General features: G+C 59.7%; 59 protein-coding genes (2 of these 59 running past the window's edge). 33 read left to right on the top strand and 26 right to left on the bottom strand.

What is annotated here, in order from left to right:
• Positions 1–689 carry the 3' portion of a dual-specificity RNA methyltransferase RlmN gene (gene rlmN / locus ACR0C5_RS13495; RefSeq protein ID WP_170791314.1) on the top strand. The gene continues 499 nt to the left of window position 1, outside the view, so the window shows 689 of its 1,188 coding nt (coding positions 500–1,188); its start codon lies beyond the left edge, outside the window; its stop codon occupies positions 687–689.
• A 299-nt stretch (positions 690–988) separates the two neighbouring features.
• Positions 989–1,552, top strand: a complete 564-nt coding sequence (locus tag ACR0C5_RS13490) for a cytochrome P460 family protein (protein ID WP_331252768.1) — start codon at positions 989–991, stop codon at positions 1,550–1,552.
• Positions 1,553–1,558: 6 nt separating this feature from the next.
• Here ACR0C5_RS13490 and ACR0C5_RS13485 read toward each other — a convergent pair whose 3' ends face one another.
• Together ACR0C5_RS13485 and ACR0C5_RS13480 are read right to left on the bottom strand one after the other, a co-directional pair.
• Positions 1,559–1,900, bottom strand: coding sequence for a hypothetical protein (locus ACR0C5_RS13485; protein ID WP_170774914.1), 342 nt, complete (start codon positions 1,898–1,900; stop codon positions 1,559–1,561).
• Positions 1,897–2,814, bottom strand: a complete 918-nt coding sequence (locus ACR0C5_RS13480) for a DnaJ C-terminal domain-containing protein (protein ID WP_480877308.1) — start codon at positions 2,812–2,814, stop codon at positions 1,897–1,899. The genes ACR0C5_RS13485 and ACR0C5_RS13480 overlap by 4 nt, the downstream gene beginning before the upstream one ends.
• Positions 2,815–2,968: 154 nt before the next feature.
• On the opposite strand from ACR0C5_RS13480, the gene ACR0C5_RS13475 reads away from it, so the two are divergent.
• Entirely contained in the window at positions 2,969–3,352 is a 384-nt protein-coding gene (locus ACR0C5_RS13475) for a hypothetical protein (protein ID WP_170783117.1), read from the top strand.
• On the opposite strand, the gene ACR0C5_RS13470 is transcribed toward ACR0C5_RS13475, so the two are convergent.
• Together ACR0C5_RS13470 and ACR0C5_RS13465 are read right to left on the bottom strand one after the other, a co-directional pair.
• Positions 3,353–4,450 carry a cystathionine gamma-lyase gene (locus tag ACR0C5_RS13470; protein WP_480877305.1) on the bottom strand — a complete coding sequence of 366 codons (1,098 nt, stop codon included), beginning with the start codon at positions 4,448–4,450 and terminating at the stop codon, positions 3,353–3,355.
• 3 nt (positions 4,451–4,453) lie between these two features.
• On the bottom strand, positions 4,454–5,296 hold the full coding sequence (locus tag ACR0C5_RS13465; RefSeq protein WP_480877302.1) for an LOG family protein: 843 nt from the start codon (positions 5,294–5,296) through the stop codon (positions 4,454–4,456).
• Between the two features lie 79 nt (positions 5,297–5,375).
• On the opposite strand from ACR0C5_RS13465, the gene ACR0C5_RS13460 reads away from it, so the two are divergent.
• The 3 genes from ACR0C5_RS13460 (at position 5,376) to dapD (ending at position 7,886) form a co-directional block, all read left to right on the top strand.
• Positions 5,376–6,287: a threonine/serine dehydratase gene (locus ACR0C5_RS13460; protein ID WP_480877299.1), complete on the top strand. Its 912-nt coding sequence runs from the start codon at positions 5,376–5,378 to the stop codon at positions 6,285–6,287.
• A gap of 44 nt (positions 6,288–6,331) precedes the next feature.
• The gene (locus tag ACR0C5_RS13455) at positions 6,332–6,931 is read left to right on the top strand and encodes a GntR family transcriptional regulator (protein ID WP_480877296.1); all 600 of its coding nucleotides are present in this window, start codon (positions 6,332–6,334) and stop codon (positions 6,929–6,931) included.
• Positions 6,932–7,058: 127 nt separating this feature from the next.
• A complete protein-coding gene (gene dapD, locus ACR0C5_RS13450; protein WP_480877294.1) occupies positions 7,059–7,886 on the top strand; it encodes a 2,3,4,5-tetrahydropyridine-2,6-dicarboxylate N-succinyltransferase in 828 nt (275 codons plus the stop codon).
• A gap of 51 nt (positions 7,887–7,937) precedes the next feature.
• Here dapD and ACR0C5_RS13445 read toward each other — a convergent pair whose 3' ends face one another.
• Positions 7,938–8,273: a cupin domain-containing protein gene (locus ACR0C5_RS13445; RefSeq protein ID WP_170791301.1), complete on the bottom strand. Its 336-nt coding sequence runs from the start codon at positions 8,271–8,273 to the stop codon at positions 7,938–7,940.
• Between the two features lie 95 nt (positions 8,274–8,368).
• On the opposite strand from ACR0C5_RS13445, the gene ACR0C5_RS13440 reads away from it, so the two are divergent.
• On the top strand, positions 8,369–8,713 hold the full coding sequence (locus ACR0C5_RS13440) for a hypothetical protein (protein ID WP_170775019.1): 345 nt from the start codon (positions 8,369–8,371) through the stop codon (positions 8,711–8,713).
• Here ACR0C5_RS13440 and ACR0C5_RS13435 read toward each other — a convergent pair.
• On the bottom strand, positions 8,710–9,768 hold the full coding sequence (locus ACR0C5_RS13435; protein ID WP_170783110.1) for a transporter substrate-binding domain-containing protein: 1,059 nt from the start codon (positions 9,766–9,768) through the stop codon (positions 8,710–8,712). The genes ACR0C5_RS13440 and ACR0C5_RS13435 overlap by 4 nt on opposite strands.
• Before the next feature lie 207 nt (positions 9,769–9,975).
• Between ACR0C5_RS13435 and dapE the strand changes: the two genes are divergently transcribed.
• The 4 genes from dapE (at position 9,976) to ACR0C5_RS13415 (ending at position 15,443) form a co-directional block, all read left to right on the top strand.
• Entirely contained in the window at positions 9,976–11,115 is a 1,140-nt protein-coding gene (dapE, locus tag ACR0C5_RS13430; protein WP_480877290.1) for a succinyl-diaminopimelate desuccinylase, read from the top strand.
• A 1-nt stretch (position 11,116) separates the two neighbouring features.
• The gene (locus ACR0C5_RS13425) at positions 11,117–11,692 is read left to right on the top strand and encodes a TIGR04282 family arsenosugar biosynthesis glycosyltransferase (protein WP_170774891.1); all 576 of its coding nucleotides are present in this window, start codon (positions 11,117–11,119) and stop codon (positions 11,690–11,692) included.
• Positions 11,693–11,740: 48 nt separating this feature from the next.
• The gene (rnr, locus tag ACR0C5_RS13420; protein WP_480877288.1) at positions 11,741–13,999 is read left to right on the top strand and encodes a ribonuclease R; all 2,259 of its coding nucleotides are present in this window, start codon (positions 11,741–11,743) and stop codon (positions 13,997–13,999) included.
• A gap of 145 nt (positions 14,000–14,144) precedes the next feature.
• Entirely contained in the window at positions 14,145–15,443 is a 1,299-nt protein-coding gene (locus ACR0C5_RS13415; protein ID WP_480877285.1) for a lytic murein transglycosylase, read from the top strand.
• A gap of 72 nt (positions 15,444–15,515) precedes the next feature.
• Here ACR0C5_RS13415 and ACR0C5_RS13410 read toward each other — a convergent pair whose 3' ends face one another.
• Both ACR0C5_RS13410 and ACR0C5_RS13405 read right to left on the bottom strand, forming a co-directional pair.
• Entirely contained in the window at positions 15,516–16,913 is a 1,398-nt protein-coding gene (locus ACR0C5_RS13410) for an aspartate aminotransferase family protein (RefSeq protein ID WP_480860190.1), read from the bottom strand.
• A gap of 75 nt (positions 16,914–16,988) precedes the next feature.
• Positions 16,989–17,672 carry a GntR family transcriptional regulator gene (locus tag ACR0C5_RS13405; protein ID WP_480877282.1) on the bottom strand — a complete coding sequence of 228 codons (684 nt, stop codon included), beginning with the start codon at positions 17,670–17,672 and terminating at the stop codon, positions 16,989–16,991.
• Between the two features lie 140 nt (positions 17,673–17,812).
• Between ACR0C5_RS13405 and ACR0C5_RS13400 the strand changes: the two genes are divergently transcribed.
• The 5 genes from ACR0C5_RS13400 (at position 17,813) to ACR0C5_RS13380 (ending at position 23,099) form a co-directional block, all read left to right on the top strand.
• On the top strand, positions 17,813–18,898 hold the full coding sequence (locus tag ACR0C5_RS13400; protein ID WP_170774881.1) for a polyamine ABC transporter substrate-binding protein: 1,086 nt from the start codon (positions 17,813–17,815) through the stop codon (positions 18,896–18,898).
• Positions 18,899–18,968: 70 nt separating this feature from the next.
• Positions 18,969–20,096, top strand: coding sequence for an ABC transporter ATP-binding protein (locus ACR0C5_RS13395; RefSeq protein ID WP_170774879.1), 1,128 nt, complete (start codon positions 18,969–18,971; stop codon positions 20,094–20,096).
• Positions 20,096–20,986, top strand: coding sequence for an ABC transporter permease subunit (locus tag ACR0C5_RS13390; RefSeq protein WP_170774877.1), 891 nt, complete (start codon positions 20,096–20,098; stop codon positions 20,984–20,986). The genes ACR0C5_RS13395 and ACR0C5_RS13390 overlap by 1 nt, the downstream gene beginning before the upstream one ends.
• Complete coding sequence (locus ACR0C5_RS13385; RefSeq protein ID WP_170774875.1) at positions 20,983–21,801, top strand: ABC transporter permease; 819 nt, start codon at positions 20,983–20,985, stop codon at positions 21,799–21,801. The genes ACR0C5_RS13390 and ACR0C5_RS13385 overlap by 4 nt, the downstream gene beginning before the upstream one ends.
• Positions 21,798–23,099 carry an NAD(P)/FAD-dependent oxidoreductase gene (locus ACR0C5_RS13380; protein WP_480877277.1) on the top strand — a complete coding sequence of 434 codons (1,302 nt, stop codon included), beginning with the start codon at positions 21,798–21,800 and terminating at the stop codon, positions 23,097–23,099. The genes ACR0C5_RS13385 and ACR0C5_RS13380 overlap by 4 nt, the downstream gene beginning before the upstream one ends.
• A gap of 5 nt (positions 23,100–23,104) precedes the next feature.
• Here ACR0C5_RS13380 and ACR0C5_RS13375 read toward each other — a convergent pair whose 3' ends face one another.
• Genes ACR0C5_RS13375 through ACR0C5_RS13365 form a run of 3 tightly spaced genes read right to left on the bottom strand, consistent with a single transcriptional unit; the run spans position 23,105 to position 25,883 of the window.
• Positions 23,105–23,971: a phosphotransferase family protein gene (locus ACR0C5_RS13375; protein ID WP_480877274.1), complete on the bottom strand. Its 867-nt coding sequence runs from the start codon at positions 23,969–23,971 to the stop codon at positions 23,105–23,107.
• 55 nt (positions 23,972–24,026) lie between these two features.
• A complete protein-coding gene (locus tag ACR0C5_RS13370) occupies positions 24,027–24,689 on the bottom strand; it encodes a flagellar hook capping FlgD N-terminal domain-containing protein (protein ID WP_170791276.1) in 663 nt (220 codons plus the stop codon).
• Positions 24,690–24,692: 3 nt separating this feature from the next.
• A complete protein-coding gene (locus ACR0C5_RS13365) occupies positions 24,693–25,883 on the bottom strand; it encodes a flagellar hook-length control protein FliK (protein ID WP_480877270.1) in 1,191 nt (396 codons plus the stop codon).
• Positions 25,884–25,994: 111 nt separating this feature from the next.
• Here ACR0C5_RS13365 and ACR0C5_RS13360 point away from each other — a divergent pair, with 111 nt between their 5' ends.
• The 6 genes from ACR0C5_RS13360 to ACR0C5_RS13335 all read left to right on the top strand — a co-directional run bounded on the left by ACR0C5_RS13360 (position 25,995) and on the right by ACR0C5_RS13335 (position 29,717).
• On the top strand, positions 25,995–26,276 hold the full coding sequence (locus ACR0C5_RS13360) for a rod-binding protein (RefSeq protein WP_170774867.1): 282 nt from the start codon (positions 25,995–25,997) through the stop codon (positions 26,274–26,276).
• Positions 26,260–26,619, top strand: a complete 360-nt coding sequence (locus tag ACR0C5_RS13355) for a flagellar biosynthesis protein FlgN (protein ID WP_480877267.1) — start codon at positions 26,260–26,262, stop codon at positions 26,617–26,619. Before ACR0C5_RS13360 ends, ACR0C5_RS13355 begins: the two co-directional genes overlap by 17 nt.
• Before the next feature lie 209 nt (positions 26,620–26,828).
• A complete protein-coding gene (locus ACR0C5_RS13350; RefSeq protein ID WP_170774865.1) occupies positions 26,829–28,076 on the top strand; it encodes a flagellin in 1,248 nt (415 codons plus the stop codon).
• A gap of 77 nt (positions 28,077–28,153) precedes the next feature.
• Positions 28,154–28,528, top strand: coding sequence for a flagellar biosynthesis regulator FlaF (gene flaF, locus ACR0C5_RS13345; RefSeq protein WP_170774863.1), 375 nt, complete (start codon positions 28,154–28,156; stop codon positions 28,526–28,528).
• Positions 28,528–28,929: a flagellar biosynthesis repressor FlbT gene (gene flbT, locus ACR0C5_RS13340; RefSeq protein ID WP_170774861.1), complete on the top strand. Its 402-nt coding sequence runs from the start codon at positions 28,528–28,530 to the stop codon at positions 28,927–28,929. Before flaF ends, flbT begins: the two co-directional genes overlap by 1 nt.
• The gene (locus tag ACR0C5_RS13335; RefSeq protein ID WP_480877263.1) at positions 28,926–29,717 is read left to right on the top strand and encodes a DUF1217 domain-containing protein; all 792 of its coding nucleotides are present in this window, start codon (positions 28,926–28,928) and stop codon (positions 29,715–29,717) included. The genes flbT and ACR0C5_RS13335 overlap by 4 nt, the downstream gene beginning before the upstream one ends.
• Here the strand turns inward: ACR0C5_RS13335 and ACR0C5_RS13330 are convergent.
• The 3 genes from ACR0C5_RS13330 to ACR0C5_RS13320 form a co-directional block, all read right to left on the bottom strand.
• Positions 29,714–31,300, bottom strand: a complete 1,587-nt coding sequence (locus ACR0C5_RS13330; RefSeq protein WP_480877261.1) for a DUF427 domain-containing protein — start codon at positions 31,298–31,300, stop codon at positions 29,714–29,716. The two genes, ACR0C5_RS13335 and ACR0C5_RS13330, sit on opposite strands and share 4 nt — an antisense overlap.
• Before the next feature lie 106 nt (positions 31,301–31,406).
• Positions 31,407–32,108, bottom strand: a complete 702-nt coding sequence (locus ACR0C5_RS13325; RefSeq protein ID WP_170774855.1) for a winged helix-turn-helix domain-containing protein — start codon at positions 32,106–32,108, stop codon at positions 31,407–31,409.
• Entirely contained in the window at positions 32,080–32,367 is a 288-nt protein-coding gene (locus ACR0C5_RS13320; RefSeq protein ID WP_480877258.1) for a hypothetical protein, read from the bottom strand. The genes ACR0C5_RS13325 and ACR0C5_RS13320 overlap by 29 nt, the downstream gene beginning before the upstream one ends.
• Positions 32,368–32,545: 178 nt before the next feature.
• Here ACR0C5_RS13320 and ACR0C5_RS13315 point away from each other — a divergent pair, with 178 nt between their 5' ends.
• The 4 genes from ACR0C5_RS13315 to ACR0C5_RS13300 all read left to right on the top strand — a co-directional run bounded on the left by ACR0C5_RS13315 (position 32,546) and on the right by ACR0C5_RS13300 (position 36,472).
• Positions 32,546–32,995 (top strand): hypothetical protein, encoded by a 450-nt coding sequence (locus ACR0C5_RS13315; RefSeq protein WP_170774851.1) that lies wholly within the window; start codon positions 32,546–32,548, stop codon positions 32,993–32,995.
• A gap of 109 nt (positions 32,996–33,104) precedes the next feature.
• Entirely contained in the window at positions 33,105–33,722 is a 618-nt protein-coding gene (locus ACR0C5_RS13310; RefSeq protein ID WP_480877255.1) for a ribonuclease HII, read from the top strand.
• A 107-nt stretch (positions 33,723–33,829) separates the two neighbouring features.
• Entirely contained in the window at positions 33,830–34,933 is a 1,104-nt protein-coding gene (locus ACR0C5_RS13305; protein WP_480877252.1) for a DNA methyltransferase, read from the top strand.
• Positions 34,934–35,071: 138 nt separating this feature from the next.
• The gene (locus ACR0C5_RS13300; protein WP_480877249.1) at positions 35,072–36,472 is read left to right on the top strand and encodes an adenylate/guanylate cyclase domain-containing protein; all 1,401 of its coding nucleotides are present in this window, start codon (positions 35,072–35,074) and stop codon (positions 36,470–36,472) included.
• A gap of 59 nt (positions 36,473–36,531) precedes the next feature.
• Here the strand turns inward: ACR0C5_RS13300 and ACR0C5_RS13295 are convergent, their stop codons facing one another.
• Positions 36,532–37,668 (bottom strand): alkane 1-monooxygenase, encoded by a 1,137-nt coding sequence (locus ACR0C5_RS13295; RefSeq protein WP_480877246.1) that lies wholly within the window; start codon positions 37,666–37,668, stop codon positions 36,532–36,534.
• Positions 37,669–37,725: 57 nt separating this feature from the next.
• Positions 37,726–38,781, bottom strand: coding sequence for an A/G-specific adenine glycosylase (gene mutY, locus ACR0C5_RS13290; protein ID WP_480877243.1), 1,056 nt, complete (start codon positions 38,779–38,781; stop codon positions 37,726–37,728).
• 81 nt (positions 38,782–38,862) lie between these two features.
• On the opposite strand from mutY, the gene ACR0C5_RS13285 reads away from it, so the two are divergent.
• Together ACR0C5_RS13285 and ACR0C5_RS13280 are read left to right on the top strand one after the other, a co-directional pair.
• Positions 38,863–39,369 carry a DUF721 domain-containing protein gene (locus ACR0C5_RS13285; protein ID WP_170774840.1) on the top strand — a complete coding sequence of 169 codons (507 nt, stop codon included), beginning with the start codon at positions 38,863–38,865 and terminating at the stop codon, positions 39,367–39,369.
• A gap of 14 nt (positions 39,370–39,383) precedes the next feature.
• Positions 39,384–40,040, top strand: coding sequence for a DsbA family protein (locus ACR0C5_RS13280; protein ID WP_480877240.1), 657 nt, complete (start codon positions 39,384–39,386; stop codon positions 40,038–40,040).
• A 38-nt stretch (positions 40,041–40,078) separates the two neighbouring features.
• Here the strand turns inward: ACR0C5_RS13280 and lpxK are convergent, their stop codons facing one another.
• The 5 genes from lpxK to ACR0C5_RS13255 all read right to left on the bottom strand — a co-directional run bounded on the left by lpxK (position 40,079) and on the right by ACR0C5_RS13255 (position 46,141).
• A complete protein-coding gene (lpxK, locus tag ACR0C5_RS13275) occupies positions 40,079–41,077 on the bottom strand; it encodes a tetraacyldisaccharide 4'-kinase (RefSeq protein ID WP_480877237.1) in 999 nt (332 codons plus the stop codon).
• Positions 41,064–42,299: a 3-deoxy-D-manno-octulosonic acid transferase gene (locus tag ACR0C5_RS13270; protein WP_480877234.1), complete on the bottom strand. Its 1,236-nt coding sequence runs from the start codon at positions 42,297–42,299 to the stop codon at positions 41,064–41,066. The genes lpxK and ACR0C5_RS13270 overlap by 14 nt, the downstream gene beginning before the upstream one ends.
• Positions 42,296–43,096, bottom strand: coding sequence for an inositol monophosphatase family protein (locus tag ACR0C5_RS13265; RefSeq protein WP_170791247.1), 801 nt, complete (start codon positions 43,094–43,096; stop codon positions 42,296–42,298). The genes ACR0C5_RS13270 and ACR0C5_RS13265 overlap by 4 nt, the downstream gene beginning before the upstream one ends.
• Positions 43,083–44,429: a TldD/PmbA family protein gene (locus ACR0C5_RS13260; RefSeq protein WP_480860162.1), complete on the bottom strand. Its 1,347-nt coding sequence runs from the start codon at positions 44,427–44,429 to the stop codon at positions 43,083–43,085. Before ACR0C5_RS13260 ends, ACR0C5_RS13265 begins: the two co-directional genes overlap by 14 nt.
• Positions 44,430–44,617: 188 nt before the next feature.
• Positions 44,618–46,141, bottom strand: coding sequence for a DUF2125 domain-containing protein (locus ACR0C5_RS13255; RefSeq protein WP_480877231.1), 1,524 nt, complete (start codon positions 46,139–46,141; stop codon positions 44,618–44,620).
• Between the two features lie 140 nt (positions 46,142–46,281).
• On the opposite strand from ACR0C5_RS13255, the gene ACR0C5_RS13250 reads away from it, so the two are divergent.
• From ACR0C5_RS13250 to ACR0C5_RS13240, 3 genes are read left to right on the top strand one after another with little or no spacing between them, the layout of a single operon-like run.
• Complete coding sequence (locus tag ACR0C5_RS13250) at positions 46,282–47,025, top strand: SDR family oxidoreductase (RefSeq protein ID WP_170774826.1); 744 nt, start codon at positions 46,282–46,284, stop codon at positions 47,023–47,025.
• Positions 47,022–47,630, top strand: a complete 609-nt coding sequence (locus tag ACR0C5_RS13245) for an enoyl-CoA hydratase-related protein (protein ID WP_170783089.1) — start codon at positions 47,022–47,024, stop codon at positions 47,628–47,630. Before ACR0C5_RS13250 ends, ACR0C5_RS13245 begins: the two co-directional genes overlap by 4 nt.
• Positions 47,627–48,364 (top strand): VOC family protein, encoded by a 738-nt coding sequence (locus tag ACR0C5_RS13240; RefSeq protein WP_480877227.1) that lies wholly within the window; start codon positions 47,627–47,629, stop codon positions 48,362–48,364. The genes ACR0C5_RS13245 and ACR0C5_RS13240 overlap by 4 nt, the downstream gene beginning before the upstream one ends.
• On the opposite strand, the gene ACR0C5_RS13235 is transcribed toward ACR0C5_RS13240, so the two are convergent.
• Positions 48,365–48,661, bottom strand: a complete 297-nt coding sequence (locus ACR0C5_RS13235; protein ID WP_480877224.1) for an HNH endonuclease — start codon at positions 48,659–48,661, stop codon at positions 48,365–48,367.
• A 45-nt stretch (positions 48,662–48,706) separates the two neighbouring features.
• On the opposite strand from ACR0C5_RS13235, the gene ACR0C5_RS13230 reads away from it, so the two are divergent.
• Positions 48,707–49,882 carry a TIGR03862 family flavoprotein gene (locus tag ACR0C5_RS13230; protein WP_480877221.1) on the top strand — a complete coding sequence of 392 codons (1,176 nt, stop codon included), beginning with the start codon at positions 48,707–48,709 and terminating at the stop codon, positions 49,880–49,882.
• Here the strand turns inward: ACR0C5_RS13230 and holA are convergent.
• The 4 genes from holA to ACR0C5_RS13210 all read right to left on the bottom strand — a co-directional run bounded on the left by holA (position 49,879) and on the right by ACR0C5_RS13210 (position 54,480).
• A complete protein-coding gene (gene holA, locus ACR0C5_RS13225; RefSeq protein WP_480877218.1) occupies positions 49,879–50,907 on the bottom strand; it encodes a DNA polymerase III subunit delta in 1,029 nt (342 codons plus the stop codon). The two genes, ACR0C5_RS13230 and holA, sit on opposite strands and share 4 nt — an antisense overlap.
• A complete protein-coding gene (lptE, locus tag ACR0C5_RS13220; RefSeq protein WP_480877215.1) occupies positions 50,904–51,395 on the bottom strand; it encodes an LPS assembly lipoprotein LptE in 492 nt (163 codons plus the stop codon). The genes holA and lptE overlap by 4 nt, the downstream gene beginning before the upstream one ends.
• Positions 51,382–53,916, bottom strand: a complete 2,535-nt coding sequence (leuS, locus tag ACR0C5_RS13215; protein ID WP_480877211.1) for a leucine--tRNA ligase — start codon at positions 53,914–53,916, stop codon at positions 51,382–51,384. Before leuS ends, lptE begins: the two co-directional genes overlap by 14 nt.
• Positions 53,917–53,988: 72 nt before the next feature.
• Positions 53,989–54,480, bottom strand: coding sequence for a DUF3576 domain-containing protein (locus tag ACR0C5_RS13210; RefSeq protein ID WP_170783667.1), 492 nt, complete (start codon positions 54,478–54,480; stop codon positions 53,989–53,991).
• Positions 54,481–54,762: 282 nt separating this feature from the next.
• Here ACR0C5_RS13210 and ACR0C5_RS13205 point away from each other — a divergent pair, with 282 nt between their 5' ends.
• A protein-coding gene (locus ACR0C5_RS13205; RefSeq protein ID WP_170774811.1) for a porin crosses the window boundary here: on the top strand, positions 54,763–54,962 show its start. It continues 835 nt past the right edge of the window; 200 of the gene's 1,035 nt are visible here — the first part of the coding sequence; its start codon is at positions 54,763–54,765; its stop codon lies beyond the right edge, outside the window.

Genomic DNA, 54,962 nt, shown 5'->3' with positions numbered 1-54,962 from the left:
ATGATCTGGGCGAATGGCCCACTCCCGGTGCGCCCAAAGACGAAACGCGCCTGCTGTCGAACATCGTATTGATGGGCATGGGCGAGCCGCTTTACAATTTCGACAACGTGCGCGACGCGATGAAGATCGCCATGGACCCAGAGGGAATTTCCCTGTCCCGCCGTCGGATTACGCTTTCGACCAGCGGTGTGGTGCCCGAGATTGCCCGCACGGCGGAAGAAATCGGCTGCCTGCTGGCGATCTCGTTCCACGCCACTACGGATGAGACCCGCGACGTGCTGGTGCCGATCAACAAGCGCTGGAATATCGAAGAGCTGCTACACGCACTGGCCAGCTATCCCAAGGCGTCTAATTCGGAGCGGATCACGTTCGAATACGTGATGCTGGATGGAGTCAATGACAGCGACGCCGACGCGCATAGGTTGATTGACCATATCAAGCGCCACAACATCCCGGCCAAGATCAACCTGATCCCGTTCAACGAATGGCCAGGCGCGCCTTATAAGCGCAGCTCGAACAACCGGATCCGGGCGTTTGCGAATATCATCTATCAGGCGGGTTATGCCTCCCCCATCCGCAAAACGCGGGGCGAGGACATTATGGCAGCCTGTGGTCAGTTGAAATCCGCAACCGAGCGTGCGCGCAAGTCGCGCAAGCAAATTGCAGCCGAAGCGGGCCTCGACGGATAGTAAGCATAAAATTTGATCGCCCCGTAAACAGATTTAATGCGTCTGCGTCTGTCTATTGCATGCGTTTTTTGGTATGTTTGCCAGGTCAAAACTTGGGTACTGCGCTCACATCCATGCACAATGGGGTGAGAGTCGAGTGCCCCGTGATGGCGAGAAGACCCATGGCCGCTATCTAATAGCCACTCACAAGACGTGCGGCGTTTCTGTGTACCGAATTGAACAGATAGGCCATATGAATGTTTGTGCAATTGATACGACAAAACCGCAAAATTCTATTGGGGTTAGGATTGGCAGGCTTGGTGGCGACCGGAGTCGCGGCCCAGTCGAATGGTGAAAACGCGCATCTTGCGATCGAAAACCCGGCGGATCTAACCAAGGAAGAGGCGCTGAGTATCTATGCCTCATTACAGCGCCGGATGGCGCGGGGATACGCCGCCGCGCAGATGGATGAGCTGCGAAATTACCAGAGCTGGCCTTTGTTCAACGATGCGCCCTATATCTCGGAAACCCATGGCAGGCGGTTCGTAAACAGCTATGCCAACCGGATGGCGCACAATTACGGCACGCTGCAACCGGGTGAAAAGCTGCCTTTGGGGTCGGTGTTGGCCAAGGACAGCATGACTGTCACGGATGAGGGCAACACCCATCCCGGCGCCTTGTTCGTGATGGAGAAACTGGCCGAAGGCGCCAGCCCGGATACGGCAGATTGGCGCTATATCATGGTGATGCCGGACGGGTCGGTCTTTGGCGACACGATGGGCGACCGCGCCAGCGCCGTGTCTTATTGCCACGATTGTCACGAGGCCGTGGCGGATAGGGACTATACATTCTACGTGCCCGAAGAATATCTGGTGCAGAACTGAGCTTTCCTATCGCCCGAACCGGGCGGTGCCGATCACGTCGATCAGGCTTTGCCTGACGGGCTCGGGCTGCGATTCGACGGCGTTCAGCACCTCGCGCAGTTCGGCGCGCAACCCGTGCATCTGGTCGATCAGCGAGATCATCATCGACAGTGCATCTGCTTCCATCTCGTACTGGTCGTGTAACTCGCAGGCCAGCTCTAGTCGGGCCACGTCAAGGCTATGATAGACCAGCCCTTGTTCGGTGCTTTCAGGGATCACGATTTCGGCGGCCAGATACTCGGTCAACCGGGCTGAGGTCAGGCGAGTCACGGTTGCGATCACTTCGGATTCGGTCAGGGTGCGGGTCATGACGGCATTCCTTTGCGAGGATCATAGCGGTGTGTGTCACGCCACGTTTCCATGAAAGCCTTTAGGTCATCGTCGATCTGGTCCGGCATGGCGACGGTCAATTCGATCAGTTGGTCGCCCCGGTCGGAAGAGCCGCGTTTTTTGACCCCTTTGCCCCGCAACCGCAAGGTTTTGCCGCTGCTGGTGCCGGGCGGCACGCTGACGTTGACGCCGCCGTCAATAGTTGGCGCGGGGACTTTGCCGCCCAGAACAGCCTCGTCAATGGTGATGGGCAGGGTAATGTGGATGTCATCACCCTGACGTTCAAACACCGGATGAGGTGCGACTGTCACGGTGACCAGAGCATCACCTGCAGGCCCGTCGCCAAACCCGGGATCCCCCTTGCCGCGAAGTCGGATGGTTTGGCCGTCTGTAATGCCTGCCGGGATCTTAACCTCGATCCGGTCGCCGTCAGGCAATGTCAGTTTCTGGCTGGCGCCAAACACAGCGTCCAGAAAGCTGATCTGCAGGCTGTAGCTGCGGTTATGCCCCGGCGCATGGAACCCCTGACTGCGTTGACCATAGTTGGCGCGCCCGCGCATGAATTCGGCGAAGATGTCCGACATATCGTCCGGGTCTGCCGCGCGCCCGCGATAGGGGTTTCCGGCAGCCTCGGCATAGTCACGATAGTATTGTTGTTGCGGACGCTCCTGGCCCGAGGCGTCAATCTCACCCCGATCGTATTGCGCCCGTTTCTCGTGGTCTTTCAGCAGATCATAAGCGGCGGCTGCGGCTTTGAATTTTGCCTCGGCCTCGGCGTCGCCGGGTTTCAGATCGGGGTGACAGTCCTTGGCGATACGCCGATAGGCTTTCTTGATCTCGGCGTCGCTGGCATCCTTGGCAACACCTAAAACGGTATAGGGATCGTCGCTCATCTCACCTCTCGTCGGTGGGGGTCTGACCTTGATACTTGGGTTTTATCATGCGATTTCAAAGACCCAAAAGAAAGAGGCTTTTGAAATACCTCGCTAAATCGCTTAATCCTGCTAATATCTGCATGTTTTGAATTGATTGCTGACGGAGACTTTAATGACGCGCAGACTCAAGTCCGTTCTGGCCCTGCTGGCTGGGAATGCCATCGGGTTGCTGCTGGCGGCGATCTTGCTGCCTGAATTTGCGATCCGGCCGATCTCGTTCATCGTGGTGGTGATCGTTTTCACGCTTATTCAATGGGTCGCCGAGCCACTGATCCTGAAACTGGGCGCAAAGCGCGCGCCTGCAATCAAGGGCGGTATCGCGTTGATCGTGACCTTTGTCGGGTTGCTGCTGACCGATCTGATCACAAATGGTCTGACTGTGGGCGGTATTTCGAACCTGCTGGCCGCAACCTTGCTGGTCTGGCTGGGGGCGTTGATCGCCAGCATCGTGCTGCCGATCTACGTGTTCACTGAACTGCGCGAGCCCAAGAAATAATCACAGCGCGTTAAGGCTGGCGTTTATCGCCTGCCACAACTCCTCGACCGGCTCACACCCGACCGAAAGACGGATGAAGGCCGGGTCCACATCGTCGCCCCAGCGCGCGCGGCGTTCGGCTGAACTGTGGACGCCTCCGAAGGATGTGGCAGGACGAAGCATCGGGCAGGCGTTGATGAAGGTTTCGGCTTTGTCTTCACTGTCCAGCGTGATCGACAACAGAAACCCGAACCGCGTTGTCTGCGCTTTGGCCAGCGCGTGCGCGGGGTCAGAGGGCAGACCGGGATAGCGGATAGCTTTCACCGCAGGGTGATCCGCTAGCCGCTCGGCCAGTACCTGCGCCGAGGCGCACATCCGGTCGAACCGCACATCCAGCGTCTCTAGCCCGCGATGCAGCAGCCATGCCTCATGCGGGCCGGGGATCGCGCCAGAGACTTTGCGCCATTCCTCGACCCGCTCCATGAGCTGCGGATTGCGGCTGGAGACATGGCCCATCAGCAGGTCGGAATGCCCACCCATCGCCTTGGTGTCCGAGGTGACAACCACATCCACGCCCAGATCCAGCGGGCGCTGGCCCAGCGGGGTCATGGTGGTGTTGTCAGCAATCGTGATCCCTCCGACTGCGCGTACTGCTTGTGCAATCGCGGGCAAGTCCATCATGTCCAGACCGGGGTTCGATGGGCTTTCGACAAAGACCACATCGAACCCCTCAAACCCGCCCTCAGTGAAACCGGTCGTGGGGCGTTCGGTGACGGACACACCCAGACCCGACAGGAACCGATCCGCCAGCACGCGGGTGACATAGTAGCCGTCGGACGGGATCAGGATGCGCGACCCGGCCTTGATGGTGGCAAACAAAGCGGCCGAGATCGCCCCCATGCCCGAGGGGAACACGAGGCAGGGCGCGTCCTCCAGATGGGCCAGAACATGTTCCAGATGCACCCATGTGGGGTTGTCGACGCGGCCATAGGTCGGCAGGCCATCCGGCGCGCCTGGCAGGTGGTACATGCTGCTTTGCGTGAGCGGCAGCGCCACAGGGTCGCCTGCATTCAGGGCATTGCCGCGCAGGTGCAGCATCTCTCCGGGTTTGGGGGCCATCTCTCAGCGCCCCGGAATGTCGTCGCGGGGCGGGGCGGGTTCCCAGTTCTCGATGATCTCGACCGCCTCTTGCGCGGTGTCGACAAAACGGAACAGGTCCAGATCTTCTTCCGAGATGGTGCCCGCATCCGCCAGTGCCTCCCAGTTGATGACCTTTTCCCAGAACTCTCGGCCAAACAGCAGGAAGGGCACGCGGTCCATCCGGCCGGTCTGGATCAAAGTCAGGGATTCAAACAGCTCATCCATGGTGCCAAAGCCGCCGGGGAAGATGGTGATGGCCCGGGCGCGCATCAGGAAATGCATCTTGCGGATGGCGAAATAGTGGAAGTTGAAGCTGAGTTCCGGCGTCACGTAGAGGTTCGGCGCCTGTTCATGCGGCAGCACGATATTCAGCCCGATGGAACAGCCGCCCGCGTCCTGCGCGCCGCGATTGCCAGCCTCCATCACGCCGGGGCCGCCGCCGGTGACGATCACGTTCTCGCGGCAGCCTGTCTGGTTCGACTTCTCGGTCATCAACCGGGCAAATTCACGTGCTTCGTCATAATACTCAGACAAGTCAGCCAGAGTTTTCGTGCGCGCATTGTGTTTTTGCGACGGTTCCGGGATGCGCGCGCCGCCGAACATGACGATGGTCGAGGTGATCTGACGTTCGCTCATGATCATCTCGGGCTTAAGCAGCTCCAATTGCAGGCGCACCGGGCGTAGCTCATCGCGGCACAGGAACTCATCATCGGCAAAGGCAAGGCGATAGGCGGGCGAGCGTGTCTGCGGCGTGTCCGGCACCTCGCTCGCGGTCGAGCGGTCGGTCTGCGCGTCGCGGAACGGGCTGTGGCGGTCTTCTCTCATATGTGAGGTTTCCTTGCTTGCGTGTTTGCAAAACAGCTATAGGGTTCGCGGTCAGAGCGCCAGTCACGGAAGTACAAGAATGAATTGGAAGAACGAAATTTCAGCAGCCGCAGACCGGATCGCTGGGTACGCACAGGTTACACCCGTGATGGAAAGCCGCGTTCCGGGCTACCCGATTGAGTTGAAGCTGGAGCACATGCAGCACACTGGCAGCTTCAAAGCGCGTGGGGCGTTTAATACGTTGCTCAGCATGGATGTTCCCGCGGCCGGTGTCGTGGCCGCATCGGGTGGCAATCACGGGGCAGCGGCGGCCTATGCGGCGCAGACGCTGGGCTATCCGGCCAAGATTTTCGTACCTGAACTGGCGGGTCCGTCCAAAATCGCATTGATCGAACAAACGGGAGCGGACCTGAGTGTTGTGTCTGGCGAATACGCGAACGCGCTTACGGCGGCGCAAGATCATGAGGCGCAGACCGGCGCGATGCAGATCCACGCCTATGACGCGCCGGGCACCGTCGCCGGGCAAGGCACGTGTTTCGCCGAATGGGAGGCTCAGGGTCTGCAAGCCGACACAGTTTTGGTCGCCGTTGGTGGCGGAGGGCTGATTGCTGGGGCGCTGGCGTGGTTGCAGGATGCGCGCAAGGTCGTGGCGGTCGAGCCCGAGACCTCATGCGCTTTGAATGCCGCGTTGCAGGCCGGGGAGCCGGTCGATGTCTCAGTCTCGGGCATTGCTGCCAATGCGCTGGGCGCGCGGCGGATCGGATCGATTTGTTTTGGTCTGGCGCAGGGCATGACCTCGGTCTTGGTCAGCGATGCGGCCATTGCCGATGCGCAAAAGCGGCTTTGGCAAGCGCATCGGATTCTGGTCGAACCGGCAGGTGCTGCGGCTTTGGCGGCGTTGATCTCTGGCGCGTATAAGCCCGCGCCGGGGGAAAAAGTGGCCGTGTTGGTGTGCGGGGGCAATATTTCACCCGACCCGCTGATGGGCTGAGAATGCGGCTTGTGATCTTTGGGGTCGGATTTTATCTATAATCCATGAGCGCGACCATTGCCGACACCATCTACGACAGCTTGAGCCAGCAGATCATAACCGGCGCACTGACCGCCGGGGAAAAGCTGCGTCAGGATCATATCGCACGCGCCTTTGACACCAGTCATGTGCCGGTGCGCGAGGCCTTGCTGCGGTTGCAGGCCCATGGGCTGGCCAAAAGCGAACCCCGTCGTGGAATGCGCGTAACAGCGCTGGACCCGGTTGAGATGCGCGAAGTGATCGAGATGCGCGTCGCGCTGGAGCCTCTGGCGCTGCAATATGCAGTGCAGAACCTGACGCCCGTTGCTTTGGCACGCGCAGAAGAGGCGCGTCTCGCCTGTGATGCGGCCGAAACCATGCCGGAATGGGAAGCCAGAAATCGCGCCTTTCATCGCGCCATTCTGACGCCCTGCGGGTTGCCGCGTTTGCTGCGTACAATCGACGATCTGCACATCGCCAGCGCGCGCTATCTGTTCGCGCATTGGCGGCCGAAATGGGAGCAGCGGGTCGACAGCGACCACGCCGCGCTGATGCAGGCGATCCAGAAGAAAGACACGGCAGGGGCAGTTTCAATTTTGGTGCGTCATATCAGGCGGGCAAGCTAGACGGCCCGCAAAACACCGCAGTGTCGATGTCCTGACGTAAACGCACCCGCCTTCGTCGCATTGCGTCATTGTTTTCGGCTGCGTATAGGCAACACCAACGTGAACAGATTCGTCAGGGAGCCCCGAAATGTCCAACGCGCAACTGGAAGCCGCCATCGAAGCCGCATGGGAGGCACGCGATACCATCACCCCCGCCACCACCGGCGAAACACGCGAGGCCATCGAAGACACGCTGAACGCGCTGGACAGCGGCACGCTGCGTGTTGCTGAAAAGCTGGACAGTGGCGACTGGCACGTGAACCAGTGGGCCAAGAAAGCGGTCTTGCTGGGCTTCCGCATCAAGGACATGGAAATCCAGACCGGTGGCCCACAGGACGGTGGCTGGTGGGACAAGGTGGACAGCAAGTTCGCCGGTTGGGGTGAGAACCAGTGGAAAGCCGCAGGCTTCCGCGCCGTGCCCAACTGTGTGGTCCGCAAATCGGCCTATATCGCGCCCGGCGCGGTTCTGATGCCTTCGTTCGTGAACCTCGGCGCCTACGTTGACGAAGGCACCATGGTCGACACATGGGCCACGGTCGGATCCTGCGCGCAGATCGGCAAGAACGTCCACCTGTCGGGCGGTGTCGGCATTGGTGGCGTGCTGGAGCCGATGCAGGCTGGCCCGACCATCATCGAAGACAACTGCTTTATCGGAGCCCGGTCGGAAGTGGTCGAGGGCTGCATCGTCCGCGAAGGCTCGGTTCTGGGCATGGGCGTGTTCATCGGCAAATCAACCAAGATCGTCGACCGCGAAACCGGTGAGGTCACCTACGGCGAAGTGCCGCCCTATTCGGTGGTCGTTGCAGGCTCCATGCCGACCAAGAACAACATCAGCCTCTATTGCGCTGTGATCGTGAAGCGGGTGGACGAAAAGACCCGCTCGAAAACCGGGATCAATGAACTGCTGCGCGACTAAACCCCGCGCCAGTCGAATACAGGCCGCAGCCCCGCGCTGCGGCCTTTATTGTTAGCCCTTGACCGGATAGCGGTCGGCTTCCTCGAACACGTCGATCACCCGCGACCCGGCCTTAATCTTACCGCCATGTTCCACACCTGAAGGGATCGAGTAACTGTCGCCGGGTCGGTAGATGCGTGTCTCATCCCCGATGGTCAATTCGATCTCGCCTTCAATGACCGTGCCCCATTGCGCCTTGTGCGAATGCATGGGCAGTTCGAAGTCTTGCAAAAAGGTAAAAAATGCCACCAAACCGGCGTCCGAGCGGATCACGGCGGATTGTACCACGTCCTCGGGGAACGGGACGTCGAGGCTGGGAAAATTGGTAATGAAATCTGGATAGGTCATATGGCCCCCTCTTGGCTGATGGCGTCACTATGGCCAGATGCCCGCCCTCATGCAATCGCTTGACCGGACAGGGGCGCGCAGCTATGGCCCCCAACATGGAAAAGCAAAAGAAACCCTCCCGTCAGCAAGTTTACACTCTGCTTGTGCAGATCGGCCGCAAAGAAGGCGATGGCCTGCCCGAAGGCGCGACCGGGGCGGCGTTGATGTGCTTTGCCAGCGGTGTGGATGAGGCCGAGGCGGTGCGCGAAACCGTAGCGATCCTGAAACAAGCCGACACCGCGCCTTTGGACGTGACCGGCTATGGCACATTGGCCGAGCGCGAAGCGCAGGGCCATGACATCGACCCGGATGAGCGTGCCCTGATGCAACGTGCGCTGGACGAGAACGCGGTCATTGTTGCTCAGATGACGCCGTTTTTCGGGGATGAAGACGCGGTCTAGTTCCGCGCGCCGAACCACTTTCGGTAAATCTCGTCATAGGTGCCGTCTTCGCGCAGGGCCAGCAATGCCTGATTGACGTCTTCCACCAAGGGCGAGCCGGTCGGGAAAACGATCCCGTAGTTTTCGCGCAGGAAAATACCGCCGGTCATCGAAGCGAACCTGCGCCCCTGATGCGTGGCATAGTAGGACAGGATCGGGGCATCGAACACGACGGCGTCCAGATCCTCGGCTTCGAACGCGGCCAGTAAGGGATCAAGACTGTCATAGCCTGCAAACTCGATCTCGCGCCGGTTCAGGAAACTGGCAGCGGTCGAGCCCGAGATCGTGCCGACCTGCTTGCCATAAAGGTCATTGACCGAATTCACGTTGCCGCTGATCGCATCCACCGTCATGACCGAGGTGATGCGCGCGGTGAAGACTGACACGATGAACAGGGACGACACCACCAGCACCACGCCCAGCAGGCGGCCAAAGGGGGTGCGCGGCATCCGTTCCTCGAACCCGCCATTCACGACTAGATTAAGCGCCCACCAGAAGGACGGAAACCATGCCTCATCTAGCTTGCGGTCGAAATAGGGCTGCGAGCGGCGCTCGAACACCCACATCAGCATCCCTCCGCCCAGCAGGATGGCAAAGGCCAGCCCGATGGCGATGAACAGCTCAACCGACAGCAAGGCTTGCAGCAGAGACGGGCGTCGCACCGCGTCCGAGGGAACCATGATCTGCAAACCGGCCTCGAAAATCGGTTGGCTGAAATCCATCTGCGTTTCACGCGCGGCGGTGATCGAGATATTGGCGATGGCCAGATCAGACGTGCCGTCTTGCACCGCAACCAGCATGTCGCCGAAGCCGTCCACGCGGTCGATCTCGTAGTCCCAGCTCAGGGCCTCGGCCAAAGCAGCCAGCAGGTCCATCGAGAATCCCACATCCGCCCCATCCTCGACATATGAGAACGGAGGACGGGTCACGGTGGTGACCGACAATGTCTGCGCCTGGCTTTGCTGTGCGAGAACCGCGAAAGTCAGGCAGATCCATGTGACAAGAATGCGAGTCATCAAAATTACCTGTTTCGCGGCCCTGTAACGCGAATTTATCGGGTGGGACAAGGTGGTCGCTGGGTCACACCTGATGTTTTGTTGGGGTATCACCCCGAGAGTTCTGTCAAAAAACGAGGTGAAGTGGCCGACTCAGGGGTTGGCAATTGGGCCAATTCGTTGAATCTGTGCGCGAACCTGCGTGTGAGGAATGGGAAAGGGGCAAAGATGACAGACCCGGTAGAGTTGACGGCGGAGCTGATCCGTTGCCCATCGGTCACACCCGAGGAGGGCGGAGCGCTGGTTCTGCTGGAAAATCTGCTGTCCGGCGCAGGCTTTGACTGTACCCGCGTAGATCGCGGTGGGGTCAGCAACCTATTCGCCCGTTGGGGCGACAAAGCGCATCCGCGTAGTTTTGGTTTTAACGGCCATACCGATGTTGTTCCCGTCGGCGATGAGGCCGCATGGACCACGCCGCCCTTCGGGGCGCAGGTGAAAGACGGTGTGATGTATGGGCGTGGCACCACGGATATGAAGTCCGGCGTGGCGGCCTTCGCTGCTGCCGCGGTTGATTTCGTGCGCGACACACCCCCCGATGGGGCCGTGATCCTGACCATTACAGGCGATGAAGAGGGCGACGCGCTGGACGGCACGACCGCCCTGCTGGACTATATGAACAGCGCCGGGGAAAAGATGTCGGTTTGTCTGGTTGGTGAGCCGACCTGCCCGAACACAATGGGCGAGATGATGAAGATCGGGCGGCGTGGCTCGATGAATATCTGGTTCACCGTGACCGGGGTTCAGGGCCACGCGGCCTATCCGCACCGCGCCAAGAACCCGATGCCCGCAATGGCGCGGCTGATGGACCGGTTGGCCAGCCACGAGTTGGATCAGGGTACGGACCATTTCGACGCCTCAACACTGGCCGTGGTGACGATCGACACGGGCAACTCGGCAACAAACGTGATCCCCGCGCAATCTACAGGGGCTGTGAATATCCGGTTCAATGATCTGCATTCCGGGGCCAGCCTCAGCGATTGGTTGCGGGCCGAGGCCGCTGCCGTGGCCGATGAGTTCGGGGTTGAGATCGACCTGCGCATCAAGATCTCGGGCGAGAGCTTTTTGACCCCGCCGGGGCCCCTGTCCGCACTGGTCGCCAAGGCGGTTGAGGCGGAAACCGGTGTGGTGCCCGAGATGTCGACCACGGGCGGCACCTCGGACGCGCGATTTGTGAAAAATCACTGCCCGGTGGTGGAATTCGGGCTGGTGGGCCGCACGATGCATCAGGTGGACGAATGCGTCGAGGTAACCCAGATCGAACAGCTCAAGGCGATTTATACGCGCATCCTGCGGGACTATTTCGCCTGAGATGCAGCGCACCCTTGTGATCATGGTCAAAGAGCCGCGACCGGGTCGGGTGAAAACCCGGCTGGGTCGGGATATCGGCATGGTTGGTGCAGCGTGGTGGTTTCGCCATCAGACCCGAAACCTGATCCGGCGGCTGCGCGACCCGCGCTGGCAGATCGTGCTCGCGGTTTCGCCCGACCGCGAAGGGCTGACCAGCCGCATCTGGCCCACCGACCTGCCGCGCGCAGCGCAAGGGCGGGGAGATCTGGGTGACCGGATGGGGCGAATGTTGCGCGGGATGCCAAAAGGACCCGTCTGTCTGATCGGGGCGGATATTCCGGGCATCACGCGTAGCCATATTGCCCGCGCGTTCACAGCGCTTGGCGGAGCGCAGATGGTGTTCGGCCCTGCGCCCGATGGCGGGTATTGGCTGGTGGGCGCGCAAAGATACGGTGCGCTGCCCGACGGTCTATTTAGCAATGTGCGCTGGTCCACCGAACATGCGCTGGCGGATACGCTGGCATCGATCCCCGGCGCGCGGGTGTCGCTGCTGGACCCGTTGCGTGATGTGGACACGGTGGCGGATCTGAAACCCTGATCCGTTTTTGGTCATGACGCCGTCGCACGCCCGTGTTACGCCAAATATATGAGTCGCATACCCACCAAGCAGGAGGTCCTTGACTGGATCTCGGCGAACCCCACCCTGACCTCGAAACGCGATATCGCCAAAGCCTTTGGGATCAAGGGGGCGGCGCGGATCGATCTGAAACGCATCCTGCGCGAGCTTGAGGCCGACGGCCATCTGGAAAAGCGCAAGCGCAGCTATGGCGACCCCGATCGTCTGCCACCTGTCAGTGTGTTGCAGGTCAAGGCTCCGAACGCCGATGGCGACCTGTTCGCGCGCCCTTTGGAGTGGCATGGCGAAGGGGTCGAACCTATCGTGATGCTGATCACCCGCGCCAGTGACCCGGCGCTGGGCGAGGGCGACCGGATTCTCGCCCGCCTGACCGTGGTGCATGAGGAAGACCATAATTATGAGGCCCGCCTGATCCGCCGGATCGGCACCAACCCGCGCAAGATCGTCGGCATTTTCCGCAAAGGGGCCGAGGGCGGGCGGATCGTACCCATCGACAAAGCGGGCCAGAATGAATGGCTTGTTCCCGATGGCGCTGTGTTGGGCGCAAAGGACGGTGAGTTGGTCGAGGCCGAACAGGCCGGGCCCAAGAACCGCATGGGCCTGCCCCGCGCCCGCATCGTTGAACGGTTGGGCGACCCCACCGCGCCCAAGGCGGTCTCGCTGATTGCTATCCACCAGCATGGTATCCCCGACGACTTCCCGGACAAGGTGATCGCCGAGGCTGACAAGGCCAAACCCGTCGGTCTGAAGGGCCGTGAGGACCTGCGGGATATGCCGCTGCTGACCATCGACCCCTCAGATGCGCGCGATCATGACGACGCGTGCTATGCGCATGCGGACGATGATCCGAAGAACCCCGGCGGTCATGTGATCTGGGTCGCCATCGCCGATGTCGCCGCCTATGTGCAGCCCGGAACCGCGCTGGACCGCGAGGCGCGCAAGCGCGGCAATTCCAGCTATTTCCCCGACCGCGTGGTGCCGATGCTGCCGGACCGCCTGTCGGGCGACCTGTGCTCGCTGCACGAAGGCGTCCCGCGCGCCTGTATCGCCGTGCGGATGCAGATTGATGCCGAGGGCAACAAAATCGGCCATTGCTTTGTGCGCGGGCTGATGCGCTCGGCTGCGTCACTGCACTATGCCGAGGTGCAGGAGGCCATCGACGGTACTCCCAACGACCGCACCGGGCCGCTGTTGGAGACGGTGCTGAAACCGCTCTATGCTGCCTATGCCGCGTTGAAATCCGCGCGTGCGGTGCGACAGCCATTGGAGCTGGACCTGCCCGAACGCAAGATCGTCCTCAGCGACACCGGCGAAGTGACCAGCGTGGCGTTTCGCGACCGGCTGGATGCTCATAAGTTGATCGAAGAGTTCATGATCCTCGCCAACGTGGCTGCTGCTGAGACGCTGATTGCCAAACGCCGCCCGCTGCTGTTCCGCGTCCACGAAGAACCCGCGCCCGAGAAACTGGAGAGCCTGCGGGAAACGGCTCAGGCTGCCGGTTTGAACCTTGCGAAAGGGCAGGTGCTGCAAACCCGCCACCTCAACGCGCTGCTGAACGCCGCTGCTGGAACCGAAGATGCGGAGCTGATCAACCTGACGACCCTGCGGTCGATGGCACAGGCCTATTACAACCCCGAAAACTTCGGCCATTTCGGTCTGGCGCTGCGGAATTATGCACACTTCACCTCGCCCATCCGCCGCTATGCGGACCTGATCGTGCATCGCGCGCTGATCTCGGCCCATGGTTGGGGCAAGGATGGGCTGACCGAAGATGAAATCGCGCGGCTGGACGAAACCGCCACCCATATCTCGGACACCGAGCGGCGTTCGATGATGGCCGAGCGTGACACAACCGACCGCTATCTGGCCGCCTATCTGAGCGAGCGGGTGGGCAATGAATTCACTGGCCGCATCAGCGGCATCGCGCGGTTCGGGGCCTTTGTGAAGATGGACGAAACCGGCGCTGATGGGTTGGTGCCCGTGCGATCCTTGGGGCGTGAGTTTTTTCATTTCGACCGCGAGGCCGGGACGCTGATGGGATCAGACACCGGGCTGATTATCGCCATCGGCCAACGCGTCACGGTGCGCCTGACTGAGGCGACGCCGGTTACGGGCGGGTTGGAGCTGGAGTTGCTGTCCATCGACGATCAGGCCCTGCCGCGTGGGCGAGGTCCGGTGAAACGCGGCGCGCGGCGAAAGGCGCTCAGCAACAAGCGAAAGAAAGACAAGATCAAGCGCAAGGTCGAACGCAAGCGCCGGCAGAAGTAGGCGCCCTGGCCGGGCCTCAGGTCACGAACCGGTGCCGTCAGCATGCGTTCGCTGGGCAAAACACGGCGCATCGGTCTTTTGCGCGCTTTGTGAATTTCCCGTTTTGCGCTATTCTTGGCCTTGAGCAGTAATCAGGACATTCGACATGCGTAAAAGCATCAGCGGCGCCGTGACCGTCGCGCTATGGGCGTCCCTTTTGCAGGTATCGCCGGGTCACGCAGAAGACGGGTCAGGGGCTTTTCAGGTGGCCTCGGCGGATGTGACGGTTTCGCTGCGTCCGGCCTTGCGGCCATCGACACAGGAGTATCGGGTGGCAACCGAAGGAAACGCACGCTTTCAGGCGTGGTTGGGCGCCTTTCGTAAACGGGCGCTGGAACAGGGGATTTCGGCGGGTACTTTGGACCGGTCACTGGCCGGGCTGACCTATGACAAGGACGTCATCAAACGGGACCGCAATCAGGCCGAGTTCTCAAAACCGATCTGGGACTATCTGGATTCCGCTGTGTCCAGCAAACGCATCGCGGGTGGGCGTGCCGGGTTGGATGACTACAGTCAAACCCTGAACAAGATCGAAAAGAAATATGGCGTCGAAAAAGAGGTTGTGACCGCGATCTGGGGGCTTGAGACCTCGTATGGATCATTCAAAGGCGGGGATCAGACGATCCGCTCGCTGGCGACATTGGCCTTTGACGCCCGCCGCGCGCAGTTTTTCGAGGCGCAGCTGGTTGCGGCTTTGCAGATTGTCGAGGCCGGGGATGTAGCGCCGTCCAATATGGTTGGAAGTTGGGCGGGTGCGATGGGGCATACGCAGTTCATGCCGACCTCGTATCTGGAACATGCGGTGGATTTCGACCGCGATGGTCGCAGGGATATCTGGGCCGATGATCCAACGGATGCGCTAGCCTCGGCCGCGTCTTATCTGGCGCGCCATGGGTGGAAAAAGGGTCAGCCCTGGGGGGTTGAAGTGCGGTTGCCTGAAGGGTTCGACTATAGCCAGGCGCGGCGGGATTATACTTTGAAACCATCGCAATGGGCGCGGCAGGGGGTGGTGACACCGCAAGGCCGTGCGGTTCCCAACCATGGTAAGGCCGCGATCCTGCTGCCTGCTGGCGGGCAGGGGGTTGCGTTGATGGTCTTCGACAATTTCCGGGTGATCGAGAAGTACAATAGCGCGGATGCCTATGTGATCGGGGTCGGGCACCTGTCGGACCGTTTGGCGGGTGGCGCGCCGTTTCAAGGCGCGTGGCCACGTGGCGACCGGGTGCTGAGCTTTACCGAGAAGAAAGAGCTTCAGACCCGCTTGACTGAAGCCGGGTTTGATACGCAGGGCGTGGATGGACGCACGGGCCCAAATACGGTCAATGCTGTGCGAGAATATCAGCTCGCGCAGGGGTTGGTGCCGGATGGCTACCCGTCCCTGCGGTTGCTTGAGCGGCTGAGGTAAAGGGGGCGCTGCCCCCGCCGCGGCAGGCCGCGACTCCCCCGAGATATTTTTGGCCAGATGAAGCTGCGCGGATCAATTGGCGGCTCTCATCAATCCCTGTTTGGTGATTTCTGCATGCGCTTCGTCCAGTGATTTGTGGATGCGCAGGAACATTTCGTCGATATCCGCAGGTGTCACAATCAGCGGTGGCGAGATAATCATGCGGTCGCCGACATGGCGCATGATCAGATTGTTGGCAAAGCAGCGCTCGCGGCAGATCAAGCCGATCGTTCCAGCTTCGGATGCGAATTTTGCACGGCTGGATTTGTCCGGGGTTAGGGCGATTGAGCCCATCATGCCGACAATTTTCGCTTCACCCACCAGCGGGTGGCTGGTCAGAGCTTCCCATTTTTTTTTCAGGTAGGGGGCGGCGACGTCGCGGACGTGGTCCACTATGCGTTCCTCTTCGAGGATGCGCAGGTTTTCCAACGCCACGGCAGCGGCAACAGGGTGACCGGAATAGGTATAGCCGTGGTTGAATTCGGTATCGCCGATAACTTTGGCGATGTCGTCGTTGACGATGGACCCGCCGATGGGGGCGTAGCCCGAGCTGAGGCCCTTGGCGATGGTCATGATGTGCGGGCGGATGCCCATGGTTTGTGAGCCGAACCAGCTTCCGGTGCGACCGAAGCCGCAGATCACCTCATCGGCGATCAGCAGGATTTCGTATTTGTCGCAGATGCGCTGGATTTCCGGCCAATAGGTTTCGGGAGCTACAATCACGCCACCCGCGCCCTGCACGGGTTCGGCGATGAAGGCTGCAACGCGGTTTTCGCCCAACTCCAGAATCGCCTCTTCCAATTCACGCGCACGGGCCAGGCCGAACTCTTCTGGCGCCATGTCGCCGCCCTCGGCCCACCAGTTGGGTTGATTGATATGATGGACATTTGGGATCGGAATGCCGCCCTGAGCATGCATCCCAGCCATTCCGCCAAGCGACGCTGAGCCTACGGATGAGCCGTGATAGGCGTTGTGGCGGCTGATGATGATATTCTTGTCAGGCTGGCCTTTTTCGGCCCAATAGGTGCGAACGAGGCGGATATTGGTGTCATTTGCCTCGGACCCGCTGCCTGCAAAAAACACATGGTTCAGATCGCCTGGCGCCAGTTCGGCCAGTTTGTTGGCCAAGGCGATGGCGGGGACATGGGTCGTCTTGAAGAAGGTGTTGTAGTAGGGAAGCTCGCGCATTTGGCGGGCGGCGGCATCCGCCAGTTCATCGCGGCCATAGCCGATATTCACGCACCAGAGCCCGGCCATGGCATCCAGAATCTGTTCCCCTTCACTGTCAGACAAATAGATACCTTTGGCGCCGGTAATGACTCGCACACCGTCCTTGCTCAGGTCCGCATTGGTCGAGAAAGGGTGCATATGGTGAGCAGCGTCCAGCGCCTGCAACTCGGCGGTCGGCATGTGGTTGGTGATGGTCGACATCGGGGAATCTCCTGCAAGAGCGGTTGGCGATCACAATATGATCAAATTTTTCCCTGTCAATCGAATCGCATTATTCTAGGACGTCGATAGTGCTCCGGCCATCAGTTCCATCCCTTGTTCGATGTCTTGCGCGGTGGCTTTTGCAACGCGCTGGGGGTCTTGATCACGCAGTGCCGAGACGATGTCCTTATGGCGATCCGGCAGGCTATGAGTTCCGAACCGGCCGCATACGACTCGTAGGGACGGGCCGAACCGAAGCCACAGACTTTCGGCCAAATCGTTCAGAATCGGGGCGTCGGCATGGGCGTACAGAGTTTGGTGGAACTGGTGGTTCAGGCGCAGATAGCCGCCGACATCTCCATCCGCGATGGTGCGGTCCAATCGTTGATCGATGCGGGCGAGCGCGTCTATCTCGGCCTTGCTCATGTTAAGGGTCGCACGTCTGGAAAGCTCTGATTCTATTGCAATTCTTGCAAAAATCATTTGCCCGACATCACTGTCCTTCAGCAAAGGTACACTGACCCGACGGTTGCCTTGAAACACCAGTGCGCCGTCCGAGATCAGCCTTCGGATCGCCTCGCGTACAGGGGTCATGCCAACTCCAAGCGAATCAGTCAGTCCTTGTATGGTGACAGGCTGTCCGGGCACCAGATCGCCGTACATGATCTGTGCGCGCAGTGTCTGATAGACCTGTTCATGCGCCGGCTGTTTCTGATCCCCGGAGACCTGTGAAACCGCCTTATTTTTGATCAAATCCAAGTGGTTTACCCTATTTTCGACTATGTTGACTTGCCAGGAATCTGACCTCGTGAAACCATACGATGGATCGGGGGAAAACGCAAAACTTGATCAAATCCAAAAAAACGGGAAAATACCCGCACACTTGCAGGGAGAAGAAAATGTCAATCAAAACGCTGACACTGACAGCGGTCATCGCATTGGGGACTTCGGCGGCCTTCGCCGAAGAGGTGCGTGTCTACAATTGGTCGGACTATATCGACGAGGAGCTGCTGGAGAAGTTCGAGGCCGAAACCGGCCTGACGCTGATCTACGATGTGTTCGACAGCAACGAAGTTCTGGAAACCAAAATGCTGGCTGGCGGATCGGGCTATGATGTGGTTGTGCCCTCGGGCACATTCCTTCAGCGCCAGATCCAGGCTGGGGCTTTCCAGCAACTGGATACGTCGCAGTTGGACAATTCAGGCAACCTTTGGGATGTCATTCAGGAACGCACTGCGGGCTATGACCCCGACAACGCCTATTCGATCAACTACATGTGGGGCACCACCGGGATCGGTGTGAATGTTGGCAAAGTGCGTGAGCTGCTGGGCGACGATGTTGCGCTGAATAGCATGGAGCTGGTGCTGAAACCTGAGAATATGGAAAAGCTGGCCGGTTGCGGCGTTCATTTCCTGGATGCGCCCGCGGAAATGATTCCGATGACGCTGCAATTTTTGGGCGAAGACCCTGACAGCCATGATCCCAAGGTGATCGGCAAGGTCGAAGAAGTGCTGACCAGCGTGCGCCCCTACATCCAGAAATTCCACAGCTCGGAATACATCAACGCGCTGGCCAATGGCGATATCTGCGTGGCCGTGGGTTGGTCGGGTGATATTCTTCAGGCCCGTGACCGTGCCGCCGAGGCCGACAACGGAGTCGAGATTGAATATCACCCCTTCGCCGAAGGCTCGCTGATGTGGTTCGACCAGATGGCGATTCCGGCGGATGCACCGAACCCGGAAGGTGCGCATAAGTTCCTGAACTTCATCCTGGATGCCAACAACATGGCTGCGGCGTCGAACTATGTGTACTACGCCAATGGCAACAAGGCCTCGCAAGAGTTTCTTGAGGAAGACGTGATCGGCGATCCGGCGATCTATCCGGACGACGCAACGATGCAGAATCTCTACATCACCACGCCCTACCCGGCAAAAACGCAGCGGGTTGTGACCCGTCTGTGGACCAAGATCAAATCGGGTACCTGATCCGATTTCCTAAGGCAGGGCGGGTTTTCCGCCCTGCCGTTTTTCCCAAGATTGCCGAACGGGGGCTGTAGTGAACTCTGACGTCTTTGCGCCGTGGGAAGACCCACAGGCGAAACCCTTGATCCAATTCCAGAATGTCACCAAGCGGTTTGGAGACTTTACGGCAATCGACAACCTGTCTCTGGATATTTTCGAGAAAGAATTTTTCGCTCTTCTGGGGCCTTCGGGCTGCGGCAAGACCACAATGATGCGGATGTTGGCCGGGTTCGAGACGCCCACCGAAGGCCACATCATGTTGGGCGGTCAGGATATCGACCCGATCCCACCGAACAAGCGGGCGGTGAACATGATGTTCCAATCCTACGCACTGTTCCCCCATCTGAGCATCTGGGAAAACATCGCCTTTGGTCTGCGCCGGGACAACATGCCCAAACGCGACCTTGAGGACAGAGTCGAAGAAATGCTGCGCCTGACCCGGCTGACGCAATTCGCGCGTCGTAAACCGCACCAGATCTCGGGCGGGCAGCGGCAGCGGGTCGCTTTAGCACGGTCTTTGGCGAAAGCGCCAAAACTATTGCTGCTGGACGAACCGTTGGGCGCGCTGGACAAGAAGCTGCGGCAGGACACGCAGTTCGAGCTGATGGATATTCAGGAAAAGACCGGCACCACCTTTGTCATCGTGACCCACGATCAGGAGGAAGCTATGACCGTGGCGAGCCGCGTGGCCGTAATGGATCAGGGACAGCTGATGCAAGTCGCCACGCCGGACCGGATTTATGAGAACCCCAACTCGGTCTATGTCGCAGACTTTATTGGCGACGTGAACATCATTGAAGGCCGCGCCACCGCCAATGGTGAAGACACCTATCAGATCGATTGGGCCGAAGGGCAGGCCCCGTTGACCGCGACCTCGGCAAAAGGGTTTGCGCGGGGGCAGGCCTGTCATCTGGCCATCCGCCCCGAGAAGGTAACTATCTCGGCCGACCGCCCGGCGGACGCGATAAATGCGGTGCAAGGCAAGGTCCATGACATCGCCTATTTGGGGAACCTGTCCACCTATCACGTCGAATTGCCCAACGGCACGATCATCAAGGCGCAGACGGCCAATACCCGCCGTATCTCGCGCCGTTCATTCACGTGGGAAGACCCGGTCTGGCTGTCCTGGACAGCAACGGCTGCGGTTCTGCTGGCCGACTGATGCGCCGCGCCTTTCTGATCGCCGTCCCCTATGTCTGGCTGCTGGCGCTGTTCTTGGTGCCGTTCTTCATCGTCCTGAAAATCTCGCTGTCGGATATCGCGCTGGCGATTCCGCCTTATACGCCGACGCTGGACTTTTCGCAGGGCTGGTCGGGCATCAAGGATTTCTTCAGCCAGCTTGACCTGGAAAACTATGTCTGGCTGACCGAGGATGACCTTTACTGGAAAGCCTACCTGTCCAGCGTAAAAATCGCTCTGATTTCGACGTTTTTGACCCTGCTAGTGGGGTATCCGATCGCCTATGGCATGGCCCGCGCGCCTGCCGAGTGGCGCCCGACGCTGATGATGCTGGTGATCCTGCCCTTCTGGACCTCGTTCCTGATCCGCGTTTATGCGTGGATGGGTATCCTGTCGAACGAAGGTTATCTGAACCAGTTGCTGCTGTGGACAGGGCTGATCTCGACCCCGCTGACCATTCTGAACACCAACACTGCCGTCTATATCGGCATCGTCTACACCTATCTGCCGTTCATGATCCTGCCGATCTATTCGGCGCTGGAACGGATGGACGAATCCCTGATCGAGGCCGCCGAAGACCTTGGTTGTTCGCGGGTTCAAGCCTTTTGGCTTGTGACAATCCCGCTGTCGCGCCCCGGTATCATAGCAGGCTGTTTCCTTGTAATGATCCCGGTGATTGGTGAATTCGTCATCCCCTCGCTTCTGGGCGGGTCAGGCACGTTGATGATCGGCAAGGTTTTGTGGGAGGAGTTCTTCTCGAACCGCGACTGGCCCGTGGCGAGCGCCGTGGCCGTAGTGCTGCTGCTGATCCTTGTGATCCCAATCGTGCTGTTCCAGCGCAACCAGCAGAAACAGACGGAGGCCGAGCAATGAACAGGCTAAGCTGGTTCAACGCGGTCTCGCTGACGCTGGGATTTGCGTTCCTCTATATCCCGATGATCATCCTGATCATCTTTTCCTTCAACGAAAGCAAGCTGGTCACCGTCTGGGCTGGCTTCTCGACCAAATGGTATGGTGAGCTGGTCCAGAACGAGGCGTTTCTGGATGCGGCATGGGTGACAATCCGGGTGGCTGTGTTCTCATCTACGCTGGCGACCATTCTGGGCACCGCCGCCGCCTATGTGCTGGTGCGTGGGGGGCGTTTCTTCGGTCGAACGCTGTTCTCCGGTATGATCTACGCCCCTCTGGTGATGCCCGAGGTAATCACCGGCCTGTCGCTGCTGCTGCTGTTCATCGGCATCGGGCTGGATCGCGGTATCCTGACCATCGTTCTGGCGCATACGACCTTTTCGATGTGTTTCGTCTCGGTCGTTGTCTCGTCGCGTTTGGTGACGTTCGATCAGTCGCTGGAAGAGGCCGCTCTGGACCTTGGTTGTTCGCCCGCGCAAGCGTTTCGCCTAGTGACATTGCCGATCATTGCGCCTGCCGTGATTTCCGGCTGGTTGCTGGCCTTTACCCTGTCGCTGGATGATCTGGTGATTGCGTCCTTTACCTCGGGGCCGTCGGCGACGACCTTGCCGATCAAGATTTTCTCGGCGGTCAGGCTGGGCGTCAGCCCCGAGATCAACGCGCTGTCAACGTTGATGATCGCCGTCGTGACAGTGGGCGTCATTACCGCGTCGCTGGTGACAAAACGCGCCATGATGCGACAAAAGCAGGATGAAATGGCCGCGGCACGGGCCGAATGAAACGGCTGTTTCCGGACTATACCTATGGTCCCGGCCCAAGGCAGGGATGCTGGTGGGACGAAACAATTGCCGCCCCCAATTGGCCGGAACAGTCTGGGGATTTGGTCGTTGACGTAGCCATTGTTGGCGCGGGTTTCACTGGCCTGTCCGCCGCGTTGCATCTGACCAAGGCCGGGGCATCCGTCGCTGTGCTTGAGGCCGAAACGCCCGGCTGGGGGGCGTCTGGCCGAAATGGTGGGTTCTGTTGTCTGGGCGGGTCGAAGCTTAACCCCAAGGCCATGACCCGTCTGTTCGGTGAGGCGGCGACAGCGGGCTATGCGCAGGCCGAGGAAGATGCCGTCCATCTGGTCGCCGATCTTCTGAGCAGTTATGAAATCGACGCCGAAACCCATTCCAAAGGTGAAACCCAACTGGCGCACAATGCGCGGGCAATGGAGAGGCTGAGGAAAAGCGCCGAGGCCTTGGGTGTTTTGCACGAAGCTGCAGACCTGCCCGCCTTGGGGTTCGGTGGCGCGTTCCATGGCGGCTATACCACCCCCGTCGGGTTTGGTCTGAACCCAAGGAAGTACCTGTACGGACTGGCAGACGCCGCCAAAGCGCGCGGCGCCCAGCTCTTTCAGAGAAGCCCGGTGTCAAAAATTGTCAAAACAGCGAACGGCTTTGATGTCCAGACGCCAACTGGCCGGATACAGGCGGCAAACGTTCTGATCTGCACCAACGGATATTCCAGCGAGGATGTTCCGGCCTGGATGTCTGGGCGTTATATGCCTGCGCAGTCGACCGTTCTGGTGACGCGGCCTTTGACGCAGGCCGAACTGCAGGCGCAGGGTTGGACTTCGGATCAGATGTCATATGACACCCGGAATTTGTTGCACTATTTCCGCCTGATGCCGGATCGTCGGTTCCTGTTCGGAATGCGCGGCGGCCTTCGGTCCTCGTCGCGTGCCGAGGCCGGCATTCGCCAAAAGGTTCGCCATGACTTTGCGGCGATGTTTCCCGAGTGGCGCGGGGTGGACGTCACTCATATGTGGTCGGGGATGGTGTGCCTGTCCCGCAACCTGATGCCCTATGCCGGTCCGGTGCCAGATCAGCCTGGTATGTTCGCCGGGTTTGCTTATCACGGCAACGGTGTCGCGATGGGAAGCTTTTGCGGACGGGCTCTGGCTCAACTGGCTTTGGGGCATAACCCGGACTTGCCAGAGCCGATGACCCGCAGGCCCGGTCGGTTCCCCCTGGGGCGGTGGCGACGCGCCCTGATGCCGCCTGCCTACGCGATGATGGGGCTTGCGGATTTGTAGCGCGGTCAGAGGGACGCGATTTCCAGTTCTAGCCCGGCGGCATAGTCGTCGGCCCCGTTCTCGACCCGCCACAAGCAATAGGCCGCCATCCGCCATGCATACCAGGGGCGCAGCGCGTTGAAACGCGCGAGGATTTGAGGCTGGTCATAGGAGGTCAGAAACGCCGCCTCCTCCTCGGGCGTCAAGGGTGCCCCGCGATAGAGGCGCTGCATAGCTGGGGACAGGAACAAGGCGATATCTTCGCAGGGGTCCCCAATCGCCGGGCATTGCCAGTCAATCAGCGTCAGACCCGTGTCTGAGGCCAGGATGTTTCCGGCTACCGGGTCGCCATGGATGAGGCAAGTGTCCGGCGTGGCGGCAACATGGGTCTGCGGGCAAAGCTGTTCCAACCGCTGGCGAGCTTGTGTCTTGCACAGGCCCAGAATGCGCCGCGTATGATCCCGCAGGTCGTTGCTGCCATTGCATCCGGCGGGTGCGTCGATCCGGATTTCCATACTGTGCAGCCTGCGCAGCAATTGAGCCACCTGCGCGACCCCGGTTTGCCAGGGCGCACCGGGTGCGTGATCATAGAACACCCAATGCCCATCATTGTCCTGCCCTGCCGCCCGCAGGCGCGGGGCAAACCCTGTGGGGGCAAGTTCCGTCAGGCAGAGCGCCTCAAGCCGGGCATCGTTTCGAAACAGAGGATTGCGCAGCCCTGAACGATACAGTTTGAGCACCTTGTCTCCGTCTCCGCCCAGAACCTTCCAGACCTGATTGGTGCGCCCGCCATAAAGGGTCTGAAAACGCGCCCCGGCCTCGACCATACCTGAGCGGCACAGATCTTCCACAAGGCGGGGCGGAGGTGCGTTTGAAGCGGGCAGAGGGATCACCGGGTCAGGAGTTGAGTCGCGCGTTGCACAGCTTTGGCCTGTCCCGGCGCGCAGATCAAGTTCCGGTTCGAACGCCCGAGACCAGACCGGCCGGTATGACCTGCCCGTTTTCGAGGGTCAGCAACACCGTATCCTCGCCCACCTGCGCCTCGATCACTTGCGCGTATGAGGACATGGGCTGCGTCGACAGAACCTCTTCCCCGTCATAGCTTTCCAATGCGGCAGAGTAGGTTCCAGCCGGAAGCGGCGTGCCGTCCTCCTTGGTTCCAGCCCAGACAAACACGGAATCGGTGGTTTGAACGGTGATCCGTTCAACCTCGGCCCCGTCTGCGTCGCGGATAACCAGAACGGCACCGTCCGCCGCCGGAGCGGCCTGGCCGTAAAGTGTCACCGGCGCGCCGTCGAACTGGAATGGAGAGGTGCTGCGCACATCCATGCCGACCCAACTGGCTAGTTCCTCCAGATTCATGCTGCTCATCGACAGGGTCAGGGCCGTCAGCAGGTCATTTGTCTGCACCTGTTGTTCCACCATCGAAAACTGCGCCAGTTGCGCGGCGTATTCCGAGGAATCCAGCGGCTCCAACGGGTCTTGGTGACGGGCTTGAGCGGTCAGCATCAGCAAAAAGGTCTCAAAATCCGAGGCCAGCGCGGCCGTCTGACCTGAGGACGCCGCCAATGGATTGGCTTTCTGCGTGGTTGAAGCGATAGGAGAGATCATGGGTCACAGCCTTATGTCGATGCGCCCGGACGTGCCAAGGTTGACCGGGCGCTGGAGAGTGGCAGAGGTGAGTTCGGATTGTACCGTCTCAGAAAAAGAATTTTCACCGGAGTCCGATGGGTCCTGTCCCTTGTCGGCGGAGTTGCCCAAGTCGAAGGACAGATCGCCGAAGCCGAGGCTTTTGAACTCGGCCTCAAGCACAGCAAGATGGCGGCGCATCAAGTCCAGCGTCTCGGGACGTTCCGCCGCTATGGTCAGATGCAGCCCATCATCACGCCCATTCAGAACCATCGAGACGCGCCCCAGTTCTTCGGGGTTCAGCGCGATTTCCACCGCACCTGACTGAAGCCGTGCGGTGATCGCTGCCGCCATCTGTCCGGCAATGGCCCGAGCAACCTCGGACCGTGCGGTCGCTGGCAGATTTGTCGTCGCCGTATCGCGCCCCGATGCGGTCGCGCCGGTTTCCTTCACGATCAGGCCGTCCTCTACCTCGGGGAGAGGAGTTGAATCGGTGTGTGCAGCGGCATTTTCCGATACCAGAAGTTGCATCTGCATAAGGTTGGGTACTTGGGTCGGTGCAGCAGGTGGTTTTGGATTTGCAGCCGACTCAACATGTGGCTCCTGGGAAATCGGCGAAGTTAGAACTTCCTTCTTTGCGGAAAACGGCGTTGGAGCCGCAGCGATTGCAAAAGCAGGAACTGACCTGCTCTCTGCTTTTGGCAATGTCGAAAGATTTGGTGAATCCTCAGGCAAGTCATCGTTGAAAACAGGCGATACCTCGGCGCGTCGATCGCCCATATTGCGCTTCGGAGGTTCTGCAAGAGCTTCGTCAGATCGTATGCTATCACCCGTTTCCGCCAAATTGTGCGGAATCCCAGCGACCGCCGGCGCAGCGTCAGGTCGCGACAGTGGGTGCGATTTGATCGTCTGCGAACCTGTTTCAACAGGCAAACCTTTTTCCACGACTATCTGCAGATCTTTGGCTTCTTCCCCATCCGAGTCGGGCACCGTTTCGGTATCCAGCAGAGAAACAAGATCTTCTGTCGGTTCGGATAGGCTCTGCTCGGGCGGCGCCTGATCATCCAGAACGGATTGAAAAGACATATCGGCCTTTTGTCCCGAACCATCGGCAGGTTGGGGAGAAATTTTGGCGTTATTTTGGGCGGGTATCACCGCTGTAAGAGGATTGGGCATTTTGCTCCCACTCAGGTTGTCTGGCCACAAACCTGCCCGCAGGAAGTTACGTTTATTTTAACTGCTTTCCTTTTTGATCGAGAAAGTTCGATGCAAATTTCGGAGAAAGCGATGAAGATTACAGCACCAGCCTTCCCTGCAATGCCCGCGTCCTCGGCGGATAGAATCAAGGCCGCAGCGGTCGAGCTTGAGGCGGCATTCCTGTCGGAAATGCTGAATTCCGCCGGGTTGGGGGAGGCACGCAGTTCGTTCGGAGGCGGTGCGGGCGAAGATCAGTTTTCCTCGTTCCTTGTCCAGCATCAGGCCCGCCAACTGGCCGAAACCGGTGGCGTGGGCCTGTCGGAAATTCTGTTTCAATCAATGATGGAGACAACCAATGACGACCAAACCTGACATGGGGCTTCTTAAGTCTTTGGAAGAGGTTCTGGACCTTGAGCGCAACGCGCTGGTGCAGGGTGATCTGGATCAGCTGACCCAGATGGCGCCCGAGAAGGAAAAGCTTATCGATGCAGTCAATGATTTGCAGGTGCTGGACAGCGAAGATCTGATTCGTCTGCAAGACAAGGTCGCGCGCAATCAGGCGTTGCTTGGCAGTGCAGCGGACGGAATTCGCGCCGTTGCAGACCGCATGGCCGAACTGCGCCGGGTACACGGCGCTTTCAGCACCTATGGTGCCGACGGGCAGCGCAGCGATTTTGCCGTGCGCAGCCACGCCAAGCTGGAAAAACGCGCCTAGGTGGCGGTTTGATTCAAATCCAAAATTTCCAGCCTAGGGGCTTTAGCACTCCGTTAGGAGATCAGGGGCCAAGGTGATCGGGCACTTGAAACAGCAAGTGGCGCGAACAGCCGGACGGCGGATCGCACAGATCAGAAAGACGTTAAAGCCCGCAAGTGGTGCGGGGTTAGCACGGGCGCAAAGGGCCCATACGTAAAAAGGAAGAAGCTATGTCCAGCATTCTGACCAACAATGGCGCAATGGTTGCGCTGCAGACTCTGAAATCGGTCAACAAAAATCTGGCGATGACCCAGAACGCGATCTCGACCGGTAAAGACGTTGCCACGGCCAAGGACAATTCAGCGGTTTGGGCGATCTCGAAAGTTATGGAATCCGACGTCAAAGGATTCAACGCGATTAAAGACAGCCTAGCTTTGGGCGAATCGACTGTTGCAGTGGCGCGGAATGCTTCGGAAACCGTGACTGATCTTCTGAACCAGATGAAGGGCAAGATCGTCGCAGCGCAAGAAGACAACGTGGATCGGGCCAAGATCAACGATGACGTAACTGCGTTGAAAGATCAGATTTCTTCTGTTGTCAGCGCTGCACAATTCAATGGTCTGAACCTGGTTGACGGTTCGGCCGGTACAGCCTCGATCCTGGCGTCTCTGGATCGCGACTCTGCGGGGAATGTGACCGCATCGTCGATTTCGGTTGCGTCGCAAAACCTGTCGACCGGCGGCTATACCAGTAAGGGTGTTCTGGCGGGTTCGGACAATGTGACCTCTGACAACGATGCGGCGGGTTTCACGATGGACAAGTCCGGCGGCACCGGAGATATCGTGATCGACAGCTCTACCGACAACTTTGCGGCGGGCGACAAAGTGTCAATCACGATTGGCGACAAGGTTGCGTCCTACACCGTTCAAGACGCTGATCTGGACCCCTCGGGGACTTACGATGCGGCTTATACGGATGCCATCGTTGCAGTTGGCCTGAAGAATCAGATCGACTCCCTAGGCATTACCGGCGTCGCGATTGACTACGACTCGGGATCTCCTGGCACGCTGACCTTTGTAACGGGTACTGCCACAGCGGGCGCGGATGCGGACCGTGACGTGACAGTTTCGGCGCAGTTCACCAATGCGAACGCGGGTGGCCTGGGTGCTTTGGCTTCGATAGACGTGTCCACGGATGCAGGCGCACAGGCTGCGCTGGGAACCATCGAATCGCTGATCGACACTGCGATTGATGCTTCAGCAGCCTTCGGTTCGTCGCAAGGCCGGATCGAGACCCAGAAAGAGTTCATCTCGAACCTGGCGGACTCGTTCAAATCCGGTATCGGCTCGCTGGTTGACGCTGACATGGAAGAGACCTCGGCCCGTCTGCAAGCCCTTCAGGTGCAGCAGCAGCTGGCCACCCAGTCGCTGTCGATCGCCAATCAGGCGCCGCAGTCGATCCTGTCGCTGTTCCGTTAATCTTCGGAACTTGGCCGGGGCGTGGAAACGCGCCCCGGTTCTGACCGCCCTAAGACGGCCCATTGGAAGGATTTCAAGTGATACCGCAAACTCTTGCACAGCGTGCCTACGTACAAACCGCCGCCCCGACGCGCACGCCGCGCGACACCGAATACGAGGCGATTTCCAAGATTACGCATCGCCTCAAGGCAGCAGCAGCTCGTCAGAAATCCGATTTCGGAACTTTTGTTCAGGCGTTGCACGAAAACCGTCGGTTGTGGAACGTCTTGGCCAGTGGCGTCGCGGATTCCGACAATGCGCTGCCCAATGATCTGCGCGCGCGGATTTTTTACCTTGCGGAATTTACCGAGCAGCACAGCGGTCAGGTGTTGGGCAACAAGGCGACGGTTGAACCCTTGTTGGAGATCAATATGGCAGTGTTGCGCGGGCTCAGGCAGATGGGGGCAACCTGATGGGTGGGCTGGTGCTGAAACTTGCCCCGAAAGAACGGGTACTGATCAACGGCGTGGTCGTCGAGAACGGGGACCGTCGCAGCCGGTTTTCAATTATGACGCCGCAAGCCAATGTCCTGCGTTTGCGCGATGCTATTCACCCGGATGAAGTGAACACGCCCGTCCGCCGCGTTTGTTATGCGGCACAGCTGGTGCTGTCGGGCGACATGGAGCCGGATCAGGCGCGCCAACAACTGCTGCGACGTGTCGAGGAGTTGAGCCAGGTGTTCACTGACGCCGATAGCCGAAAGGTGTTGGCTGAGGCCACAGAAGCCCTTTTGGCTGAGCAATTCTACAAATGCCTCAAGTCCCTGCGTACGTTGTTGCCGCGGGAAGAGCGGTTGATGGCCTATCAGCAATGACCTTTCAGCCCGTCATACCTTCTGGCGGTCTGGTTGGCTGGCGGTTTTTGCAGCGTACTTATGACGCGCAACTCGACAGTTTCGCAACCTCAGCGGTCAATGAACGCGAGACGCGGTATTTTCTGGACAATATCTCCAAAGTGCAGACCGCCGATGATTTGGTTTCAGATCGGCGGTTGCTGCAGGTGGCATTAGGCGCTTTCGGGTTGGAGGACGATATCAACAATCGGTTTTTCATCCAGAAGGTGCTGTCAGACGGCACTTCAGCGGATGACGCCTTGTCAAACCGGCTGTCTGACAAACGGTATCGTGAGTTTTCCGAAGCGTTCGGTCTTGGTCCGGGGGAAATTCGTAGAACCGGCTTGGTCACATTCATGGAGGACATTGCGCGGGACAATGTCGTGTCCCGATTTGAGGTCGCGGTGGGTCAATCTGACGAATCCATGCGTATCTCGCTTTTTGCTCAGCACACACTGGCAGATTTGGCGGCGCAGGAGGGCAGTGCAGATACTAAGTGGTTTGAGTTGATGGGTTTGCCACCGCTGCGTAGTATGATGGAAACCGCCCTGGGGCTTCCGTCCAGTTTTGGGCAGTTGAATATAGATAAGCAGTTGGATGTGTTCAAGGACAGGCTATCGCGCCTGACTGGCTCGGATGATCTGGCGCAGTTCACGGATGAGGGGGCCATAGCCGCACTGACGGACAGGTATCTGGCGCGTAGCCAGACCTCGCAGCTGCAGAAAACGATATCGCCCGCGCAGACTGCTTTGATCCTTTTGGGTGGCTAGGGACTTGGCGTTTGCCCGTCCAGTATGTGATCAGCCGCTGTTTTTAGCGCAAAAGATGGCACCGGCTGAGACACATTATGGAGCGCTACGTCCCCAAGGGGTAGCGCGTCGGCGCAGGCGGGGACAATGTCGGACGAGACGACGATCCTGTGACCCACGGTCTTACCGTATTCCCCCAATCGCGCGGCGATGTTGGCGGCCTGACCGATTACGGTGAAATCAAGCCGTTCGCGGGATCCGACATTGCCATAGGTCACACGCCCATAGGCGACGCCGATCGAGCAATCGCAATGGGCATCTGATCCCGAGGCCCGAAACTCACCAAGCTTTTCAACAATACCGATCGCAGAGCGCTGCGCATTGGCACGGGCCGTGATCGAGTTCTCACCTGCGGGGAACACGGCCAAAACAGCGTCGCCGATAAATTTCAAAACCTCGCCGCCATTGTCATGCACGATGCCCGAAACGGTTTCAAAAAACCCATTTAACAGGCTGATATAGCGGGTGCGGCCCAGTTTTTCCTCCAACCGGGTCGAGTTACGTAGATCGCAGAACATGATTGCGGCGTCGATCTCATCCCCGTCGCCGCGTCGGATTTCACCACCCAGAACCCGCGCGCCGGACCGTTTGCCCACATAGGTCTCCAACAAAACCTGCGCATTTTCGCGCTGCATGAACACCTCGTAGAACCGGGCAATCACCGCCGAGCATTCAAAGACAAGACCTAGATTCTCGGTCGTGAACCCATCCGGGTGGTCGCTGGTCAGAGTCAGAACATTGGTGCGGCCATCGGAAAATGGCAGGGGCATGGCGACGTAGTCGGTTGCACCTTTGGCGCGCAAATCCTCGATAATGGGAAAACTGTTATACGGGTTGTCGTCACTCAGCCGCTGGCGAACTCCGCCCAACCCGTTCGAGACATGTCGCAACGGGCTGTTGATATAGGCCGGATGGTCGTGAATTTCATAGGTTGGCACATTGGTCGAGATCTCATCCTCGCCCTTTTCCCAAATGTAGTGCTTGCCAGCGATCAGCGGATGCAGCGACCAGACCAGAATGCTGAGGCGTTGAATGGCAATGCCGTGCTCCAGCATCTTCTCGGACAGCGCTTTGGTAAAGGCTTCCGAGGTTTCGATTTCCGAGGCGCCGCGCATCAGCCAGTCAATCAAAGGGCCGCTGATATTGCCGTCTTGGGGTTGTTCAAGCGTATTGCCACCCAGATCAAGCCGGTCATAGGCGTTGGGCAGGAACCCGATATGGCCCTGAATGGCCTTGCTTTCGGGCAGCGCGTCCTCATACGCCCAGACCGAGTTCGCAAGGCGCTGATCCCCAAGGACCACGTCATGATAGGTTGCCGTTCCCTTGAACGGGCAGAAGGTTTGCAATTCGGTCTCTTCGCTCAATTCGACAGACACATCTGCGCGGGGGATGTAGATCGTCGGAGGCAAGCGGGTTTCATACATCACCACGGCGTTGGCACTTTCAGCCAGCAGCACGTCGCCGCGATAGATGGCGATCCGACCTTTTAGTCGTTCAACCGAGATGCGATAGCCTGTGGAATGCGGAGTGGTGTGGACGTTCATCATCGACCTCCCTGTCCGGGGTCCTATAAGGATGGGACTTCGGACCGGGAATGCCAAGAGGGACCGCGCACAGTTTTTTGCACATGCGGCGTGCGCGGCAGCGGGGTCAGACCATCTGGATCACGTCTTTTTCGATCGACAGCATATATCCCCGTTTGGCGATATTCTTGACCAGCAACTCACTGACCATCTGATTGCCTAGCGCGTCGCGCAGGCGTTTGATCCGGGTTGCCCCGGCGGCCTCTTCGCAATCGGCGGCGTCCTTGCCCGAGATCACCGCCTCGATCTGGGCACCGGACAGGACTTCGTCATCCAGACGGGATTCCGCCAGAACCGACAGGGTCTCCATCGCGGCGGGGGTCAGTTTGAAATCCATATTGTTGAGGTAGACGGTGTTTTCCTCGCGGCTGATCAGCAGGGATGTGACCTGAATACCGGTACGCTCGATCTGGGCCATGCGGCGGTTCAGAAGGACCAGCATCACCAAAAACACCAACGCAGTGACCAGCATCGCGCTGGCAAAGACCAACAGCACGAAGATCACCATACGGTAGCTGGACAAGGTGTCGGCAAATGCAGTGCCGGATTGCGCCAGAATTTCCAGCAGGCGGATCTCGGCCTGTGTGGTCAGGTCGCTTTCGACGAACAACCGCTCGACCCGGGCATTGAACGCGTTTGCGTCGGGCAGGGACCAGAACAGGAAGACGGCGGCAGTGATCAAGATCAGGACAATCGCGGCAATACCAGCGCCGACCAACCGTACCCCGGATCGCCGCGCGTCAGTAACGGAGATAGAATTTTCCGGCATCGGCCTTCCTCTCGTTCAACCCTTCCGGTCCGAAAACCGACATCACGTTCAGCAGGGTCCAGCCCGAGGTGCGCAGCCGCTGGGACACCTCTTGTTGCGCCTGACCCTTGTTGCAGGACGACACCTGCATAACGCCGTAATGCAATCGCAATGGATTGTCCTGCTTGGCTTTGTAATCCGCAAAGCAATCCGCCGCAGACGCCGCCGTGCCGAGCGATATCAGGGCCGCGAAGGCCAGAGAAGAGAGGATAGGTTTCATAGGCTGCATCCTGCGCATGTGTTGCCCTGATATTCAATATCCTAAGGGGTTTGCGGGCCCTGATATTCGATAACAATGTCCCGATATTGCTTGTCGGAGGGCGGTGAACCCAGTGTTGACCCAACGAATTCACGAGCCCAGCCGGGTTCGTCGCAACACGGTCAAAAGGACACGCATCATGCACCGGAAATTTATCGCCCTGATCATCGCAACTGCCGTCGCTGTTACGGGTGTTTCAGCCTCGCAGGCGCGGGCTGCGGATGCCAAGGATATTCTGGGCGGTCTGGCCGCCATCGCCATCATCGGCGCGGGCGTTCACTACTATAACAAGGAAAAGGACAAGAAACGCGCCAGCCGTCACCAAACGCATATCCAACCCCATCACCCGGTGCGTCCCCGCCCGCACCATCTGGCGAAATACGACCTGCCGCAGAAATGTCTGCGCACCTTTGATCACTATTCACCCCGTCATCAATTGCTTGGAACCGGGTGCCTCAAGAAACACTACAAATATGCCAATAGCCTGCCGCGAGAGTGCAAAGTCGGTTTCTGGAATGGCAAGAAGGTCAAGCGGGCCTATGAACCCGCCTGCCTGCGCCAGCAAGGTTATCGTGTCGTTTACAAGTAACCGTTTTCGAGCAGGAGCGGCGTCGCAGAAGCGCCGCGCAGGAGGGGGTGGCGCAAGCCGCCCTCTCTTTTTTGTTGCGATAAGGTCCGAAACAGGATTTTCCAAAAGGATGACGACACCAACCTACGATATTGAACAGACCGCCATGGCTGACGGGTTTCTTCGGATCGCCGGGGTGGATGAGGTGGGCCGGGGCCCCTTGGCCGGGCCTGTTGTTGCCGCAGCCGTGATTCTGAACCCGGTCGACATACCTCAGGGACTGAATGATTCTAAGAAGCTGACAGCTAAACGTCGCGCGGCTTTGGAGGCGGCCATTCGCGAACAGGCTGATTTCGCAGTGGCTGAGGCGACAGTGGCCGAGATAGACGAGCACAACATCTTGCGCGCTTCGCATCTGGCAATGGAGCGCGCGGTGGCCGCTTTGAACCCTCCGCCAGATTATCTGCTGATCGACGGGAACATGATTCCGCGCGGGCTGAGCATACCTGCGCAAGCGGTTGTCAAAGGCGATGCGCGGTCGGTGTCGATTGCGGCGGCCTCGATCCTTGCGAAAAACTGGCGCGATCAAGTGATGGTGGATTTGGCGCAACAGCATCCCGGCTATGGGTGGGAATCGAACGCAGGTTATCCGACAAAAATGCATCGCGAAGCGCTGCGAAATCTTGGTGTGACCCCACACCATAGACGTTCGTTTAAACCAGTCCACAATATCTTGTATCAAGAGTAAATCGTAAGTCTCTGATTCAAAAAAGAAATTGACGGCGAATCGTCTTTGACTCATCCTTGTCTCAACCAAATGAGCGCAAAAGCGCCGTGGACACTTGAGGCAGTGATATGACTACGACCACCAAAAAGGGCGCAAAAGCGCTCCCTTTAAACACGATTCTATCCGGGGACTGCATCGACGTGATGAACAGTCTGCCCGAGGCGTCGGTTGACCTGATCTTTGCAGACCCGCCGTATAATTTGCAGCTGAAAGGTCAGTTGCACCGCCCGGATAACTCTCAGGTGGATGCGGTTGATGATCACTGGGATCAGTTTTCCAGCTTCGGGGCCTATGACCAGTTCACGCGCGAATGGCTGAAAGCAGCGCATCGGCTGTTGAAACCCAATGGGGCGATCTGGGTGATTGGCTCTTATCACAACATCTTCCGCGTTGGCTCGGCCCTTCAGGATGCGGGATACTGGATTCTGAACGACGTCGTCTGGCGCAAATCGAACCCAATGCCGAATTTCCGCGGCAAACGCTTTACCAACGCGCATGAGACGATGATCTGGGCGTCCAAGCGTGAAGGCGCGAAATACACGTTCAATTACGAGGCGCTGAAGGCGTTGAACGAGGGCGTGCAGATGCGCAGCGACTGGGTGCTGCCGATCTGCACCGGGCATGAACGTCTGAAAGATGAAAACGGCGACAAAGCGCATCCGACGCAAAAGCCGGAATCGCTGCTGCACCGGGTGCTGGTCGGTTCGACCAATCCGGGCGATGTGGTGTTGGATCCGTTTTTTGGTACGGGTACGACCGGCGCTGTCGCCAAGATGCTGGGCCGCGAGTTCATCGGGATCGAGCGCGAGGAAAGCTATCGCAGGGTCGCCGAAAAGCGCATCGCCAAGGTTCGCAAATTCGACCGCGAGGCGCTGGAGGTCAGCGCCAGCAAACGCGCCGAGCCGCGCGTGCCGTTCGGCCAGTTGGTTGAACGCGGCATGCTGCGTCCGGGGGAAGAACTCTATTCCATGAACCAGCGCCACAAAGCCAAGGTCCGCGCTGATGGCACGCTGGTCGGCGACAATGTCAAAGGCTCGATCCATCAGGTGGGGGCGCATCTGGAAAACGCGCCGTCCTGCAATGGCTGGACCTATTGGTGCTTCAAGCGCGATGGCAAGACCGTTCCCATCGACGTGCTGCGCCAGCAAATCCGGGCTGAAATGCACAACTGAATACCGCCGGTGCCTGTGGCCTGACACAAGGCACTAAGCCTTGCCCCGCCGGTCTTCGGCGGGGTCTTTTGTTTTCATCACATTCTCACTTCTATATGAATTCTGCAAAGCCCGCCGCGCACCGAGGGAGCCTCAGCCATGTCGGACACCACAGCCAGTCAATCCCGCTTCAGCCGGTTTTTCGTCACTCGCCCGGATCCGGTCGACTTGGACAACAAATACACCGAGGCCGCGCTAGAGAGACACAAGCGAGAAGGACTGGAGCTGGCGGTACGCGCACGTTGGATCGCCATGGGGTTGACCGGCATTCTGCTGGTATTCCTGAACCCTCATTGGGAGGTGTTGTGGTACCATTTCATCCTGTTGCTGATCTGCGCCAATGGCTGGTTGATCCGACGGGCGGGGCAGGTCGGGCAGTCGCGGACCGAGTTGCTGCTGATCTTTGTGGACCTTCTGATCATGACGCTGGGGATGATCGTCCCGAACCCATTCAGTGACGATGTGCGCCCGTTGGCGATGCAGTACCGGTTCGACAACTTCCAGTATTTCTTCATCATTCTGGCCGCCGGGACATTAGCTTATTCTTGGCGGACGGTTGTGGCGATCGGGTCCTGGACCGCGATGATGTGGACCGTTGGCTGGATCATTGCATGGTGGGTCGCCACGCCGTTCCCTGGTATCAGCGAGCGCGTTGCCGAAGCATTAGCGGAGTACCCGGATGTGGCTGAGTTGATGGACCCAAACAGTTTTATGCCCTCGCAACGCATTCAGCAGGTGGTTGTTTTTATCATGGTCGCGGTCACGCTGGGCATTTCGATGAGGCGGCTGAATCGCTTGCTGATGACAAACGCCGGGCTTGAGCGGGAACGGGCAAACCTGTCGCGCTATTTCTCGCCCAATGTGGTGGATGAGCTGAGCCAGAATGACGAACCGCTGAAGCAGGTGCGAAAAGAGAGTATTGCGGTTCTGTTTATTGATATCGTGGGCTTTACAAAATACGCGGCGGGTCGTGATCCTTATGAAGTGATCGAGGTGCTGCGCGGGTTTCATGCGCGTATGGAAACTGAAGTGTTTCGCCATCATGGCACGTTGGACAAATATCTGGGCGACGGGTTGATGGCGACCTTTGGCACGCCGGTGCCGACGCCTTTGGATGCCAGCAATGCGGTGGCCTGCGCGCGCGACATGACCCGTGTGATCAATCAATGGAATACTGACAGGCGCCGCGCGGGTGAGCCGGAAATCCATGTGGGTATCGGAGTGCACTATGGGCCGGTGGTTTTGGGCGATATCGGCGCGAACCGGTTGGAATTTGCAGTGATCGGAGACGCGGTCAATGTGGCGGCCAAGCTCGAGGCTTTGACCCGAGTCAAAATGGCTCAGGTGATATTGAGCGACGAGGTTTGCAGCCAGCTTACAATGGAAGGACATAATGCCGCGACCCTGACAGAGGGGTTTGAAAAGCTGCCGGGCCAGACCGTGCGCGGGGTTGAGCACCCCATGGATATCTGGGTGATGCGGGCGCTTCCGCCGATCTGAATTGCATCATAGATGCAAGGCACATCGTTGGGCCAGGCAGCGCGCGGGGCGCGCTGCGGTCACGCCCGAGGCAATGGGTTTTGCGATTTGTTGTAGGGCTTCCAGTCGCTGACCTCGGGGTAGTAGTGGCGTCTCCAGGCGCGAACGCGCGGGTTCATGACGCGCCACCAAACGGGCGGGATCATGGCGGCGACGGTCATCACAGGGTAACCGTAAGGCAGTTGCGGGGCAGCATCTTCGGAATGGTGCTGTAAAAGGGGAAAACGGCGATTGGGTTTATAGTGGTGGTCCGAATGCCGTTGCAGATTGATCAGCAGCCAGTTTGACGCTTTTTGTGATGCATTCCAGGAATGCTGCGGCTTGACGTGTTCGTATTTCCCATCGCCCAGATGCTTGCGGGTCAGGCCGTAATGTTCGACATAGTTGACCAACTCCAGCTGCCAGATCGCGACACCGGCCTGAAGCAGGAACAGGGCGACGCCGGACCACCCTCCGACCCCAAGAGCCAGCAGCACCATACCGCCCTGCAACACCCAATAGCGCCAGAAGGGGTTCGAAGAGTCCGTCCATGGGCGGTCTTTCCGCGCCAGCTTGTCGCGCTCGGCCTTGAAGGCCGAGGTCAGGCACTGCTGCAGGACGCGGGGATAAAAGCGGTGAAACCCTTCATTATAGCGGGCGGTTACTGGGTCTCGAGGGGTGCCGACATAGCGGTGATGCACCAGCAGATGCTCGGACCGGAAATGCGAATACAGGACCATGGCCAGAAGAATATCGCCCAGCCAACGCTCGAACCGGCCTTTTTGATGCATCAGTTCGTGGCTGTAGTTGATCCCGATTGTGCCAGAGATGACACCCATGCCGAAGAACAACCCGATCTTGGACGCCAAGGACAGGTGATCAGTATGAGTGGCAAACCAGATCAGACCGAACAGCGTGATGAACTGCACCGGGACCCAGATATTGGTCAGCAGGATGTACCAGCGCAGGCCTTTGTCAGGGGTGTCGGGGTCCGCGTTGTTCAGCTCCAGCCCGGTCAGCAGGTCCAGTATGGCAAAGGCCCACCAGGTGAAAATCGGCACAAGAAGAACCCACCAGCCACCAAGGGTGGCCGATATCCAAATTATGGGAATCAGCATGAAGGATACCCAGAAGGGCAGCGCTGATTGCCAGCGGGACAGGGTGTCGGATGAAATCATGCGCCAACTCCGAATGACCGCTTCTGGGATGCTCCAGAGGCCTTTTTGAAAAACCTGTTACTGCCCGAGCCAGAGGTCAAGCGCCTTGCGCATCACAGTTGGAAGAACTTTGGGTCGGAACGTGTGTTTGTCCATGATGATCAGGTCATTCGGGGCTAGATCTTCCGGCAGGGGGGCGGTCCAGACGCGCAGAATCAGGTGGAAATGGGTGAAGGTGTGGCGCACCTCGCCGGGCAGTGCCTGCCAATCCGCCGGGAAGGGCGGTGTCTCGGCTGGCGCATCCGACCAATCTGATCCGGGCCAGCCCAACATCCCACCCAGCAGGCCTTTGTCCGGGCGACGCTCAAGCAGCAGCGCGGCATCGTTACGCTGGGCGATATAGACATGGCCATAGCGCGTGGGCTTTGGTTTTTTGGGCGTTTTGCGCGGCAGGTCAGCCTGCGTTCCGGCCTTGCGCGACAGGCAGGGATCGCGCAGCGGGCAAATCCCGCAGGTAGGTGATTTGGGCGTGCAGATCGTGGCCCCCAGATCCATGACAGCCTGCGCGTAGTCTCCGGGTCGTACGTCAGGTGTCAGCGTTGCGGCTTTGTTCTTTAGCGCAGGTTTCGAGCCGGGCAGCGGGTCGTGAATGTTGTAGAGCCGGGCCATGACGCGTTCGACATTCCCATCCAGCACGGTTTCGGGGCGGTCAAAGGCGATGGCCGAGATTGCAGCGGCGGTATAAGGGCCGATGCCGGGCAAGTCCAGCAACGTGTCATAGGTGTCTGGGAAGATGCCGTCGTGATCTTCAGCCACCGCTCGCGCGCATTTCAGCAGGTTGCGAGCGCGGGCGTAGTAGCCCAGCCCGGCCCATTCGCCCATAACCTGATAATCTGGGGCGGCGGCGAGCGCCTGCACCGTGGGCCAGCGCGTTGTGAACCGCATGAAATAGTCTCGCACGGCGGCCACGGTGGTCTGTTGCAGCATCACCTCGGATAGCCAGACGCGATAGGGGTCAGGCCGCACTCCGGCGGCGCGGTCAACGGGGCTGACGCGCCACGGCATCTTGCGGGCGTGGCGGTCGTACCAGTCCAGCAATTCGCTGCTGACGTCAAATTCGCCTGTGTCACGCAATTTTTAATCATCTCCCTGTCGGGTTTCGCTGGCGCCCGGTGTCCTGCCCTCTACAATAGTAGTGCAGGAGTTGGAAACCAGATGCAGCGCAGACGTTCTTCGACCCGCGGGTTCAAACGCACCGCGACATTGCTGAACGACCAGATCAGACGCGCCGGTGAAAGCCGGGGCTTTGCTGTGTCGCGCCTGTTGACCCACTGGGCCGAGATTGTAGGGCAGGATATGGCTGCCATCGCGCGCCCTGTGAATGTGGGCTATGGCAAGGGCGGCATGGGGGCAACGCTGACCGTGCTGACCACTGGCCCGCAAGCCCCGATGCTGGAAATGCAAAAGGAACAGCTGCGCGGCAAGGTGAATGCGGTCTACGGCTATAACGCCATCAGCCGGGTGCGCATCACCCAGACCGCTCCGACAGGATTTGCCGAGGGGCAGGCCAGTTTCGATCACAAACCGAAAGTGGTGAAACCCACACTGAAACCGGAAATCGCGGCCGAGGCGGACCGGGCAGCGCAAGACGTCCATGATGGCGACCTGCGTGCAGCCCTTGAACGTCTGGGTCGTAACGTTCTATCCAAACAAAAACGCTGAGAAAGGGCTGATACATGAGCCGTATTGCAACCGGAATTTGCGCGGCCGTCGCCATTGCCGCAGGCAGCTTTTTGCTGTCGTCACCGAACGCGTCATTTTCGTTGATCGGCAGCGCCGAGGCGCAAGAGGCCGAACTGGACACCTCGACCATCGTCGAGATGACGCTGGGGGCCGAGGACGCGCCGGTCGAGATCATCGAATATGCCTCGTACACCTGTCCGCATTGCGCGAATTTCCACAAAGGGCCGTACAAGCAACTCAAGAAGGATTTCATCGACACCGGCAAGGTCAAGTTTGTCTACCGCGAGGTGTATTTCGACCGCTACGGCCTGTGGGCGTCGATGGTGGCGCGCTGCGCCGGTCCTGACAAGTTCTTTGGCATCTCGGATCTGATCTATGAAGGCCAGTCCGAATGGACCCGCGCGGGTGGCCCGGCTGAGATCGTGGATGAGCTGCGCAAGATCGGGCGTCTGGCTGGGATCGACAATGACCAGCTTGAGGCCTGTCTTCAGGATGGCGACCGTGCCCGCACATTGGTGGCCTGGTATCAGGAAAACGCCGAGCGTGACGGCGTTCAGGCCACTCCGTCCTTCATCGTGAACGGCAAAGCGGTCGAGAACCAGTCCTATGACGCGTTCAAGAAGCTGATCGAAGACGAACTGGGCAGCTAAGCCTATATGGCGACCGGCCCTTTTCGGCTGGTCGCTTTTTAGGGCGATGGGGCAACTTGCAACAGCATTTGTTTGACCCTGTCGCCGTCCGCGACATTTAGGCGAACGGGCAGGGTGATGACCTTGCTGCGGAACGCTGCGGGCAGGCGAACGGCGTCTTTCTCGGTCGTGACCATCTGTGCACCGAGCAGGCGTGCCTCATTTTCCAACCGGGCCATCAAGGCCGGGGTCAGTGGCTGGTGATCGTCCAGCGCTTCGGCCCGCAACAGGGTTGCGCCTTGCTGGCGCAGGGTTGCAAAGAACTTCTCCGGGTGGCCGATCCCGGCAAAGGCCAGAACCGGCGTGTCGGCCCAGTCCATCCCGGTTTGCAGCGCCTCGACCACACCCGTGGCGTGGGGAACGGTCAGCTTCAGCCCCCATCTGTTGGTGAATTCGGTCTGCGCGGCGGCATCCCCTAGTGACAGGACGAGATCGGCACGTTTCAGGCCCACATCGACCGGTTCGCGCAACGGTCCGGCAGGCAGGCACAACCCGTTGCCGAACCCGCGCTGGGCATCCACCACGATGACCGAGAAATCCTTGGCGACCGAGGGGTTTTGAAACCCGTCATCCAGAACGATCACCGTCGCTCCGGCCTCGGCGGCGGCTTTGGCCCCGGCGGCGCGGTCCTTTGCCACCCAGACATCGGCAAAGGCGGCCAGCAACAGCGGCTCGTCCCCGACCTCGGCTGCGGTATGCTTGCCCGGATCAACGCGCACCGGCCCGTCCAGCGATCCGCCATGGCCGCGTGTGACCACATGGGTCTGATGCCACGCATCGCGCAACTGTTCGATCATCCAGATCACGGTGGGGGTCTTCCCGGTGCCGCCCGCATTCAGGTTGCCAACGCAGATCACTGGTACGCCGGGTGTTAGACCCAGCTGGGCCGCAACGCGCCGGGCGGTTGCGGCCGCGTAAAGTCCCCCAAGCGGAGCTAGAAGTCGTGCCCGGATTGCCAATCGGTCAGGTGCGGTGTGCCAGAAATCAGGTGCCTGCATGATCTGATCCCCGCCGATCCAATGTGTCCTGCACCAATTCGATCAGGCGATCCGCCTGCGGTGCGCCCTCGGTTACGACCTGCCATCCGGCCAGCGCCATATCGGCGGCGCGGTCCGGGGCCAGGCTTTCCACAACAGCGTCACCCAGTTCGGTTGCACTTCTCACCACTCTTGCGGCACCCGCCCGGTCAAGCTGATCGTATATCTGTTGGTGCCGATGCACAAACGGGCCGTGAATAACCGCCGAGCCCAGGGCAGTCGCAATCAGCGGGTCCTGTCCACCTGACCCGCGTTCCAGCGTGCTGCCGATGAAGGTCACGGCTGAAACGCGCTGCCAGAGACCCAAAGCTTCGGCATCCGAGGACAGGATCACCTGCGTGTTGTCCTCGATTGTTCCGCCTTCATCCCAGTTGACGCAGCGCAGGTCCATCGCCTCAAGCCGTCGGTGCAGCGGGGCTGCCTCGTAGATATCCGCGACATGCAGCACAAGGGCCAGCCTGGGCAGCATTCGGGTCGCTTGCCTATGGGCGCTGAGGACAGAGATGAATTCCTTGTCCTGCACCCAGGAAGCTAGCCACACAGGGCGACCAGACAGGGCATGCGTCATCTCGATCAACTCATCCTCAGGCCAGGGGCGGGGGTTGGGGCTGACCAGAAGGGGCGGAGCTGTGCCCACTTTCGAGGACGAGATACCCAGCCGGCGGATTTGCCGGGCGGCTTCGTTATTCGTGGTTAGGATGGAGGTGAAACTGTCGAAGGTCAGTCGGGTCAGGTCTGGCAGCCAGCGTCCACCCGGTGCGATGTTGAAGTGATAGGCGGCTTCGGCAAGGATCAGAGGGATGCCCCTTTCCTGCGCCCGCGTGATCAGGTTGGGCATCAGCCCGCCGCCAATCCAAAGGCCGATATCTGGGCACCAATGCTCTAAAAAGGCGCGCGCGGCGCCGGTCTGTTCGGATGGCAGGTTGATCAGGGGAAAGTCTCCCGACGGCCAGCGAGACAGATCTGCATCCGGCGGGGCCGTCAACAGGATCGACAGATCGGGTCGGACCTGTTGCAGGCGTTGACAAAAATCAACCACTGCCCGCTGCCGATCCCGTGCGCCGATATGTATCCAGATCAATTCACCCCCGGGGCGTGGGGCGTAGGCGGTGTCTCCTGCGCTGGACACCCCCCAAGACAGGACGCGATAGGCCGTCAAGCTCATCGAGCGCGTCTTGGTCATGACCAGGGTCCGGTGCTTTCCGGCTCCAGCATGTTGGTTATACGGCTGTGCAAGGCGGCCCCTGCAGCGACGACCCCATTTAGGCGGGGATGCGGGTTGTTGAAGCGCAGCGGCCCGCCCAATCGGTCGGAACACACTCCGCCCGCTTCGCGGATGATCAGATCACCGGCGGCGATATCCCATTCCCAGCTTGGGCGCAGCGTCAGCATCCCGTCGAACCGCCCTTGCGCAACCGTAGCCATGCGATAAGCCAGCGACGGGCGGTAGTTGCGCTGAAAGCCGGGAATTGTGCCATTGCGCCAATGGCTGGCGTCCATATTTGGTCTGGCTGCCAGAACTTCAGCGCTGTTCAGATCGTCGATGCCAGACACGCGTATTGCGGTGCCGTTTAGCGTTGCTCCCTGCCCTTTGGCTGCCGCAAAAAGCAGGTCGCGGCGGGGTAAGTATATAACAGCTGCCGTAACTTCTTGGCCTTCTGTAACGGCTAGCGAATGCGCCCAGGTCCGCGAGCCTTCGGCAAAGCTGCGCGTGCCGTCGATGGGGTCGATGATGAACACCCGGTCTTTTGTAAGCCGCGCTTGGGAATCCTCGGTCTCTTCGCTGAGCCAGCCATAGCCGGGCCGGGCAGCAGGCAGCTTCTGCTCCAGCATCGCGTTCACCGCCAGATCGGCTTCGGTCACCGGGCCCGCGCCGCCGGGTTTGTCCCAGCGCTGGGCCGTGGTGCCCGAATAGCGGGTAGCGATCTTTCCGGCCTCCAATGCGGCGTCGATCAGCAGGGGCAGGTCAGTTGCCGGCAAGTGTCATCCCTTCGATCAGCAACGACGGCACCACGCGCGACAGATAGGGGCGGGCGTCATTGGCCGGAACGATCCGTTTCAACATGTCGCGCAGATTGCCCGCAATGGTGCATTCGTTGACCGGATAGGTGATCTCGCCATTTTCGACCCAAAAGCCTGATGCGCCGCGGGAATAGTCGCCTGTATTGGGGTTGATGGTTGACCCGATCATCGACGTCACCAAAAGCCCGGTTCCCATATCGCGCAGCAGGTCAGCCCTGCTTTGATCACCCTGCGTCAGGCTCAGGTTCCAGTTACTGGGAGACGGGGGCCCCGAGACCCCGCGAGCAGCGTTACCCGTCGAGGTCATGTCCAACTTGCGTGCGCTGGCCAGATCCAGAGTCCACCCGGTCAGAACGCCGTTTTCGACAATCGCCCGGCGTCGGGTTGGCAGGCCTTCGGCGTCAAACGGGCGGGATCCGGCAATGCGCGGGCGATGCGGGTCTTCGATCAGCGATATACGCTCGGGCAGAACCTGTTCGCCGAGACAATCCGACAGCCAGGATGCGCCGCGCGCAATGGCTGCGCCGTTGCTGGCCCCCAGCAAATGCCCGATCAGCGAGGACGAGATGCGCTCGTCAAACAGAACCGGAAAGGTGCCGGTGGTTGGTTTCCGTGCGCCCACTTGCTGAACCGCACGCTCCCCGGCGGTGCGGCCGATCTCGTCGGGTGCGCGCAGATCGGTCTGAAAGGTGCGGCTGTCACCATCATAGTCCCGCTCCATCCCGGTGCCTTCGCCCGAGATCGCCACGCAGGATGTTGACCGGCTGGACCGAGTATAACCGCCGGAAAATCCATTGCTGGCTGCCAAATGCACCCGGTGCGTCCCATAGGCCGCCGCCGCATCCGAGACCTGAGACACCCCGTCAACAGCCAGCGCCGCAGCCTCGGCGGCCAATGCGTCCTGCAACAGGGCTTCGGCCGTGGGTTCGGGGGTGGGATCAAACAGCTCCAGCGCCTGCATGTCCCAGGTTTTGGCAAGCTGGTCTGGGTCGGCGAGGCCGGTAAAGGGGTCTTCGGGGGCTTCGCCTGCCATGGCGACGGCACGTTCGGCCATTGCCGTCAGGGTCTCGGGGCGGCTGTCCGAGCTGGATACGATCGCCTGCCGCTTGCCCAGAAACACACGTAATCCAAGATCGGTACCTTCCGACCGTTCGGCGTGTTCCAACGCCCCGGCGCGCACCTCGACCGACACGGAGGAGCCGTCCAATACAATGGCATCGGCAGCCTCGGCCCCCGCTTTGCGGGCCGCATCCAGCAGGTTCTGGCTGATTTCTTCAAGTGCGCGGGTCATAAGGCCTCCGGGTGTGGTTGTATTGGACCTAGCCCCGGACCGGGCGTCCCGCAAGGCCCCCAATGCCATTGGGCACAACGAAGTTGCGTGAACGCAGGGCGCATTTCAGGGCAATGGAAAATCGTCACCGCGTTCGAACCGGAAAAGACGTCAGAGGGCAGGTGACGACCGCCCTCTGACAGTGCAGGTCACTTGATGCGCTGACCATTGGCCTTGATCTGGCCGTCCTGGGTGAATTCGATCTTGGAATTCAGCGTATCGGGTTCTTCGCCAGGAACGGCCATCAGACCCATCATCATCCGTGCGCCCAGGGCATCGCTTTCCGCAACCAATCCCATGCTGATCAGCGTGTCGATCAACTTATTGGCCCCGACCAGTTGCAATGTAGTGCTGCCGACAGGTGTGGGCAGGCCGCCCAGTTCTTGCGTATTGGTGTTGTCGAAGGTGAAGTCGCCCTCACCGGTCAGTTTTGCACCGACCAGAGACACCAGCAGCTCGTTGATCTTCAGCGAATGCAACTCACCCGGCGCGTCTTCGGACAAGGCCAGCGACTCGACTGCCTCGGGGTCGAAGAAATCTGTCAGGATTTTTGCAGTGCCCGCCGTATCCAAAGCAATGGTGGCTGGATCTCGCGGTAGCGCACCTGCGGGGTCAAAAATGCTCCACAACACGTCCGACATGGTGAAATCGGTCAGGTTGAATGCAAAGCCGAACGGTTGAATTTCTTCGGATTTCTGCACCGGGAATTCGAATTTCAACCCGGCATTGGCCATCGCAATCTCGATCGGGAAAGGCAGGTCTGCCGTGGTCACTGCCAGTTTGGTGCTGTTCTGCTCCAGATCATAGGCCAGACGCTGCGCGTCAAAGCTGGCCCCGAACCGCCCCCCCTCAGAGGAACTGCTCATGTCAAAGCTTTCTCCGTCCGAGGTGCCCGCGATGGCCGTTTTGCCGGAGGCATAGGTAAACAGCCCCGAGAATTCGAAACCATTTTGGTAAAAGGCCAGAGGGTCCGAGACATCGAAATTCGACGGGATGACGTTGGTGCCTTCAAACGCAAGCTGTTCCAGCGAGCCGTCGATCTTGCCGGTATCGTCGCTCTCGGGGTCGTCGAAGGCCAGATCATAGCTGAGTGCGCTGGCGGTGAAGGTCTGGTCTATATCGCGGTTTTCACCGATCTTCATGCGTGAACTGCCTGACAGATCGGCAAGCTGCACGGCCACACCCAAAACGTCGCTGGGCAGAGTTTCACCATTGGCCGTTATCTCGTCCAGCGTGATCCCCAACGTGTCGGCGGTGTAGTCATAGGTCATCTCATCCGGGCTGCCCGACACGACCATGTTCAGACCTTTGTGGGTGTATAGGATCTTGGCCGAGAACGCCTCGCCCTCACCCTCACCCGAGACACTCATCGGCAGAGTTTCGGGCAGGGAAATGCTGACGGTTCCATCGCCGTTTTCGGTCAGCGTCATCTGCGGGACCTGCATTTTAAAACTGCTGTCCTCTTCGGGCAGAACCATGTTCAGGTTCATGTCCGTGATGCTAAGTACATTGCCATTGGCTGATTGCTGCGCCTCGACCGTGTAGCCCATCTGGGACAGATAGCTTTGCCAGTCGTTCCACACATCCTGTGCAGTAACATCGGCAAACGCGCCTTGGGAAATGACGGCATAGGCCAAAACAGCGCCGCTGCTGCGGCGAAGGAAAACGGACATTACAAGAACCCTTCTTGATCAATTTTGCGGGCATCGTCGTGCCTGTGGCGTCGGGCGTCAAGGGGCAAGGGCTGGACCCTTTCCCCGTTAGCGAGGTAGAGGTTTACACAATCTCAAAACAACGGAGGTACAGGGTCCACATGCAAGGAAAAACCGTACTGATAACTGGGGCCAGTCGCGGCATCGGGGCCGAAGCAGGGCGCGTTTTTGCCGCGGCCGGGGCGAATGTCGCCCTTGTTGCGCGCAACAGGGACCAGATCGATGCTCTGGCGGCTTCGCTGGGGGAGAATGCGATTGCGTTGCAATGTGACGTCAGCGATTTTGCGCAGGTCGAACAGGCCGTGGCCGATTGCGTGGACCGCTTTGGCGGGCTGGACGTGCTGATCGGCAATGCGGGTGTGATTGATCCGATCTTTCATCTGTCGAATGCCGATGTCGAGGCTTGGGGTAAGGCGATCGATATTAACCTCAAGGGCGTTTTCTACGGGATGCGCGCCGCGTTGCCGATTATGCGGGCAGCCGGTGGAGGGACGGTGATCACCATCTCGTCCGGCGCGGCCTCGAACGCGATTGAGGCGTGGAGCCACTATTGCGCCTCCAAGGCCGGGGCGAAGATGCTGACCGAGTGTTTGCATCTTGAGGAATCTATTCACGGCATCCGCGCGATGGGGCTATCTCCGGGTACTGTGGCCACGGATATGCAGCGCGTGATCAAAGCCAGCGGCATCAACGCTGTCAGCCAGTTGGAGTGGAGCGATCACATCCCCGCCGATTGGCCCGCGCGCGCGTTGCTATGGATGTGCACCAAGGACGCCGATGAGTTTCTGGGTGATGAGATATCGCTACGCCGCGAGGACATTCGACAACGGGTAGGTCTGACGTGATTGAGTTAAGTAAGGCGGACGGGCTTTGGACCGTTACGCTGAACAACCCCGGAAAGGCCAATGCGCTGACCGGGGCAATGCTGACCGAACTTTGTGAAATTGCCGAAGCCGCGACCGAGGCACGCGCCTTGATCCTGACCGGTGCGGGCAAGGTGTTCAGCGCTGGTGCCGATCTGGATGAGGCGCGGGCAGGGCTGGCAACCTCGGATTTGTGGGAACGTCTGTCCGGAGCCATTGCAGCGCTGCCATGCCTGACCGTGGCGGCCCTGAACGGGACGCTGGCGGGCGGGGCCAACGGGATGGTTCTGGCCTGTGACATCCGCATTGCCGTGCCCACGGCCAAGTTTTTCTACCCGGTCATGAAGCTGGGGTTTTTGCCTCAACCGTCTGATCCGGGTCGTATGGCAGCGCTGATCGGGCCATCCCGGACCAAGATGATCCTGATGGCCGGGCAAAAGATCGCAGCGGATGAAGCCTTTGCCTTCGGTCTGGTCGATCGTGTGGTTGAACCTGACGCATTGATTCAGACGGCACAGGATCTGGTGTTAGACAGCCTGAGCGCCGATCCGAAAATCGCGGCTGGAATTGCCGAGCTTTGCCCATGAGATTATCTGCCATCCGTCTTCGGGTCGCGGACCCTGAACGCCTGTCAGAGTTCTACGGCGGGCTTTTGGGTATGCACGCGCAAGAACAGGGGGCGAGCCTGCGTCTGGGATATGCGGGCGAAGATGCTGATCTGCTGCTGATGCCCGGGGGTGGGGGCTATAGCCACGACCAAGGCCAGCGCTATTGGAAGATTGGCATTACCCTTCCCGACGTCGATCTGGCAGCGGCCTATCTGCGGCGACAGGGGGTTGAGGTCTCGACCCCTCGGCAGTTTCTGGACATCGGCTATATGTGCCACCTGACCGACCCCGAGGGGTTTGTCATCGAACTGCTGCAACATGATTTTGAGGGCAACCGCTCGGACAACGCGGCGGACCCCAGTGATCCTTTTGCGCAGGCCCGGATCGGTCAGATCACCCTGCGCACAGGCGATATCGGGGCCGAGGACAGGTTCTGCCGCGCGCAGGGCATGCGCCTTTTGTCGATGCAGGATGTTGCCCAGTATGGGTTCGATCTGCATTTCTATGCCTTCACCGACGATACGCCCCCGGATGCCGATCCGTGGGCCGTGGCGAACCGGGAATGGCTTTGGAAACGTCCCTACACGACCTTGGAATTTCAGAACGTGGCAGGTGCGCGATTCGCGCCCTCGCCAGACTATCGCGGGATCGAGATCGAAGGGCTGCAAGCCCCTATCTGCGATGCGTTCGGGGATCGCGTCTGGCCGGGCTGATCACCGTCCGCGCCGCTTGCCTGGAACTTTTGAGCGAAAGCCGGGCGGGCGTTTGCGCACCCAGTTCAGAAACCTCTCAATTCGGGGGTGTGTACGCAGGGCCTCGACCGTGTTGAAATCGCGGGCCAGTTCGGCTTCGGACAAGGTGGCGTGGACCTCTTTGTGGCAGATCACGTGCAGTAAAACCGTAGGCCCGCCCTTGCCCCCTTTGAGTTTTGGGATCAGATGGTGCAGGCTTCCGCCCCCGTCAGGAATGGGGCGGTCACATAGCGGGCAGATGGGGTCGCGGTCGGGCATGGGGCAGACTGTGGCTCAGGGCGTGCGAAAGGCAAGAGGACAGCAATGGCACATGCAGTTGTAATCGGTGCCGGGCCTGCGGGTCTGATGGCGGCAGAGCAGCTTGCAGCAGCGGGTCACGACGTGCTGGTGGCCGAGGCCAAGCCTTCGGTCGCGCGCAAGTTTCTGATGGCGGGCAAATCCGGCTTGAACCTGACCAAGGACGAGACGTTCGAGAATTTGATGCCTGCATACGGCGCGGCCGATTGGCTGCGTCCGATCGTGGCCGAGTTCGACGCCGTCGCGGTGCAGGGCTGGGCAAGAGGGTTGGGGCAAGAGCTGTTCACCGGTTCGACCGGGCGGGTGTTTCCCAGCGCGATGAAAGCCTCGCCGCTGTTGCGAGCATGGCTGCGGCAGTTGGACGAGGCGGGTGTGCAGATCCGAACCCGCTGGCGTTGGTTGGGCTGGGACGGCGACGCTTTGCGCTTTGATACGTCTGAGGGGCCGCAGGTCATCAAACCCGACGCGACCGTGCTGGCGCTGGGCGGGGCCAGTTGGGCGCGGCTAGGATCAGATGGGCAATGGGCGAAGATGCTAGCAGAGAAAGGTGTGGCGCTGGCTTCGTTCGAACCGGCGAATTCGGCGCTGTCGGTGGCGTGGAGCCCGCATATGCAGCCGCATTTCGGCAAGGCGCTGAAATCGGTGCGCTGGATGGCCGGAGAGTTGCACAGCAGGGGTGAGGCCACGATCTCTGCCACCGGGCTGGAAGGCGGCGGGCTGTATTCGCTTACACCGGCGCTGCGTCGGGGAGCGGATCTTAATGTCGATCTGGTGCCCGATCTGGGTGCGAAAGCTTTGCAGGCGAGGTTTGAGGCAAAAAGCGCGAAAACAACGTTGTCTCAATGGCTGAAAAAGGCTCTGAAACTGCCGCCACAGAAAATTGCACTGTTTCATGAGATGTCCAAGCAAGCAGGTGCGCCGCAAGGGCACGAAGCTGCGTCGCTCAAACACTTACCCATCCTTGGCGCGCAGCTGCGCCCGATGGACGAAGCGATTTCAACCGCAGGTGGGGTTCAGCGAGGCGCCATGGATGGCCACCTGATGCTAACGGCCAAACCTGGCGTGTTCTGTGCCGGTGAGATGCTGGATTGGGAGGCCCCGACGGGGGGGTATCTTCTGACCGCGTGCCTCGCCACCGGGCGTTGGGCCGGGCGCGGGGCCGTGCAATGGCTGGCGCGCTAACGCGACCGGGCCAGCATTGCTAAGCGGATCATGGCGCGTTCCACCAATGCCATGGCGGGTGCGGTTTGACCGGCGGACCGCAAGGACAGGTCCGTATCGGTCAGAACGGTCAGCGCGGTTTGCAGCTTTGGCGCGCCCCATCCCTGCGCCTGCCGCAGAATCCGGTCGCGCCGTTTGCCATAGACCGGCGGACGCAGTTTGCCGATACCCTGCGCCGCCCCACCAGGGTCCGATGCGCAGGCGTAAAGTGTACGAAAATGCCGGGTGGCCCCAATGCACAAAGTCACCGCATTGGTGCCTTGCGATTGCAAGCGGCGGATCAGAGGACCAATTTCGCCCGCACGGCCCTCGGCCACCACGTTCAGAACATCGTCCAGCGCGGCCTCGGTCGAGCGGGGGGCGCAGGATTCGATATCCTCGATGGTCAGCTCAGAGCTGTCTCCGCGCTTGTATAGGTACAGCTTTTCAATGGTTTGCGCAAAGTCTCCGGGGCTGATTCCGGCTGCAAGTTCGGTTATCGCCGACATGGAATCGGACGGGATGTTCTTCAACCCGGCCTCGGACAGAACCCGTTCGACCTCGGCCCGCGATGGGGGATCGTCATAGATGCCGACCGCATAGGCAGAAGGGTGTGCTTCAAAGGCCTTGCGGATTTTCGAGCTGGGTTTCAACAGCCCGGCGGTGACGATGATCTGAGCGTCACCGGGTGCCCAATCCTCGAAGGCTGCAAGGATCGCAGGGGCAGCCACGTCGGTGGTATCCTCGACAAACACAGCGCGTGGGCCGGGAAAGAACCCGACGGCTTTTACCGCATCCAGCAACAGGGCCGGGTCGCCGCGCAGATCGCTGCCGGGCATCCGCGTCAAGCGCATCTCTTCTTCGGCATTTGCGCCCAGAAGGGCCGCCAGAACCTGCTGGCGCTTCAACGCCACACGCATCGCATCCGAGCCGTATATTAGCAACCCAAGCTTGTCGGCGTCAGGCCGCGCAAAATACCCCTCAGCCTCGCGTGGGCTGAGCTTCATGTGCCAAGTCCCGGGACGGTGTAAAGCTCGGTTACGATCTGGTCCGACAGAATCACCATCAGCCGCTGCATCGCATCCCGCTCGTCCGCCAGAGTCGACACGGTCGAACCGGCTGCGGAATAGCCGACGAAATTGTTTACCTGGCCCGAGGCCAAAATCTGCCCGGTCTCATTCGACCGCAGCGCGTAGGTCGCGGTGCCTTCGATATTCAGACGGTTGGTCTCGTTGGTCTGGGTGATCGCGGCAGAACGAACTACAGTCGAGACATCGACATCAAGATTATAGGCGTTACCCGAATTTGCACTGCGGCCCAGCCGTTGTTCCAAATTCTGGACCAGCAGAAAACTGTTGGTTGAATTCGGCGCCGATACTGTGACACGCCCGTCCAGAGCCGCGCCAGCGCCACCGGGGGCATAGACCGGTTCAAAGCCGCAGGCAGCGAGTGCCAGCAGCAGCATCAACAGGGTTCTGCGGTCAAACAACGACATTCACGATCCGGCCCGGTACAACGATCACCTTTTTAGGCGCATTGCCATCCAGCGCCTTTTGCACAGCTTCGGTGCTGAGCGCGATTTTTTCAACCTCGGCCTTGTCCATTTCCAATGGAACGCTGATTTCCGCGCGGCGCTTGCCATTGATCTGAATGGGCAGGGTGACGGTATCGTCGACCAGCATCTCCTCATCTGCGACGGGCCACGCGGCGGTGGCAGCCAGCCCCTCACCGCCCAGCAATTGCCACAGCTCTTCTGACAGGTGCGGGGTCATCGGGGACATCAGCTGCGCCAGTGTTTTGGCCGCCTGACGTTTGGCATCTGCGCCCGCCTTGGATTTCGCCAGTGTATTGGTAAAGGCGTAAAGCTTAGCGATCGAGGCATTGAAACCAAAGGATTCGACCCCGCCTGACACATCATGAATGGCTTTGTGCATTTCACGCAGCAGGGTTTCATCCTCGGCATTGGCGGGCGCATCGGATTCGGCGATCTCAGTGGCGATGCGATGCACGCGGCTGAGGTGCTTAAAGGCGGCCTCGGCCCCGGATGCGGTCCATTCCACGTCGCGTTCGGGCGGCGAATCGGACAGCACAAACCAGCGCGCGGTATCTGCACCAAAGGCCGAGATAATGCTGACCGGATCCACCACGTTTTTCTTGGATTTCGACATCTTTGCCGAAGGGATGATCTCGACCTCGGTACCGTCGGCCAGTTTGCCGTCGGTCACGTCCTCGGGCAGGTGATAGACCGGTCGGCCATTGGTGTCGCGGGTCTGGTAGATTTCGTGCGTGACCATGCCTTGAGTGAACAGCGCGTTGAACGGCTCGATGGCCTTTTTGGGCAGGTGGCCGGTAATCTGCATGGCCCGCGCAAAGAAGCGCGAATAGAGCAAGTGCAGAATCGCATGTTCGATGCCGCCGATATACTGATCCACGTTCATCCAGTATTCGGCCTCGGCCAGATCGGTCGGGGTTTCGGCGCGGGGCGCGGTGAAACGAGCGAAATACCACGACGAATCGACGAACGTGTCCATCGTGTCGGTCTCGCGTTTGGCCGGGGCCCCGCAGGACGGGCATTCGCAGTCGCGCCAGGTCGGGTGACGATCCAGCGGGTTGCCGGGCTTGTCGAATGTCACATCGTCGGGCAGGCGAACTGGCAGGTTCTCTTTCTTTTCGGGCACCACACCACAGGAATCACAATGCACCACGGGAATCGGGCAGCCCCAGTAGCGCTGGCGGCTCAGACCCCAGTCGCGCAGGCGATATTTGGTGACACCTTCGCCCCAGCCCGCCTTTTCGGCGAAATCGACGGTGGTGTTGATGGCCTCGTCACCCGTCGCCTCAGTGAGGCCGGCGAAGTGATTCACCCAGCGGACTTTCTCGGTTTTCGGCGGAACGAAAGCGATCTTGTCCACCGGGGTGTCATCGTCCAGTGCAAAGAACGTATCGACCACCGGCAGACCGTATTTGCGGCAGAAGTCCAAATCACGCTGGTCATGGGCTGGGCAGGCAAAGATTGCGCCGGTGCCGTAATCCATCAGGATGAAGTTCGCGATCCAGACTGGCAGTTCCCAATTCGGGTCCAGCGGGTGTTTGACGGTGATGCCGGTGTCATAGCCCAGCTTTTCGGCGGTCTCGATCGCTTCTTCGGTGGTGCCGCCCTTGCGGCATTCGGCCACGAATTCAGCGACTTCGGCGTTTTCAGCCTCCAGCTGCTTGGCAATCGGGTGATCGGGCGAGATGCCGACGAAAGACGCGCCCATCAGCGTATCGGGGCGAGTCGTGTAGACGGTGATCGGCTCGGCACTATCGGTGCGTTCAAAGCTGAACTGCAGGCCGCGCGATTTGCCGATCCAGTTTTCCTGCATCAACCGCACCTTGGCGGGCCAGTTTTCCAGTGTGTCCAGCGCGCCGAGCAATTCTTCGGAATAGTCGCTGATTTTAAAGAACCACTGCGTCAGTTCGCGCCGCTCGACCAGAGCGCCCGAGCGCCAGCCGCGCCCGTTTTCCACCTGTTCATTGGCCAGAACAGTCATGTCCACCGGGTCCCAGTTCACCACGGCGTTCTTGCGGTAGACGAGCCCGGCCTCAAGCATATCCAGAAACAACGCCTGTTGCTGGCCGTAATATTCCGGGTCGCAAGTGGCGAATTCGCGCGACCAGTCGATCGACAGGCCAAGCGGTTTCATTTGCCCTCGCATGTCGGCGATGTTGCCGTAGGTCCAGTCTTTGGGATGGCCGCCGATAGCCATCGCAGCGTTCTCTGCAGGCATCCCGAATGCGTCCCAGCCCATTGGATGCAGCACGTTGTGCCCAGTCGCCAGTTTGTGCCGCGCGATCACGTCGCCCATCGTGTAGTTGCGTACGTGTCCCATATGGATTCGGCCAGACGGGTAGGGGAACATCTCAAGCACGTAGTATTTCGGCTTGTCCGCCTTGTGATTAGCGACAAAGATTCCGGCCTTGTCCCAGGCCTCTTGCCATTTTGCTTCGATTTCGTTGGCCGAGTAGCGCGACATCGTGCGGTCCTTCGTGAATGAAAACGCCGGGACAGAGCCCGGCGTGGTAATATTGTGATTTGCAGCGGGTGGCTAGAGCTTGTTGTCCGCAATCCGCAACTGGCGGGCGCGCGACAGGATTGCATCTTCAACCGCGCGCGTGGTTGCAGCGCTGACAGGAGCGCCTCCGCTGGTTTGAAGCGATACCGAAAGCGAACGCGCCGCGAGGGCCGGATCACTGATATGCACTGTGGCGCGATATTGACGACCGCCACCCGGAGGTGTGCCGTAACCCGTTACGATTACACCGGTAAAGGGGTCCACCTCTTCGACAGGTAAGAAGTTCAGAATGTCCAGAGACGCCGACCACAGGTAGCGATTCACATTGGTGACCTGCTCGGCATCAGCGGTATCGAACACATCCCAGATCGTCGAGCGATTCGGGTCGTTCAATTCGCGCTCGGAAGAGCTGGTGCCATCCGACGTCAGCTGCAGGTTTGGATTCGGTGGTTCAGAGTTGCCCAACCCGCAAGATGAGACCAGGGCGGTCACAAGGATCAAACCGAAAATCGTCTGCGGGCGCATCGTCGAAGGGTCCTGTATCATTGGGTCTCACTCGTTCAGAGATACTCCTAGACAAGGACAGGTGCCGCAACAAGTCTATTCTTGTCACTTTAGAGTGGGATTGGCGGTGTGACAGGGCGGGTAACCGACTGTGGCATCCTTGCACCAATCCGTGGCCAATGCGGCGCGAGGCTTTATGCCAAGCTTGCGCGAAGGGGGCAAAAAGAGCGAAACGGTTCCCGTGCTGAGACACGTGCAACGACATGTGTCGAGTAGAAAAACTTTGAAACCGAGGGAAACAAGATGAAAAAAGTTCTCTTCGCATCGACCGCTCTGCTGGCAACCGCAAGCATGGCGTCGGCCGAAATCAAATTCAGCGGCTACGGTCGCTTCGGTATTGGTTACCTGGAAGATCGTTCCGGTGCCGTGACCAACATCACCGTCACCACCACCGCATCTGGTGCAATCAATGTTGGCACCGGCACTGCCGTTGTTGACACCGA

This window comes from Ruegeria sp. N8, from assembly GCF_056531325.1.
Note: the sequence above shows the minus strand (reverse complement) of the source record. Positions and strands in the feature narration are given on the sequence as shown.

Excerpts from the sequence above, each read along its gene's own strand:
- ACR0C5_RS13235 (WP_480877224.1), bottom strand. The coding sequence starts at position 48,661 with ATGCCCGACCGCGACCCCATCTGCCCGCTATGTGACCGCCCCATTCCT.
- ACR0C5_RS13250 (WP_170774826.1), top strand. The coding sequence starts at position 46,282 with ATGCAAGGAAAAACCGTACTGATAACTGGGGCCAGTCGCGGCATCGGG.
- ACR0C5_RS13470 (WP_480877305.1), bottom strand. The coding sequence starts at position 4,450 with ATGGCCCCCAAACCCGGAGAGATGCTGCACCTGCGCGGCAATGCCCTG.
- ACR0C5_RS13475 (WP_170783117.1), top strand. The coding sequence starts at position 2,969 with ATGACGCGCAGACTCAAGTCCGTTCTGGCCCTGCTGGCTGGGAATGCC.
- lptE (WP_480877215.1), bottom strand. The coding sequence starts at position 51,395 with ATGTCGTTGTTTGACCGCAGAACCCTGTTGATGCTGCTGCTGGCACTC.
- ACR0C5_RS13425 (WP_170774891.1), top strand. The coding sequence starts at position 11,117 with ATGCAGCGCACCCTTGTGATCATGGTCAAAGAGCCGCGACCGGGTCGG.
- ACR0C5_RS13400 (WP_170774881.1), top strand. The coding sequence starts at position 17,813 with ATGTCAATCAAAACGCTGACACTGACAGCGGTCATCGCATTGGGGACT.
- ACR0C5_RS13270 (WP_480877234.1), bottom strand. The coding sequence starts at position 42,299 with ATGACCAAGACGCGCTCGATGAGCTTGACGGCCTATCGCGTCCTGTCT.
- ACR0C5_RS13390 (WP_170774877.1), top strand. The coding sequence starts at position 20,096 with ATGCGCCGCGCCTTTCTGATCGCCGTCCCCTATGTCTGGCTGCTGGCG.
- ACR0C5_RS13415 (WP_480877285.1), top strand. The coding sequence starts at position 14,145 with ATGCGTAAAAGCATCAGCGGCGCCGTGACCGTCGCGCTATGGGCGTCC.
- ACR0C5_RS13310 (WP_480877255.1), top strand. The coding sequence starts at position 33,105 with ATGACGACACCAACCTACGATATTGAACAGACCGCCATGGCTGACGGG.
- ACR0C5_RS13380 (WP_480877277.1), top strand. The coding sequence starts at position 21,798 with ATGAAACGGCTGTTTCCGGACTATACCTATGGTCCCGGCCCAAGGCAG.
- ACR0C5_RS13230 (WP_480877221.1), top strand. The coding sequence starts at position 48,707 with ATGGCACATGCAGTTGTAATCGGTGCCGGGCCTGCGGGTCTGATGGCG.
- ACR0C5_RS13365 (WP_480877270.1), bottom strand. The coding sequence starts at position 25,883 with ATGCCCAATCCTCTTACAGCGGTGATACCCGCCCAAAATAACGCCAAA.
- ACR0C5_RS13435 (WP_170783110.1), bottom strand. The coding sequence starts at position 9,768 with ATGACTCGCATTCTTGTCACATGGATCTGCCTGACTTTCGCGGTTCTC.
- ACR0C5_RS13280 (WP_480877240.1), top strand. The coding sequence starts at position 39,384 with ATGAGCCGTATTGCAACCGGAATTTGCGCGGCCGTCGCCATTGCCGCA.
- rnr (WP_480877288.1), top strand. The coding sequence starts at position 11,741 with ATGAGTCGCATACCCACCAAGCAGGAGGTCCTTGACTGGATCTCGGCG.
- ACR0C5_RS13465 (WP_480877302.1), bottom strand. The coding sequence starts at position 5,296 with ATGAGAGAAGACCGCCACAGCCCGTTCCGCGACGCGCAGACCGACCGC.
- ACR0C5_RS13285 (WP_170774840.1), top strand. The coding sequence starts at position 38,863 with ATGCAGCGCAGACGTTCTTCGACCCGCGGGTTCAAACGCACCGCGACA.
- leuS (WP_480877211.1), bottom strand. The coding sequence starts at position 53,916 with ATGTCGCGCTACTCGGCCAACGAAATCGAAGCAAAATGGCAAGAGGCC.
- ACR0C5_RS13210 (WP_170783667.1), bottom strand. The coding sequence starts at position 54,480 with ATGCGCCCGCAGACGATTTTCGGTTTGATCCTTGTGACCGCCCTGGTC.
- ACR0C5_RS13240 (WP_480877227.1), top strand. The coding sequence starts at position 47,627 with ATGAGATTATCTGCCATCCGTCTTCGGGTCGCGGACCCTGAACGCCTG.
- ACR0C5_RS13260 (WP_480860162.1), bottom strand. The coding sequence starts at position 44,429 with ATGACCCGCGCACTTGAAGAAATCAGCCAGAACCTGCTGGATGCGGCC.
- ACR0C5_RS13325 (WP_170774855.1), bottom strand. The coding sequence starts at position 32,108 with ATGCCGGAAAATTCTATCTCCGTTACTGACGCGCGGCGATCCGGGGTA.
- ACR0C5_RS13355 (WP_480877267.1), top strand. The coding sequence starts at position 26,260 with ATGACGACCAAACCTGACATGGGGCTTCTTAAGTCTTTGGAAGAGGTT.
- ACR0C5_RS13440 (WP_170775019.1), top strand. The coding sequence starts at position 8,369 with ATGGAAAAGCAAAAGAAACCCTCCCGTCAGCAAGTTTACACTCTGCTT.
- ACR0C5_RS13455 (WP_480877296.1), top strand. The coding sequence starts at position 6,332 with ATGAGCGCGACCATTGCCGACACCATCTACGACAGCTTGAGCCAGCAG.
- ACR0C5_RS13295 (WP_480877246.1), bottom strand. The coding sequence starts at position 37,668 with ATGATTTCATCCGACACCCTGTCCCGCTGGCAATCAGCGCTGCCCTTC.
- ACR0C5_RS13255 (WP_480877231.1), bottom strand. The coding sequence starts at position 46,141 with ATGTCCGTTTTCCTTCGCCGCAGCAGCGGCGCTGTTTTGGCCTATGCC.
- ACR0C5_RS13385 (WP_170774875.1), top strand. The coding sequence starts at position 20,983 with ATGAACAGGCTAAGCTGGTTCAACGCGGTCTCGCTGACGCTGGGATTT.
- ACR0C5_RS13320 (WP_480877258.1), bottom strand. The coding sequence starts at position 32,367 with ATGAAACCTATCCTCTCTTCTCTGGCCTTCGCGGCCCTGATATCGCTC.
- ACR0C5_RS13305 (WP_480877252.1), top strand. The coding sequence starts at position 33,830 with ATGACTACGACCACCAAAAAGGGCGCAAAAGCGCTCCCTTTAAACACG.
- ACR0C5_RS13445 (WP_170791301.1), bottom strand. The coding sequence starts at position 8,273 with ATGACCTATCCAGATTTCATTACCAATTTTCCCAGCCTCGACGTCCCG.
- ACR0C5_RS13300 (WP_480877249.1), top strand. The coding sequence starts at position 35,072 with ATGTCGGACACCACAGCCAGTCAATCCCGCTTCAGCCGGTTTTTCGTC.
- ACR0C5_RS13315 (WP_170774851.1), top strand. The coding sequence starts at position 32,546 with ATGCACCGGAAATTTATCGCCCTGATCATCGCAACTGCCGTCGCTGTT.
- dapE (WP_480877290.1), top strand. The coding sequence starts at position 9,976 with ATGACAGACCCGGTAGAGTTGACGGCGGAGCTGATCCGTTGCCCATCG.
- ACR0C5_RS13480 (WP_480877308.1), bottom strand. The coding sequence starts at position 2,814 with ATGAGCGACGATCCCTATACCGTTTTAGGTGTTGCCAAGGATGCCAGC.
- ACR0C5_RS13330 (WP_480877261.1), bottom strand. The coding sequence starts at position 31,300 with ATGAACGTCCACACCACTCCGCATTCCACAGGCTATCGCATCTCGGTT.
- holA (WP_480877218.1), bottom strand. The coding sequence starts at position 50,907 with ATGAAGCTCAGCCCACGCGAGGCTGAGGGGTATTTTGCGCGGCCTGAC.
- ACR0C5_RS13370 (WP_170791276.1), bottom strand. The coding sequence starts at position 24,689 with ATGATCTCTCCTATCGCTTCAACCACGCAGAAAGCCAATCCATTGGCG.
- ACR0C5_RS13360 (WP_170774867.1), top strand. The coding sequence starts at position 25,995 with ATGAAGATTACAGCACCAGCCTTCCCTGCAATGCCCGCGTCCTCGGCG.
- ACR0C5_RS13335 (WP_480877263.1), top strand. The coding sequence starts at position 28,926 with ATGACCTTTCAGCCCGTCATACCTTCTGGCGGTCTGGTTGGCTGGCGG.
- ACR0C5_RS13485 (WP_170774914.1), bottom strand. The coding sequence starts at position 1,900 with ATGACCCGCACCCTGACCGAATCCGAAGTGATCGCAACCGTGACTCGC.
- dapD (WP_480877294.1), top strand. The coding sequence starts at position 7,059 with ATGTCCAACGCGCAACTGGAAGCCGCCATCGAAGCCGCATGGGAGGCA.
- lpxK (WP_480877237.1), bottom strand. The coding sequence starts at position 41,077 with ATGCAGGCACCTGATTTCTGGCACACCGCACCTGACCGATTGGCAATC.
- ACR0C5_RS13460 (WP_480877299.1), top strand. The coding sequence starts at position 5,376 with ATGAATTGGAAGAACGAAATTTCAGCAGCCGCAGACCGGATCGCTGGG.
- ACR0C5_RS13350 (WP_170774865.1), top strand. The coding sequence starts at position 26,829 with ATGTCCAGCATTCTGACCAACAATGGCGCAATGGTTGCGCTGCAGACT.
- ACR0C5_RS13410 (WP_480860190.1), bottom strand. The coding sequence starts at position 16,913 with ATGTCGACCATCACCAACCACATGCCGACCGCCGAGTTGCAGGCGCTG.
- flbT (WP_170774861.1), top strand. The coding sequence starts at position 28,528 with ATGGGTGGGCTGGTGCTGAAACTTGCCCCGAAAGAACGGGTACTGATC.